Origin of the sequence: Rhizobium sp. PP-F2F-G48, from assembly GCF_004342335.1 — a bacterium.
Taxonomy (GTDB): Bacteria; Pseudomonadota; Alphaproteobacteria; order Rhizobiales; family Rhizobiaceae; genus Ferranicluibacter.
This window is the reverse complement of the sequence record NZ_SLVH01000014.1, coordinates 57,672-113,191: the sequence shown is the minus strand read 5'-3', so window position 1 is coordinate 113,191 and position 55,520 is coordinate 57,672. Positions and strand designations below refer to the sequence as shown.

60 protein-coding genes and 3 pseudogenes (2 of these 63 cut by a window edge) are annotated in these 55,520 nt (G+C 57.2%); 41 read left to right on the top strand and 22 right to left on the bottom strand.

Features of this window, described 5'->3' with window-relative positions; all coding sequences use genetic code 11:
* From C8J36_RS23165 to C8J36_RS23155, 3 genes and pseudogenes are all read left to right on the top strand, one after another.
* Positions 1-189 (top strand): IS3 family transposase gene (locus tag C8J36_RS23165; protein WP_132537648.1); it begins 1,040 nt to the left of the window's first position. Within the gene, positions 1-189 belong to an annotated coding region that runs on past the window's edge; the region does not span the whole gene.
* Positions 190-228: 39 nt separating this feature from the next.
* A pseudogene (locus C8J36_RS23160) lies at positions 229-693 on the top strand (HD domain-containing phosphohydrolase); the annotation flags it as partial.
* Between the two features lie 316 nt (positions 694-1,009).
* Positions 1,010-1,227: pseudogene (locus tag C8J36_RS23155) on the top strand (helix-turn-helix domain-containing protein); the annotation flags it as partial.
* Positions 1,228-1,359: 132 nt separating this feature from the next.
* Here C8J36_RS23155 and C8J36_RS23150 read toward each other — a convergent pair.
* Complete coding sequence (locus C8J36_RS23150; RefSeq protein WP_132537646.1) at positions 1,360-2,259, bottom strand: LysR family transcriptional regulator; 900 nt, start codon at positions 2,257-2,259, stop codon at positions 1,360-1,362.
* A gap of 148 nt (positions 2,260-2,407) precedes the next feature.
* On the opposite strand from C8J36_RS23150, the gene C8J36_RS23145 reads away from it, so the two are divergent.
* The 5 genes from C8J36_RS23145 (at position 2,408) to C8J36_RS23125 (ending at position 5,653) form a co-directional block, all read left to right on the top strand.
* On the top strand, positions 2,408-2,782 hold the full coding sequence (locus C8J36_RS23145; RefSeq protein WP_132537645.1) for a DUF2255 family protein: 375 nt from the start codon (positions 2,408-2,410) through the stop codon (positions 2,780-2,782).
* A 16-nt stretch (positions 2,783-2,798) separates the two neighbouring features.
* Complete coding sequence (locus C8J36_RS23140; RefSeq protein WP_132537644.1) at positions 2,799-3,515, top strand: carboxymuconolactone decarboxylase family protein; 717 nt, start codon at positions 2,799-2,801, stop codon at positions 3,513-3,515.
* Positions 3,516-3,533: 18 nt separating this feature from the next.
* Positions 3,534-3,926, top strand: coding sequence for a putative quinol monooxygenase (locus tag C8J36_RS23135; RefSeq protein ID WP_132537643.1), 393 nt, complete (start codon positions 3,534-3,536; stop codon positions 3,924-3,926).
* A gap of 37 nt (positions 3,927-3,963) precedes the next feature.
* The gene (locus tag C8J36_RS23130; protein ID WP_110802859.1) at positions 3,964-4,359 is read left to right on the top strand and encodes a DUF1330 domain-containing protein; all 396 of its coding nucleotides are present in this window, start codon (positions 3,964-3,966) and stop codon (positions 4,357-4,359) included.
* Between the two features lie 97 nt (positions 4,360-4,456).
* Complete coding sequence (locus C8J36_RS23125; RefSeq protein ID WP_132537642.1) at positions 4,457-5,653, top strand: MFS transporter; 1,197 nt, start codon at positions 4,457-4,459, stop codon at positions 5,651-5,653.
* Positions 5,654-5,833: 180 nt separating this feature from the next.
* Here the strand turns inward: C8J36_RS23125 and paoC are convergent, their stop codons facing one another.
* The 9 genes from paoC to C8J36_RS23080 all read right to left on the bottom strand — a co-directional run bounded on the left by paoC (position 5,834) and on the right by C8J36_RS23080 (position 15,218).
* Positions 5,834-8,044, bottom strand: coding sequence for an aldehyde oxidoreductase molybdenum-binding subunit PaoC (gene paoC, locus C8J36_RS23120; RefSeq protein ID WP_132537641.1), 2,211 nt, complete (start codon positions 8,042-8,044; stop codon positions 5,834-5,836).
* Positions 8,045-8,049: 5 nt separating this feature from the next.
* A complete protein-coding gene (locus C8J36_RS23115; RefSeq protein WP_132537640.1) occupies positions 8,050-9,000 on the bottom strand; it encodes a xanthine dehydrogenase family protein subunit M in 951 nt (316 codons plus the stop codon).
* Complete coding sequence (paoA, locus tag C8J36_RS23110; RefSeq protein ID WP_132537639.1) at positions 8,997-9,641, bottom strand: aldehyde dehydrogenase iron-sulfur subunit PaoA; 645 nt, start codon at positions 9,639-9,641, stop codon at positions 8,997-8,999. The genes C8J36_RS23115 and paoA overlap by 4 nt, the downstream gene beginning before the upstream one ends.
* Positions 9,642-10,186: 545 nt before the next feature.
* The gene (locus tag C8J36_RS23105; protein WP_132537638.1) at positions 10,187-11,227 is read right to left on the bottom strand and encodes an alpha/beta hydrolase; all 1,041 of its coding nucleotides are present in this window, start codon (positions 11,225-11,227) and stop codon (positions 10,187-10,189) included.
* A 140-nt stretch (positions 11,228-11,367) separates the two neighbouring features.
* Entirely contained in the window at positions 11,368-12,378 is a 1,011-nt protein-coding gene (locus C8J36_RS23100) for an amidohydrolase family protein (RefSeq protein WP_132537637.1), read from the bottom strand.
* A gap of 100 nt (positions 12,379-12,478) precedes the next feature.
* Positions 12,479-13,168: a type 1 glutamine amidotransferase domain-containing protein gene (locus C8J36_RS23095; RefSeq protein WP_132537636.1), complete on the bottom strand. Its 690-nt coding sequence runs from the start codon at positions 13,166-13,168 to the stop codon at positions 12,479-12,481.
* 12 nt (positions 13,169-13,180) lie between these two features.
* Positions 13,181-14,230 (bottom strand): NAD(P)-dependent alcohol dehydrogenase, encoded by a 1,050-nt coding sequence (locus C8J36_RS23090; protein WP_132537635.1) that lies wholly within the window; start codon positions 14,228-14,230, stop codon positions 13,181-13,183.
* An 89-nt stretch (positions 14,231-14,319) separates the two neighbouring features.
* Positions 14,320-14,619: a superoxide dismutase gene (locus tag C8J36_RS23085; protein WP_132537634.1), complete on the bottom strand. Its 300-nt coding sequence runs from the start codon at positions 14,617-14,619 to the stop codon at positions 14,320-14,322.
* Positions 14,620-14,648: 29 nt separating this feature from the next.
* A complete protein-coding gene (locus C8J36_RS23080; protein ID WP_132537633.1) occupies positions 14,649-15,218 on the bottom strand; it encodes a flavodoxin family protein in 570 nt (189 codons plus the stop codon).
* Positions 15,219-15,384: 166 nt separating this feature from the next.
* Between C8J36_RS23080 and C8J36_RS23075 the strand changes: the two genes are divergently transcribed.
* On the top strand, positions 15,385-16,308 hold the full coding sequence (locus C8J36_RS23075) for a LysR family transcriptional regulator (RefSeq protein WP_132537632.1): 924 nt from the start codon (positions 15,385-15,387) through the stop codon (positions 16,306-16,308).
* Between the two features lie 71 nt (positions 16,309-16,379).
* Here C8J36_RS23075 and C8J36_RS23070 read toward each other — a convergent pair whose 3' ends face one another.
* Positions 16,380-17,240, bottom strand: coding sequence for an AraC family transcriptional regulator (locus tag C8J36_RS23070; protein ID WP_110808286.1), 861 nt, complete (start codon positions 17,238-17,240; stop codon positions 16,380-16,382).
* A 191-nt stretch (positions 17,241-17,431) separates the two neighbouring features.
* On the opposite strand from C8J36_RS23070, the gene C8J36_RS23065 reads away from it, so the two are divergent.
* The 13 genes from C8J36_RS23065 to C8J36_RS23005 all read left to right on the top strand — a co-directional run bounded on the left by C8J36_RS23065 (position 17,432) and on the right by C8J36_RS23005 (position 30,607).
* Positions 17,432-18,601, top strand: a complete 1,170-nt coding sequence (locus tag C8J36_RS23065; protein WP_132537631.1) for a substrate-binding domain-containing protein — start codon at positions 17,432-17,434, stop codon at positions 18,599-18,601.
* Positions 18,602-18,632: 31 nt separating this feature from the next.
* Positions 18,633-20,198: a sugar ABC transporter ATP-binding protein gene (locus C8J36_RS23060; RefSeq protein ID WP_132537630.1), complete on the top strand. Its 1,566-nt coding sequence runs from the start codon at positions 18,633-18,635 to the stop codon at positions 20,196-20,198.
* The gene (locus C8J36_RS23055; protein ID WP_132537629.1) at positions 20,195-21,199 is read left to right on the top strand and encodes an ABC transporter permease; all 1,005 of its coding nucleotides are present in this window, start codon (positions 20,195-20,197) and stop codon (positions 21,197-21,199) included. Before C8J36_RS23060 ends, C8J36_RS23055 begins: the two co-directional genes overlap by 4 nt.
* Positions 21,200-21,230: 31 nt before the next feature.
* Positions 21,231-22,658 (top strand): arabinose isomerase, encoded by a 1,428-nt coding sequence (locus C8J36_RS23050; protein WP_132537628.1) that lies wholly within the window; start codon positions 21,231-21,233, stop codon positions 22,656-22,658.
* Positions 22,659-23,003: 345 nt separating this feature from the next.
* Positions 23,004-23,744 (top strand): SDR family oxidoreductase, encoded by a 741-nt coding sequence (locus C8J36_RS23045; protein WP_132537627.1) that lies wholly within the window; start codon positions 23,004-23,006, stop codon positions 23,742-23,744.
* Positions 23,745-24,140: 396 nt separating this feature from the next.
* The gene (locus tag C8J36_RS23040; RefSeq protein WP_132537626.1) at positions 24,141-25,073 is read left to right on the top strand and encodes an NAD(P)-dependent alcohol dehydrogenase; all 933 of its coding nucleotides are present in this window, start codon (positions 24,141-24,143) and stop codon (positions 25,071-25,073) included.
* A gap of 2 nt (positions 25,074-25,075) precedes the next feature.
* Entirely contained in the window at positions 25,076-25,780 is a 705-nt protein-coding gene (locus C8J36_RS23035) for a YafY family protein (RefSeq protein ID WP_132537625.1), read from the top strand.
* 221 nt (positions 25,781-26,001) lie between these two features.
* Positions 26,002-27,375 (top strand): ISNCY family transposase, encoded by a 1,374-nt coding sequence (locus tag C8J36_RS23030; RefSeq protein WP_132537624.1) that lies wholly within the window; start codon positions 26,002-26,004, stop codon positions 27,373-27,375.
* Positions 27,376-27,586: 211 nt separating this feature from the next.
* The gene (locus tag C8J36_RS23025; RefSeq protein WP_132537623.1) at positions 27,587-28,003 is read left to right on the top strand and encodes a helix-turn-helix transcriptional regulator; all 417 of its coding nucleotides are present in this window, start codon (positions 27,587-27,589) and stop codon (positions 28,001-28,003) included.
* 133 nt (positions 28,004-28,136) lie between these two features.
* Positions 28,137-28,877, top strand: coding sequence for a LuxR family transcriptional regulator (locus tag C8J36_RS23020; protein WP_132537622.1), 741 nt, complete (start codon positions 28,137-28,139; stop codon positions 28,875-28,877).
* Between the two features lie 71 nt (positions 28,878-28,948).
* The gene (locus C8J36_RS23015; protein WP_132537621.1) at positions 28,949-29,614 is read left to right on the top strand and encodes an acyl-homoserine-lactone synthase; all 666 of its coding nucleotides are present in this window, start codon (positions 28,949-28,951) and stop codon (positions 29,612-29,614) included.
* Positions 29,615-29,690: 76 nt separating this feature from the next.
* Entirely contained in the window at positions 29,691-30,002 is a 312-nt protein-coding gene (locus C8J36_RS23010; protein WP_132537620.1) for a hypothetical protein, read from the top strand.
* Between the two features lie 113 nt (positions 30,003-30,115).
* Complete coding sequence (locus C8J36_RS23005) at positions 30,116-30,607, top strand: helix-turn-helix transcriptional regulator (protein ID WP_132537619.1); 492 nt, start codon at positions 30,116-30,118, stop codon at positions 30,605-30,607.
* Positions 30,608-31,210: 603 nt separating this feature from the next.
* Here the strand turns inward: C8J36_RS23005 and C8J36_RS23000 are convergent.
* From C8J36_RS23000 to C8J36_RS22990, 3 genes are read right to left on the bottom strand one after another with little or no spacing between them, the layout of a single operon-like run.
* Positions 31,211-31,888: a thermonuclease family protein gene (locus tag C8J36_RS23000; RefSeq protein ID WP_245506713.1), complete on the bottom strand. Its 678-nt coding sequence runs from the start codon at positions 31,886-31,888 to the stop codon at positions 31,211-31,213.
* Positions 31,885-32,424 carry a thermonuclease family protein gene (locus tag C8J36_RS22995; protein ID WP_132537618.1) on the bottom strand — a complete coding sequence of 180 codons (540 nt, stop codon included), beginning with the start codon at positions 32,422-32,424 and terminating at the stop codon, positions 31,885-31,887. Before C8J36_RS22995 ends, C8J36_RS23000 begins: the two co-directional genes overlap by 4 nt.
* Complete coding sequence (locus C8J36_RS22990; RefSeq protein ID WP_062593733.1) at positions 32,421-32,990, bottom strand: hypothetical protein; 570 nt, start codon at positions 32,988-32,990, stop codon at positions 32,421-32,423. The genes C8J36_RS22995 and C8J36_RS22990 overlap by 4 nt, the downstream gene beginning before the upstream one ends.
* Before the next feature lie 589 nt (positions 32,991-33,579).
* Between C8J36_RS22990 and C8J36_RS22985 the strand changes: the two genes are divergently transcribed.
* The 14 genes from C8J36_RS22985 (at position 33,580) to C8J36_RS25200 (ending at position 46,540) form a co-directional block, all read left to right on the top strand.
* The gene (locus tag C8J36_RS22985) at positions 33,580-34,089 is read left to right on the top strand and encodes a lytic transglycosylase domain-containing protein (RefSeq protein ID WP_132537617.1); all 510 of its coding nucleotides are present in this window, start codon (positions 33,580-33,582) and stop codon (positions 34,087-34,089) included.
* A gap of 18 nt (positions 34,090-34,107) precedes the next feature.
* Positions 34,108-34,446 (top strand): TrbC/VirB2 family protein, encoded by a 339-nt coding sequence (locus tag C8J36_RS22980; protein ID WP_062593737.1) that lies wholly within the window; start codon positions 34,108-34,110, stop codon positions 34,444-34,446.
* Positions 34,447-34,449: 3 nt separating this feature from the next.
* On the top strand, positions 34,450-34,749 hold the full coding sequence (locus C8J36_RS22975) for a VirB3 family type IV secretion system protein (protein ID WP_132537616.1): 300 nt from the start codon (positions 34,450-34,452) through the stop codon (positions 34,747-34,749).
* Between the two features lie 5 nt (positions 34,750-34,754).
* Positions 34,755-37,169 (top strand): VirB4 family type IV secretion system protein, encoded by a 2,415-nt coding sequence (locus C8J36_RS22970; RefSeq protein WP_132537615.1) that lies wholly within the window; start codon positions 34,755-34,757, stop codon positions 37,167-37,169.
* Positions 37,166-38,248 (top strand): lytic transglycosylase domain-containing protein, encoded by a 1,083-nt coding sequence (locus C8J36_RS22965; protein ID WP_132537614.1) that lies wholly within the window; start codon positions 37,166-37,168, stop codon positions 38,246-38,248. The genes C8J36_RS22970 and C8J36_RS22965 overlap by 4 nt, the downstream gene beginning before the upstream one ends.
* A gap of 9 nt (positions 38,249-38,257) precedes the next feature.
* On the top strand, positions 38,258-38,959 hold the full coding sequence (locus C8J36_RS22960) for a type IV secretion system protein (protein ID WP_132537613.1): 702 nt from the start codon (positions 38,258-38,260) through the stop codon (positions 38,957-38,959).
* A 4-nt stretch (positions 38,960-38,963) separates the two neighbouring features.
* Positions 38,964-39,161 (top strand): hypothetical protein, encoded by a 198-nt coding sequence (locus tag C8J36_RS22955; RefSeq protein ID WP_132537612.1) that lies wholly within the window; start codon positions 38,964-38,966, stop codon positions 39,159-39,161.
* An 8-nt stretch (positions 39,162-39,169) separates the two neighbouring features.
* A complete protein-coding gene (locus C8J36_RS22950; RefSeq protein WP_132537611.1) occupies positions 39,170-40,183 on the top strand; it encodes a type IV secretion system protein in 1,014 nt (337 codons plus the stop codon).
* Between the two features lie 31 nt (positions 40,184-40,214).
* On the top strand, positions 40,215-40,907 hold the full coding sequence (locus tag C8J36_RS22945; protein ID WP_132537610.1) for a type IV secretion system protein: 693 nt from the start codon (positions 40,215-40,217) through the stop codon (positions 40,905-40,907).
* On the top strand, positions 40,907-41,719 hold the full coding sequence (locus tag C8J36_RS22940; RefSeq protein WP_132537609.1) for a TrbG/VirB9 family P-type conjugative transfer protein: 813 nt from the start codon (positions 40,907-40,909) through the stop codon (positions 41,717-41,719). Before C8J36_RS22945 ends, C8J36_RS22940 begins: the two co-directional genes overlap by 1 nt.
* Positions 41,719-42,972, top strand: a complete 1,254-nt coding sequence (virB10, locus tag C8J36_RS22935) for a type IV secretion system protein VirB10 (RefSeq protein ID WP_132537608.1) — start codon at positions 41,719-41,721, stop codon at positions 42,970-42,972. Before C8J36_RS22940 ends, virB10 begins: the two co-directional genes overlap by 1 nt.
* Complete coding sequence (virB11, locus tag C8J36_RS22930; RefSeq protein ID WP_132537607.1) at positions 42,938-43,966, top strand: P-type DNA transfer ATPase VirB11; 1,029 nt, start codon at positions 42,938-42,940, stop codon at positions 43,964-43,966. The genes virB10 and virB11 overlap by 35 nt, the downstream gene beginning before the upstream one ends.
* Positions 43,963-45,987: a type IV secretory system conjugative DNA transfer family protein gene (locus C8J36_RS22925; protein WP_132537606.1), complete on the top strand. Its 2,025-nt coding sequence runs from the start codon at positions 43,963-43,965 to the stop codon at positions 45,985-45,987. The genes virB11 and C8J36_RS22925 overlap by 4 nt, the downstream gene beginning before the upstream one ends.
* Positions 45,988-46,333: 346 nt before the next feature.
* Positions 46,334-46,540 carry a hypothetical protein gene (locus C8J36_RS25200; protein WP_207897608.1) on the top strand — a complete coding sequence of 69 codons (207 nt, stop codon included), beginning with the start codon at positions 46,334-46,336 and terminating at the stop codon, positions 46,538-46,540.
* On the opposite strand, the pseudogene C8J36_RS25495 reads toward C8J36_RS25200, so the two are convergent.
* The 4 genes and pseudogenes from C8J36_RS25495 to C8J36_RS22910 all read right to left on the bottom strand — a co-directional run.
* Positions 46,456-46,778: pseudogene (locus C8J36_RS25495) on the bottom strand (transposase); the annotation flags it as partial. The gene C8J36_RS25200 and the pseudogene C8J36_RS25495 overlap by 85 nt on opposite strands.
* A gap of 562 nt (positions 46,779-47,340) precedes the next feature.
* Entirely contained in the window at positions 47,341-47,514 is a 174-nt protein-coding gene (locus C8J36_RS25080; RefSeq protein WP_165915147.1) for a hypothetical protein, read from the bottom strand.
* 11 nt (positions 47,515-47,525) lie between these two features.
* Complete coding sequence (locus tag C8J36_RS22915; protein WP_132537605.1) at positions 47,526-49,895, bottom strand: conjugal transfer protein TraA; 2,370 nt, start codon at positions 49,893-49,895, stop codon at positions 47,526-47,528.
* On the bottom strand, positions 49,895-50,293 hold the full coding sequence (locus C8J36_RS22910; protein WP_132537604.1) for a plasmid mobilization relaxosome protein MobC: 399 nt from the start codon (positions 50,291-50,293) through the stop codon (positions 49,895-49,897). Before C8J36_RS22910 ends, C8J36_RS22915 begins: the two co-directional genes overlap by 1 nt.
* A gap of 496 nt (positions 50,294-50,789) precedes the next feature.
* Here C8J36_RS22910 and C8J36_RS22905 point away from each other — a divergent pair, with 496 nt between their 5' ends.
* Positions 50,790-51,500 carry a ParA family protein gene (locus C8J36_RS22905; RefSeq protein ID WP_062593757.1) on the top strand — a complete coding sequence of 237 codons (711 nt, stop codon included), beginning with the start codon at positions 50,790-50,792 and terminating at the stop codon, positions 51,498-51,500.
* Positions 51,497-51,877: a hypothetical protein gene (locus tag C8J36_RS25490; protein ID WP_245506712.1), complete on the top strand. Its 381-nt coding sequence runs from the start codon at positions 51,497-51,499 to the stop codon at positions 51,875-51,877. The genes C8J36_RS22905 and C8J36_RS25490 overlap by 4 nt, the downstream gene beginning before the upstream one ends.
* 68 nt (positions 51,878-51,945) lie before the next feature.
* Here the strand turns inward: C8J36_RS25490 and C8J36_RS25075 are convergent, their stop codons facing one another.
* Positions 51,946-52,089 carry a hypothetical protein gene (locus C8J36_RS25075; RefSeq protein ID WP_165915146.1) on the bottom strand — a complete coding sequence of 48 codons (144 nt, stop codon included), beginning with the start codon at positions 52,087-52,089 and terminating at the stop codon, positions 51,946-51,948.
* Positions 52,090-52,361: 272 nt separating this feature from the next.
* On the opposite strand from C8J36_RS25075, the gene C8J36_RS22895 reads away from it, so the two are divergent.
* From C8J36_RS22895 to C8J36_RS22885, 3 genes are read left to right on the top strand one after another with little or no spacing between them, the layout of a single operon-like run.
* On the top strand, positions 52,362-53,564 hold the full coding sequence (locus tag C8J36_RS22895; RefSeq protein WP_132537603.1) for a DUF1173 domain-containing protein: 1,203 nt from the start codon (positions 52,362-52,364) through the stop codon (positions 53,562-53,564).
* A gap of 26 nt (positions 53,565-53,590) precedes the next feature.
* Positions 53,591-53,956 carry a WGR domain-containing protein gene (locus C8J36_RS22890; protein ID WP_245506714.1) on the top strand — a complete coding sequence of 122 codons (366 nt, stop codon included), beginning with the start codon at positions 53,591-53,593 and terminating at the stop codon, positions 53,954-53,956.
* A gap of 58 nt (positions 53,957-54,014) precedes the next feature.
* Positions 54,015-54,293, top strand: coding sequence for an HU family DNA-binding protein (locus C8J36_RS22885; RefSeq protein ID WP_132537602.1), 279 nt, complete (start codon positions 54,015-54,017; stop codon positions 54,291-54,293).
* A 43-nt stretch (positions 54,294-54,336) separates the two neighbouring features.
* On the opposite strand, the gene C8J36_RS22880 is transcribed toward C8J36_RS22885, so the two are convergent.
* The 3 genes from C8J36_RS22880 to C8J36_RS22870 all read right to left on the bottom strand — a co-directional run.
* Positions 54,337-54,648, bottom strand: a complete 312-nt coding sequence (locus C8J36_RS22880) for a DUF736 domain-containing protein (protein WP_105385273.1) — start codon at positions 54,646-54,648, stop codon at positions 54,337-54,339.
* Positions 54,649-55,014: 366 nt separating this feature from the next.
* On the bottom strand, positions 55,015-55,410 hold the full coding sequence (locus C8J36_RS22875; RefSeq protein ID WP_132537601.1) for a hypothetical protein: 396 nt from the start codon (positions 55,408-55,410) through the stop codon (positions 55,015-55,017).
* Positions 55,403-55,520, bottom strand: partial view of a type II toxin-antitoxin system Phd/YefM family antitoxin gene (locus C8J36_RS22870; protein WP_132537600.1) — the 3' end only. Its footprint extends 128 nt past the window's final position; only the last 118 of its 246 coding nucleotides appear in the window; its start codon lies off the right edge, out of view — the gene reads right to left on this strand; the stop codon is at positions 55,403-55,405. The genes C8J36_RS22875 and C8J36_RS22870 overlap by 8 nt, the downstream gene beginning before the upstream one ends.

Genomic DNA, 55,520 nt, shown 5'->3' with positions numbered 1-55,520 from the left:
CTTTACAAGGCAGAGGTCACCCATTGGCGAGGACCATGGCGCAACTTCGAAGCTGTGGAGTTCGCCACACTCGAGTGGGTCGATTGGTTCAACAACCGCCGTCTTCTGGAGCCCATAGGCAACATACCGCAAGCCGAAGCCGAGGAGCAGTATTACGCCAGCCTGGACGCACCAGCCATGGCCGCATAACTTAAACGAAATGGCCTCCGGCAAACCCGGCGCGGTTCAGTCGCCATCCCGGACGCAGTCCTCCTGAAGAGCGGAAAACTGACCGAACAGGAATTCGCGACGATGCAGAGACACACGCTCGTCGGCAACGATATTCTCAGGGAATCGAAGTCCGGTCTTCTCCAGCTCGCCGCGGAGATCGCAGGCAGCCATCACGAGCGCTGGGACGGCCAGGGTTATCCGTTTCGTTTGGCTGGCGACGCAATTCCGCTAGCGGGGCGCATCGTCGCGATTGCGGACAATTTCGACGCGCTGACCACCGCGAGGCCCTACAAAGAGGCCTGGAGCCTGCAGCGCACCGTCGACCATATCCGCGCACGTGCCGGATCGCAGTTCGATCCGTCCTGCGTCCGCGCGTTCGACGCTGCCCTCTTGACGATCGTCTCAATCATGGCCACGGATGGCGAAGCAGGGAGTGGCGGCTTTGGGTCCGACATGATCGGCCTTGCGAAAAGTGCGATCTGAAAATCCACCATGAAGATCGCATAAGAAATCGAAGATTTTACGTCGTCATCGCGGATCGCCTCAAGACCACAAGACGGATCAGCATACTGACATCAGGCCGCCGCCGCCGCGATCCCGGACATAGGATTACGACCTGTGTGGAGAGACTGTATGCGCTCCATTCTCCACCGCACTGGCCTTCGTCCTACAATAATGCTGCTTCAGAGGCTCGGATCTGTTCGCACCGAAGCCCAAGGCAATTGGCTTTCCCCCGAGGAATGCCGGCACGACTACGAGGCAGCGGGATATGACCCGGATTAAATCGAATCCGCTTTAGCGCTGGCAGGCGCGTTTCATGTCCGAGGGTGTCGATCGACTGTTGCATGACAAGAGCAGGCTGCCCGCATTGCGCCGCTTGATGGCGAACTCGTTGAGCGGGTCGAGGCGCTGACGCTTGAGACGCCTCGACAGGAAGCAACGCACTGGACCGTTTGTGCGATGGCCAAGGCTGTTGGGATTGCAGCCTCTTCGGTCGTGAAGGTCTGGCATGAGCATAATCTGAGCATGGCCTTGCACAGTACACTCGCTTTTGTAGAGATGCTCAGGTGCTTCCATTAGTCGTGCGCTATCGCTGCGCGGATGCCATCTTCAAGCCAATTTCAATGAACGTCCCAGTAAGTTGCCGTATTACTCCACCGGCCTATACCTTAGTGCTTCGACGAGCATGGAAAAGGCAGGGGAGGGATGACGTCGGGAGGGATAATAAAGATGGTAGCCTGGGAATGGCGGTGTCCAGTCGGCCAGGACCTGAACCAATCGTCCACAAGCCAGATGCTCGCGCACCACGTCCTCGTGCATATAGGCAATCCCATAACCATCCAGCGCCCCGGTAACCGTCTGGGGCACGCCATTGAACGCAACTTGTCCGTCCACCCGAACCCGCATTTCATGCCCGTCTTTTTCAAATTCCCATGCATAGAAGCCACCGTAACTTGGCAGTCGCAGATTGATGCACCGATGTTCGGTCAATTCCTGCGGAGTGGAAGGCGGGGCAAGCTGATCGAAACAGGTTGGGGCAGCCACGCAAATCATTCGCGCCATCGGCCCAACGGGCACCGCGATCATATCCTTCTGCACTTGGTCCCCGAGTCTCACCCCCGCGTCGAACCGATCTGTCACGATGTCCGTCAGCGCAGTTTCGGCATTGAGCTCGACCTTGATATCCGGATAGTCGCGAAGGAGCTTTGAAAGCTTCGGCCAGATCAAGGTGTCGATGGCGTGCTGTCCGGCGGTGATGCGGAAATTGCCCGCAGGCTTGTCTCGAAATTCTGTAAGGGCCGATAGCTGCGCATCAATGTCTCCCAAGGCCGGCCCGAGCGTTGAAAGCAATTGTTCTCCCGCCGGAGTCGGCGCAAGGCTTCGCGTTGTGCGCGTTAACAGACGAACACCAAGCCGCGCCTCCAGCCGCCGAATGATCAGGCTGAGGGAGGATTGCGACGTCCCTAGACGAGCCGCGGCTTTCGTAAAGCTCTGCTCCTCTGCCACGGTGAGAAATGCCATCAGGTCGCCAAGATCTTCCCGTCGCATTCATTGAGCTCCAATATAGGTTCAATGAGATATTAGCGGCTAATCGAAATAAAAATAGAGGTATATATTCACGTCTCGGTGACGTTCGTTGTCAGCGGTTTCTCGACCAGCCGCCTGTGGTCGTCACGACCAAAGAAAGGTGTCTCTTATGGCATGGTCAAATGAGGAGCTCGGCACGATAGGTGGATCGGATGATCTGCATATCTCTCCGTTTCGTGGTGATGGCATCATCCTCGGCACACCGACATGGATTTGGTCCGTTGTGGTCGATGGTGAACTTTACGTGCGTGGATATAATGGACAGGCTTCGAGATGGTATCAGGCCGCGGTCGCCCAGGGAGCCGGTCGCGTGTCTGTTGCGGGAATGACCCGAGACGTCACATTCACGACTGTAGAAGAGCCGATCAACGATCTGATCGATTATGCCTACCGCGTGAAATACGCCAAGAGCCAATATCTGAAGCCGATGATCAGCGCCCGCGCCCGCGCAGCGACGATCAAGATCACTCCCGAAAACTCCTGATTGATTGGATCGCGCCATGTCCACGCTCGCACCCAACCATCCCTCATTGACGCTTGACGACGTACGCAGCGTCTCTCCGGCCCTGGCCGCCTACACTGCAAATACAGTTGTCAGCGACCTCTGGAGCCGCTCCGGCCTTTCGGCGAGGGACCGCAGCATCGTCACCGTCGCCGCGCTGATCGCACGCAACCAGACGATCGGCTTGCCCCATTATGCCAACAAGGCGCTCGACAGCGGCGTCTCGGCTGCGGAGCTTTCGGAAATCGTGACGCATCTGGCCTTCTACTCTGGATGGTCCAATGCGTTCTTCGCCGTCGATATCATCAAGGATATATTCGCTGATCGCGGTATCACTGCCGAGCAACTGCCGGACGCATCGCCGGAACTGCTTCCCCTCAACGAAGAAGCCGAGGCAAAGCGCGCGACGGGAGTTCAGGCCAATTTCGGCGAAGTCTCTCCCGGCGTCGTCCACTATACTGGCGAGGTCCTGTTCAAGAACCTTTGGCTTCGTCCGGGGTTGGCTCCTCGCGACCGAAGCCTCACCACCGTCGCGGCCCTCATCGCGAACGGGCAGGTTGCTCAGATCACCTACCATCTCGGTCGCGCGATGGATAATGGGCTGACACAGGAACAGGCATCCGAGGCTCTTACCCAACTGGCTTTTTATTGCGGCTGGCCTTGCGTGTTCTCAGCCATGCCTGTGGTCAAGGAACTTTTTGCCGGCCGACAGTAACGAGCTGAGGAGAGATCAATGGAAATGAAACACTGTTCTATGGCTCTCGCCGTGATCATGTTGGCCTTGGGTGGCCATTCGGTAAATGCTCAGGATGCGACCTCGCCGGTGATCCGTATTGCCGAGCTCGAAATCGATCCGGCCCAGATGAACGCCTATTCTTCGGCCGTCAAGGTCGAAATGGAAACGTCGATCCGTGTGGAACCGGGGGTCCTTGCGCTTTACGCGGTATCGATCAAGGGCAAGCCGAACCATCTTCGCTTTTTCGAGATGTATGCAGACAACGCAGCTTACGACGCTCATCGCGATTCTCCACATTTCAAAACCTATGTGGCAACCACCAAGGACATGATCATCGATCGAAAATTGTTCGAGACGGATAATTTTCAGCTGAGTGCGAAGTCGCACTAGCTAATCCCATCCCGTAGAAAGTTTAGAGGAACCAACGATGAAAAAGGCTCGTATCGCGATGCTCGCGATTGCACTTGGCGCCGCCAACCTGTCCCTGCCCAATGGCAGCCGTGCTCAGGAGCAGACCGCCGCCGAGAAGCCGGCCTACTATATCTCGGAGTTTGAGGTAACGGACCCGGAAGGGATCAAGCCCTACAGCGCTCAGGTGGAGGCAACATTCACGCCGTTCGGCGGACGTTTCATCGTGCGCGGCGGAGGGGACATTGTTTCCCTAGAAGGCTCAAGCTTCGAAGGGCGCATGGTCGTCATCGCGTTCGACAGCATGGAGAAGGCCAAGGCGTGGTACAACTCCCCCCAATACGAGAAACTCCGACCAATCCGGCAGAGGTCGGCGACCTCGCGCGTCTATATCGTAGAAGGTCCGGCAGGCTGAGAACTTGTACGGTTTTTGTGCGTACACAGAGTAGACAACTGCAAAGACGGAGGTGTGCTGGCACCCGGCGCGCCTCCGTCCTTTAGAGGAATTGTCAATGTCTAGCTCACCTACTGAACACACTGAAACCACCGGCATGCCGCAAGCGCTGACGCTGCTGTTTGCGGTTTCCGGAGGAGCTGCCGTTGGCAACCTTTATTGGGCGCAGCCGCTGCTTTCCGATATCGCCGGATCCCTCGGGGTCTCCGTCGGCACTGCAGGGATGCTGATTACAGTAACACAGATTGGCTATGCGCTTGGCATCCTGCTCGTCGTGCCACTTGGCGACACAATGAACAGACGACGCCTTATACCTGCTGTCATGATCTGTTCGGCTGCGGCTCTCGTCGCATGCGCTCTGGCTCCGAGCTTTGCGACTCTGCTTGCCGCACTAGCTGCCGTCGGGCTCACGACCATCGCCGGCCAGCTTTTAACTCCTCTCGCCGGCGATCTGGCAAAGCCTGAACAGCGCGGCCGCGTGGTCGGGACTATCGTTTCGGGGCTGATCACCGGAATCCTTCTGTCACGCACCATCAGTGGTTTTCTGGCCCACGCTTTCGGTTGGAGGGCGATCTACATCGCGGCGGCGCTGTTCATCCTCTTGCTCGCGGCCCTCCTCTCCAAGGCTTTGCCTACGGAAAGGCCGCGGCCGACAGTTCCCTACGGCAAACTACTCCTCTCGGTTTTCACGGTTGTCCACGCGCATCGACCGGTTCAGATAACGCTCATCATCGGCGCATGCGCCTTCGCCGTGTTCACTCTTTTCTGGACCGGACTGACGTTCCTTCTCAGCTCGCCGCCTTTTTCCTATTCCGTCAGCCAGATCGGCCTCGTCGGGCTCGTTGGTCTTGCAGGCGCGCTTGCGGCCCGCCGAGCCGGCTCGCTGCATGATCGGGGCTTGTCGGTTCAAGGTACCGGCGCCGCACTTGCTTTGGGCCTAACATCGCTCTTGATTGCGGGCTTTAATTCGACGCACATTATCCCTGTCCTTGTTGCCGTCCTTTTGTTGGACGTCGCTATACAGGCCACGAACGTCCTCAACCAATCTAGATTGCTTTCAATCGATCCAGCTTCACGTAGCCGCTTGAACACGGCCTTCGTGGCATGCAATTTCATTGGCGGTGCGATCGGTTCATTGATGGCGAGTGTATTGTGGCAGCAGGGAGGTTGGGTGGCTGTCGTTGCGGGCGGTTCTGGCTTGATCGTGCTGGCACTTACGGTCTGGCTTACCCAGCGGAAATCGCTCGAGTTCTAACGGCTGACAATGTTTGAGAAGGTGGATGAATAGACACGCACTTCCGAAGCGATAGGGTAGCTCCCCTTCAATAGGGCAGATGAGATCCAAGGATTATGCGCCGAGACGGCACGGAATTATGACAGCAACTCGAATTGCTAGGGCGGCCGCAGCCGCCCTATCTTGACTGTGCGTTGTTGCCTAAGCAACCGCGGGCATTTGCCCGAGGAATTTGTCAAGTGTAATTGGATAGTCTCTCGTGCGAATGCCCGTGGCATTATACACGGCATTTGCAATCGCAGGGGCAACGCCCGTCAAGCCCAGCTCTCCGACGCCTTTCGCTTTTACAGGTGACATCGTGGGATCGACTTCCTCAATAAATACGGCATCCAGATGCGGGACGTCCGCGTGGACCGCCACCTCGTATCCAGCAAGGTCGTGATTGACAAACAAGCCTAGCTTTTTGTCCACGGCGAGATCTTCCAGCAAGGCAGCCCCAATCCCCATCGTCATGCCGCCTATGACTTGGCTACGTGCGGTCTTAGGGTTGAGGATGCGGCCGGCCGCGCAGACTGCAAGCATGCGTCGTACCCGGATTTCCCCGGTGAAGGCATGGACGCCAACCTCGGCGAAATGAGCACCGAAGGTCTGCTGCGAAAACTGCTTCGACAGATTGCCGAACTCCATCTTATCCTCTGCGACGAGTTCACCATTGGCAGCAGCGCTTGCGAGCGGGACGCTGAGATCACCCGATCTCACTCTGCCGTTGGCAAATTCCACCTCGTCGCCGTTGAAACCCAGTTGATGTATAACGGCTTCGCGGAGCTTTACACAGGCAGCATAGACGCCCGCAGTGACTGAAGGCGCGCCCTGTTGGCCGCCCGATCCAGGAGTTTCCGGAAAATTCGAATCCCCAAGCTTGGGAATGACGCTCTCGAGCGGCACGCCCATCATCTCCGCAGCCGTCTGCTGTACGATGGTGTAGCTGCCGGTTCCAATATCCGTCATGTCGGTCTCGATCGTGACAACGCCGTTGCGGTCGAGCCGGGCGCGGGCCCCTGCCTTGGCAATTGGCGCTCCGCGGATTGCCGACGCCATCCCCATGCCGACCAGCCAGTGGCCGTCACGTATCTCACCCGGCCGTGTATTTCTTTCGTTCCATCCGAAACGGGCGGAGCCGGTTCGAAGGCATTCAATGAACGGTCGGGTCGAGAACTTGCGATCAGGCTTTTCTGGATCGACTTGCGTGTCGTTGATGATGCGAAACTCGACCGGATCGATACCCAGTTTTTCCGCCATCTCGTCCATGGCGATTTCCAGCGCCATGAGGCCCGGCGCCTCTCCCGGCGCGCGCATCGCATTTCCCTCAGCAAGATCGAGCGTTGCTAGCCTTAGCCGCATCAGACGGTTGGGTGCCGCATAAAGCGACCGGGTGGACAAAGTGGTAGGCTCAGTTCGCCCACCAACAAGGTTCCCGGACCAACTTTCATGACCGATTGCGGTCAACTTGCCGTCGCGAAAAGCGCCCAGCCGGATGCGCTGGATGGTTTTGGGTCGATGGATCGTGTTGTTGAACATCAAGGGTCGTTGAAGTGCGATCTTGACGGGGCGCTTGACGGCCCAAGAGCTCAGGGCGGCAAGCGCGAGATCTGACTGCACCGTTCCCTTTCCGCCGAAGCCACCACCGATGAACGGTGAGATCAGACGGACGTTCTCTTTGGGAATACCCAAGATGAGGCCGAGGTCACGGGTGCCCCAGTTCATCTGCTGAATAGAGGTCCAGCATGTCAGGTTTGTCCCGTCCCACGATGCGATAGTCGCATGAGGTTCCATCATGGCATGGGCCTGGTCCGGAACCGTGTAGGTCTCGTCCAATTTGATTTCGGAAGTGTCAAAAGCAGACTGGAAACTGCCAACTTCGATTTCCGGCGGGCCGCCGAATTCTGCTGGCGGTGGTACAGGCGCACTATCCAGCTGCTCAGCCAGATCGAACCTGCCTTGGACACCTTCGTATTGCACCTCAATCAGCGCGCTTGCCGATCGGGCTTGTTCGAAGGTCTCGGCAACAACAACCGCCACGGCTTGGTGGTAATGATCCACCTTTGGCGCGGCCAACATCTTCTGTACGTAGAACTTGCCGACATCCAGATTGCCAGCATTCTTATAGGAGATGACGCCTACGACTCCGGGTGCGGCCTCAGCTTTCGTCGTGTCCATCGAGGCGATGCGCCCCTTGGCGATCGCGGCGCCAAGAATATAGCCGTAGGCAATGTTGGGCGCGACGTCGTGATACTCGTAAGCATAGAGAGCCGTACCGGTCGTCTTGAGTTTTGCTTCGTACCGATCGACCGGCTGCCCAATGACCTTCATCTGATCGATCGGGTTCTGGCCTGCAGGTGTGTCGAATTTCATATTCGTTATCCTTTGGCCTGTGCCATGACAAATGCGATGGTGCGCTCCACCAAGGGGACCTTGAAGGCGTTTTCCTCGGTCGGTCGCGCATTCACGAATAGCTGTTCCGCGACTGCCTTGGCGCCACGGGGCATTGCAGCGTCTGCCGCGTCACTGCGCCAAGGCTTGGGTGCCACACCGCCGATGGCGACTCTTCCACTGCCGTCCGGGTGAATGACAGCGGCGACCGAGACGAGCGCGAAAGCGTAGGATGCTCGGTCACGAACCTTGTGATAAAAATGCTGTCCACCGAGCGACCTTGGAAGGGTCACCGCCGTGATGATCTCACCCGGCGAAAGCACTGTCTCGATATGCGGGGTCGTGCCCGGCAGGCGGTGAAACTCGGCAATGGGTATCGACCGCGTCGTCCCATCGGCGCGGACGGTATCGACTGTGGCATCGAGAAGCCTCATGGCAACGGCCATGTCGCCAGGATAGGTGGCGATACAATCCGAGCTGGTCCCGATCACGCCAAGTTGGCGGGAATAGCCACCGATGGCGGAACAGCCGGATCCCGGCATCCGCTTGTTGCATGGTAGATTGGTGTCATAGAAATATGAACAGCGAGTCGTTTGCAGCAGATTACCACCGGTCGTCGCCTTGTTGCGAAGTTGGCCAGAAGCACCGGCAACGATCGCCTTCGTCAACACTGCATAGTCCCGACGGACAGTCGCATGGGCAGCGAGTTGGGTGTTGCTCACCAGCGTACCGATCCGCAGTCCGCCCTCCGGCGTCGCCTCAATCTTATCCGGTCCAAGACCCTGGACATCGACCAAATGTGTCGGTGTCTCGATCTCGAGCTTCATCAGATCGAGAAGGTTTGTGCCGCCTGCTATGAATTTGGCGCCGGGCGTTTGGGCAACGGCAGCAGCGGCCTCGGTCGGCGTTTTTGCGCGCTCGTAGGTGAATTCTCTCATGACCGTGTCCCCGCGACTTCTGCCATCGCCTCAGCGATGTTGGAATAGGCGCCGCATCGACAGATATTTCCGCTCATGCGCTCGCGCATTTCCAGATTCGTAACCTGTGGTGCAGCTGCGACGTCGGCTGAAACGTGGCTCGGGATGTCCGCTTCGATCTCTTTAAGCACCGCGACGGCGGAACAGATCTGACCGGGCGTACAGTAACCGCATTGGTAACCGTCATGCTTGATAAACGCGGCCTGCATGGGATGCAGGTTTTCCGGCGTCCCTAGGCCCTCGATCGTGGTGATGTTGTCGCCCTCGTGCATCAAAGCGAGGCTGAGACAGGAATTAATCCGCATGCCGTCGACGAGAACCGTGCACGCTCCGCATTGGCCATGATCACAGCCCTTCTTCGTGCCGGTCAGGTGAAGATGCTCACGAAGCGAATCGAGCAGGGTCGTTCGTGGATCAAGATCGAGATCACGATTGACGCCATTCACTGTGAATGAAACGCTCATCCTACTCGAACGAGAGGAACTTGACGCTTCCTGTGCCTCGGCGGGCAGGGCAGACATTATCGGGATCACGACCGACACGGCCGCACTGGACATCAGCACATCTCGTCTTGTGATCCTCAGCTTGTCGGTATCGTTCATTGTGTTCCTTTCACTCAACTGCGTGACTGCGTGGGAGGAGCGCCATGAGCCCGCTCGGGAACTCGAGACCGTTGGCATTTGCCTGGTCAGGCTTCGCGACAGGCGAATTTTCCGCCCTTCAGGCTGAGGTAGGGAGATGAGGCAGCGAGATTAGAGGCAAAATTGGCATTGAGCCTATACCTCTAGCCAATAAATCAGCTTCGCTGCCCGATAGGTGACCATGTGGATCAGCTTTCGGCGGTTCCTGTAGGTTTCACCGCCTAGCAGGCAACTTTTACAAAAAAGTTGGTTATGCTACTCGTGAGCTAGCGGTGTCGGCGTAGCATCGCGCTCTAGCACCCGTTTTGACGCAACCATGGGCGATCTTGCAATGCCGCCAACCGTAGCAGCAGGCCAGAGCACGTGGGTCAACCCGGAGTTTAGGCACGCGGGAAGTACCCGAGCGCAACCGCGCGGCTCCCTTAAATTGCTAAAGCTGAATGCGAGCAGATGCTACAACGACTTCGCTGATTTCCTAGTACCACCGCCTTACTCCAGGATGCACGTCACCGTTTAAGGTGGCCATCAAAGAAGCCTTCAACCTCCCGGAAATACTCCCTTGCCTCATGCATGTCCGGCGAGAACAGATATTGTGCGTGAGAAAGGCCCTCGAAAACGACCAGATCGGCAACCGCGCCGGATTCCCGGAGCTTACGGTGAACACGCACAGTGTTGCTCAAAAACAGGTCGCGTGTGCCCGTGACCAGAATTGTCGGTGGGAAGCTCCGGTAGTCGCCGTAGATCGGTGAAAGATATGGATCCTTCATGTCATGGCCGTCCGCATATAATTTAGCAGCGTCACCAAGCCAGCCTTCGTAGCGAACCAAGACATTGTCGACGCCGTCGTTGCTGAAATAGCTATCCCCGATTTTTTCGAGGTCAGCCCAAGGTGTGCCAGCGGCGATCGCGCCAGGAAGCGGTAGCCCCTCGGCTTTTGCCCTCAGGCCCACAGCCAAAGCCATGCCGCCGCCCGTGGACGTGCCGAACACCCCGACCCTCGATGCGAAGCTTGTCTCCAGAACCCCTTTGTAGACCGCGGTAGCATCATCCATCGCCGCAGGATAAGGGAAATCCGGCGGCATCCGGTAATCGACGGAAATCACCCGTACATGACCGAGGCCGGCCATCATGATCGCTTCGCCGGTACCGGCCTCTCCTGGATTAAGAACATACCCGCCGCCGTGAAAGTGAATGAGGACACGCTCGCGGTTCTCCGGCGATATTTCCCTAGGAACGATTTCAAAGACGTTGACGCCGGAGATCTTCCGCGCCTCGACAGTCACGCCCATCTTTTCTCGTAAGGCAGGCAGTCCGGCGCTGGCCTTCGTGGCACCTGCCGCAATCCACGATTTCCATTCCTCAGCCGTCGCCGGATGGTCGTTCCAAGTAGCCATTGACCCTGTCTGGATGAGCGCGCGAAGCTCGGGACTTGCAGCCCCTGGGAGAGGGAGCTGACGCGCAGGCACATCGCGGATCTCTTGTGAGAGGACCGGCTGTGCGACCGCCAGACTGGCGATAAGGAAGTAGATTGGCCTCAGGGCGTGCATGTCGAGCTCCATTTGAAGATTGATGGTTTATCCGTAGATTGTCGTTTCACGACCGCCGAATCTCGGGAGATGGTGTGGGTGGCATGCCGCCGGGAAATGAATTTTCGGGTGAGAGCGCACCTTAAAGATTGTGGACCGTTTCAAGAGGAGGAAGCATTTGTGTTATCCGCACTTGGAATGTCCCTTTGGGTCAAAAACTCCCAATTGCGGTGCGCAAACTTCAGTTTGTCTTCCGCTCCACATGCGAGCTTTTCAATAAAGGTTCGTGCTTCGTGTCCTGGACGATACTGGTAGGGGTAGTCAGTGGAGAACAGGATCCGATCAGCGCCGACTGCATCGACGGCCTGGCGCAGATAGGCCTCATTATACATGCCGCTTGGGGTCAGATAGAGGTTGTTGCGTACGTAGTGAATGAAGGGATGCTTCAATCCCGACACGCGATCGAGCATCACAAGGCGCACGAGATAAAAGATGACAAGCTCGCCCCAGTGGCCAAGGATCACCTGTAGGTTGGGATGCCGGTCGAAGACGCGGGCCAGAACGATGCGCACGAACTGTATGCCGGCTTCATAGTGCCAACCAAGCCCGAACGTCGAAAGCGCGAGGTCGACCGGCGCGCCGAAGCCTGAGTAATAGGCTTCGCGAACACTCGATTGAGGGATTTGGGGGTGAATGAGCAGCGGTACACCGAGTTCCGCGGCGACGGCAAAAGTCGGCCCGAAGATCGGGTGGTCCATGCCTTTTTCTCCGACACGGCCATAGAGAATGCCTCCTTTACACCCGAGGTTCTCAACGCTTCGCTGCAATTCCCTCGCGGCGGCATCGGCGTCCGCCGATGGCAGCACCGACAGTGCCTGGAAGCGAGATGGATGGGTCGCAACGACCTCGGCGAGCATGTCGTTCGTACGACGCGCGAGATCGACACCGTGATCACCGAGATTGTTAAGACCGGGTGTCGTCAGCGACAGAACCTGCACGTCGACCCCGGTCTCATCCATGAGCGCCAGCCGCTTTTCGCCGAGATCAGAGAGGCGTTCTTCGATAACGCCACGGTTCAGCGCTAAGGTTCCGTCATCGGCGCCAGGGGTCGTGCTCCAGGCACTTTTCACGTCATTTGGCAGCACATGCTCTTCTATGGCGATCATCTTCATAGTCGGCTCCAATTGCTTTCGACGCCATTTTGGCGGGCGCACGACGTTGGGGCGGCGATGAGAGAGCAGTACCGCCCCAACTATATGAGAATTCGGCCGATCAGCTTACGGCTATGAGCTTATCGACAATTGCCTTGCCAACGCCATGCGCCGAGGCTGGATTTTGGCCTGTGATGAGGCGGCCATCGGTGACGACATTCTCCGACCAGTTCGGCGCCGGCTGGTGTAGGGCGCCTCGGTCCTTGAGGGTCGATGCCAGCAAATAGGGCACAACCTTGTCGTATTTAACCTCTGCCTCTTCTGCATCGGTGAAGGCAGCAAGCTTCTTGTTGGCCACGAGATAGCTGCCGTCTGACAGCTTCGCGTTCACCAAGGCCGCCGGGCCATGGCAGACGGCAGATACGATGCCGCCAGCTTCCCATATTTCGCGGATGACCGTCTGCACGACCGGGTCGTCGGCGAAATCCCACATTGTGCCATGGCCCCCAGCGAAGAACACCGCCGAGTACCGCGCTGGATCGAGGTCAGCGAGAACCAGCGAGTGGGCGAGCGCGTCGCGAAACGCCTTGTCCTTCCAGAAGCGGTCGTTGACCGGATCCGAAAGGTCGAAGAAGTCGATCGGCGGATGTCCGCCGCGAATGGAGGCGATCTCCACCGGGATACCCGCAGCCTCGAACACTTCGAGCGGATGGGTGAGTTCCACCATAGCAAAACCGGTCGGCTCGCCGGTGTCGCCGCGGATCGGGTGGCTGGTGACCACGCAAAGGATGGGCTTGATGTTATCTGCCATTGACTTCTATCCTCATGATTTGAGCGAGGCCATGTCGATGACGAAGCGATATTTGACGTTGCTCTTCAACATGCGCTCGTAGGCTTCATTGATCTGTTGGATGGGGATAATCTCGACGTCTGAAACGATGCCGTGCTGACCACAGAAATCCAGCATCTGCTGGGTCTCCGGAACGCCGCCGATGAACGACCCGGAAATCGCTCGACGACCTTGCACGACGGAACCCGCCCTGACCGGAGTAGCCAAGGGCCCCATATAACCCACGAGGACAAGCACACCCTCGAGCGCGAGGGAGGTCATGTAAGGATTGACGTCGTGATCGTAGGGAACGGTATCGATGATGATGTCGAACCGCCCTGTCACCGCCTTCATCTGCTCGGGGTCTCCCGAAAGCACGACATGATCGGCACCGAGACTGAAAGCGTCTTCTTCCTTGCCGGCGGACCGGGTGAACAACGTGACGTCCGCGCCGAGCGCCTTGGCAAGCTTCAACGCCATGTGGCCGAGACCGCCGAGACCGATCACCGCGACCTTGCTGCTCTCTCCCACTTTCCAACGATGAAGCGGAGACCAGGTCGTAATGCCGGCACACAGAAGGGGTGCTGCTCCCGCCGGATCCAGCCCCTCCGGCAACCGTAATACGAACTTGTCGCGCACGGTAATGGAATCCGAATAGCCGCCGAAGGTGACGGTGCCGTCTCGCCGGTCGATGCTGTTGTAGGTGAAAGTCGCGCCCTCGACACAGTCCTGCTCCCAACCCTTCAGACACGGTTTGCAATGCTGGCAAGAATCGACCATGCAGCCGACACCGACCACGTCCCCTTTTTTGAAACGGGATACGTCCGTTCCAACCTCGCTCACCCGACCGACAATCTCGTGGCCAGGAACAATCGGATAGGTCGTGAAGCCGCCGTGGTTCCTGGCCAAGTGCAGGTCAGTGTGGCAAACACCGCAATACAGAATATCTATGGCAACCTCATCCGATCTCGGAGCCCGTCGCTCGAAGGCGAAGCTCTCCAGTGGGGCAGAGGCAGATTGTGCGGCAAAGCCAAGTGCATTCACGGTAGGTCTCCATTCATGATCTCGTCAGCAGGCGTAATCGTCAGGTCATGGCAAGGCAGCGCGACCTGGGATGAAGGTGCGAGCTGAAATCAGACGCTGGCGGGTGCGAAAAGGGCGTCCCAGTTTGTAAACGGACCGAGCGGGATAACTTGCCAGTCTATGAGGCCGGCCTTGGCAAGCGGAAAGTCGGCAAGCGACGACTTGGCCGCCTCAACCGACTCAGCTTCAGCGATGATGGCCACGCCTGGACGGTCCTGTCGGAAATAAATGTCGCGGATGACGCCATCCTTGTACATCTTCCAGGAGTGCCGGACTTCATCCAACATATGCGGCTGGCATGTCTCAAGGCTGGCGCCGGGCTGCGGAATATCGAGGCAAAGCAGTTTCATCTTAAGGATCCTTTTGTGTATTACGCGGATTAGGTGGGTGTAAATCGCCGCGTGATCTCAGCCACGCGGCGGCCTAGATAGCGCGCAGTGCGAAGATCGCACTCTGGCGGCGCCACATCCGGCGCCTGATCAATGTTGGCGTCGGTCATCACGCCGAGCCAGCTCCCAAGTCGATTGAGATCGTCTGGGCTCGATGTGCTGCTGTTGTTTCCTGGCATCAGGTCGAGACCGACCCAGATCATGCCGTGCTGGACGGCGAACAGCGCCATGGAAACAAGCGAGTTCAGCTTGTCTCCATGCTGCGCACCGGAATTGGTGAAGCCGGCACTGATCTTGTTGCGCCACTTGAGCTCCGTCCAAGCGGCCTTGGTGGACTCCTCGAAGAACTGCTTGAGCCGGGCGCTGATCATCCCATTGTAAGTCGGGGAGCCGAAGACGATAGCATCGCTCTTCTCAAGAGCGTCCCAGTCGACCGGCCCATCGGCGACGGCAATCAACTCTGCTTGGACCTTATCCACGTCTTTGGCACCCTCCGCGACCGCCTGAGCAACACGCGTCGTGTGTCCGTATCCACTGTCAAACACGATCGAAACCAGCAATTGTCCATCCTTCTTGGTGGTGATGCCCGCGCTCCGACGGGATCGTGGCTTTCGCAGGCTGTTGAAAACATGTTTACCGAAACTTGTTTCTATCGTAGAACTGAGGTCAGCAGTGGCGATTGTTTTTCCATTATCTGCTTCCCCGCATTCTACATCTGAGGCAGAGATGGCTGGTCCGAAGTCGGTTCGCGACAGATTTGACGGTATCGAAGTGTTCGTTGAAGCGGTCGAGGCAGGAGGCTTCGCCAAGGCGGCAGACCGGCTGTCGCTGACGCGCTCGGCGGTTGGTAAGTCGATCGCGCGACTGGAGACACGGCTCGGCGTCCGCCTTTTTCAACGGACGACTAAAATGCAGTGTCTCACGGAAGACGGTCAGCAATATTATGAGCGGTGTTTGCGTGCCATTGACGAACTGCGTGCCGGAGAAGTTATGCTGGAGACCGGTCGTCAAGAAGTCGCCGGTCGGCTTAGGGTGTCGGCTTCGGTCCTATTCGGCCGCTATTGTGTCGCCCCCATCTTGCTCGCCTATGCTCGTCAGCATCCGCGACTTGAACTCGAACTGAGTTTCAGCGACCGCCAGGTCGACCTGATCGCCGACGGCTTCGATTTGGCGATCCGGAACGGTGCGATGGGGCACTCATCGGCCCTGCGAGCCCGCCGGTTGGGCAGCCAACGTAAAGTCCTGTGCGCGTCGCCAAGCTATATCGCGACAAAAGGCGAGCCTCGTTCAATCACGGACCTTACCAATCACGACCTGCTTGCTTACTGGAGGAGTGATCATGGGCTAGCTTGGCAACTACCCGACCAAACGGGCTCACTAGCAGATGTTGCGGTGACAACGCGGCTGCGTTTCGACGATCTTGAGGTGATCGCGGACGCCGCCGTCGAAGGCATGGGGCTCTGCTGGTTACCTTACTGGCTTCTTCGCGATCGGATACGGCAGGGCGAGTTGGTAGAGCTATGGGTAGATCGCCCAAGCGCGTCAATGGAATTCTACGCTGTCTGGCCTGCAGCTCAGTATCTGCCGCTTCGCTCCAGGCTGGCGATCGACGTTCTGGCCGCGGAACTTCCCAAAAGCTTTGATAGCTAGGTCTGCACCATTGGAGGTCGCTGGCAGCCTCGCGTATGACGGCGCAACTGCCGCCTTCAAATGGGAGAACCCTATTTGACAGACCGGAAATCGGTGGGACTCGAGCCGATTAGCTGCCGAAACTGCGTCGAAAAATGGAACGCTGAGTGAAAACCGAGAAGACCGGCGATTTCCTTGATCGATTTATCGGTATTTAGCAGAAAGTCGCTGGCGCGCTGGATGCGCACGGTCATCTGATATTGCTTAGCCGACATTCCCGTCTGCTCGCGGAACAGACGTCGGAAATAGGGATAGCTGACACCGAGTTCCTCCGCGAGCTGTTCGACCGACAGGGGCTGGCCGCATCGCTCCATCAAAATCATCCGCGCACGATCAACGAGCCTGCCGAATGGGTTGCTGTTTATATCAGTGGGCCTGCAGAGAAGGGCCAGAAGTTGAAGGCCAAGAGTTGAAATTAGCGGTTGGTTGCGCAGGGAATCGTTCTGTGCGAGCGCGTGAATCGACGCGAATACGGTTGAAATGTCTGGGCTGCTGGCATGGACCGGCCGCTCCGGTTGCAGCAGACCAGCGTCGCAAGCGAAATCGAAGGCACTTCCCCGGCATTCAATCCAGTGTTCGACCCATCCGGTGCGGCGATCTGGAGCGAACCGGTGCCAGACCCCAGGAAACAGCAGAAAAATGGAGCCTTCGGCGATCGCGACCTGTTGCCGGTCTGGCCCGAATTCGAGTCGGCCGCTGCCCGCGCTGATCTGCACAACCTGATAGGCGTTCAGGATGCGGCCGCGCGACCAGCTGAAATGATGATCATCCGGATGACGGCTTGGGGGATAATCTGAATGCGCTACGATCTCAGTATAGCCCGTGGAAACAGCAGTGCAGCCCCAAGCGGCGCAGAGTCGGTTGTCTGGCATATAAACGAAGTAGCTCTGCATCACGCCCGTCAACTCTGGGATCATATTTTGTATGCAAAAGATCATTTTTGCGGAATAAGCCGACGTGTCAATAGAAATACATGGTGTTAACGTCAGGAGGTAAGGTCAGTTTTCGAATGACCTGCACATATTTGCTGAGATGATCAGCGGTTGTCTCTGCCAGGGAGGGCAGAGGCTGGGAGGAGAGAGACATGAAACATCAAGCCAGCCCGCTGGTGGTTGCCGCGTGCCTTGCGGCGTCTGTTACCTACGCCGAGGATTTCCACGGGTTCGATCCACTAAAATTCGACGGAAACATGCTGTCGTCCGACAATCTGAAGGCGATGGCGGCGGATGCGGCCAAGGTAACTCCGCCGAAGAATGGCAAGGGATACAGCGTCGGGTTCGCCAATCTGCAGCGTGACATTTCCTTCGGCGTGCTCGTCGAAAATAGCATTCAGCAGAATGCGGATGCCGCAGGCGTCGAACTCGTGATTGCGGATAACCGTCTCGACGGACCGACGGCGCTCGCCAATGCCAAATCGTTTGCCGAGCGCAAGGTCGATTACGTCATCGAATTCCAAACGGATGCCAATTTCGGCCAGACCGTCATGGACGTCTTCAACGCGGACGGCACGAAGGTGACGGCGATCGACATCCCGATGCCGGGTGCGAACTTCTTCGGCGTTAACAATCCGAAGTCGGGCTTCATGGGCGGTTCCTATCTGGCGACGGCGGCTGCCAAGAAATTCGGCGTCGATGCCGTCAAGACCGGTTATCTGGTCATTGGCGCCCTGCCACAATCGGGCGTCATCCCGCGCATGCGCACAGAAGGCCAGCGGGCCGGTTTTCGGGCGCTGACCAAGGACTTCCCGGCCGATCACATCATCGAAATCGATACCAAGAACACATTGCAGGAATCCTTTGCGCAGATGAACAACGTCATCGGTCGCATTCCGCCGGGCGTGCCGATCCTTATCATCGCGATCAACGACCAGGCAACGATGGGGATGCTGCAGGCCGTGCGGGCTGCAGGTCGTGTCGATCAGGCGATCGCTGTCGGCAACGGCGCAGACGAGGCCGAAGCGCTTGCCACCGATCCGAACCTAGTCGCCGCGACCGGTTCGTTCCCCAGCAGCTACGGCAACTATCTAATCCCCATCGCGCTTTCGGCCCTTGCCGGAAAGCCCGTTCCGGAGGCGACGTTCGTTACGCATCAGATGGTCACCAAGGCCAACATCTGCCAGTTTTACAAGGAGTTTCCCTGCGTCGGCGAGGCGGATGGCTACGTGTTTCCGGAAACGGAATTCTCAACCTATCTCGCCGATCTGAAGAAGCAGGACTGGCTGAAGGGCTACGAGGCCATTCTTCCTCAGAAGTGAGCGGGATGCCATCAAGGGAGCGGAGCGTCACATGACCGACGAGAGAACCGAAGGGGGCCGCAATCCGCGGCTCCAGATCGCCAATGTCAGCAAAGCGTTTGCCGGCGTGACGGTTTTGAAGAACGTCTCGCTTTCGGCTAACGCGGGCGAGATCGTCGCACTTCTCGGTGCGAACGGAGCCGGCAAGTCGACGCTCATGAAAATCTTGTCGGGCGTCTACACTCTGGACAGCGGACAGATCCGAATTGACGACACGGTCAAGACGATCGCCACCCCGCAGGATGCGATTGCGGCCGGTATAAGGCTGATGCCGCAGGAGCTTTCGGTGCATCCGGATCTCTCTGTTTCCGAAAACATTGCGCTCGGCTCCATGCCGAAGCGCAGGTTTGCAGGTATTCCTATCATCGACCGGCCGGCGATGGACGGTCAGGCGCAAGCGCTGCTCAAGCGGTTGCGGCTCGATCATGTCGCCCCTGGCCGGCGCATGGGCTCGCTGCCTTTGTCCGAGCAGCGCATTGTCGAAATCGCCCGTGCGCTCTCCGGCAAGGCGCAGATCCTGATCATGGACGAGCCGACGGCATCGTTAGGGGAGGCGGACGGCGACAATTTGTTTGCGGTGATAGAGGCTCTGAAAGCCCAAGGCGTCACCATCATCTATATCTCCCATTATCTGGATGAGGTCTTCCGGCTCAGCGACCGGATCGTTGTGTTGCGCGACGGCGAGGTTCGCGGCCAGTTCAAGACGGCGGAGACCAGCCGTAACGAGGTGCTGACGGCCATGCTCGGCAGCGATCTCGGCGACCTCTATCCAGCGAAATCAGCCGCGTGTCCGGATGCAAAGACGGTCCTGTCCGTCAAAGGCCTGTCTCTTCCCGGATGGCTCGACGGCGTCTCGCTGTCGGTGCGACGCGGTGAGGTGTTCGGCGTTTTTGGACTGATCGGCTCGGGCACTGAGAAGATCGGCAGGGCAATCTATGGTGCCGAGCCTGCCGCGCGTGCCAAAGCCCTCCGGCTGAACGATACCGACATCGGCCTGTCCGCGCCGCGAAAGAGCGTAAGCGCAGGTATGGGCTTTGTAGCCGCCGAGCGCAAGCGTCAGGGGCTGATCGGCAATCTATCGGTGCGCACAAACACCACACTGCCCTATCTCAGTCTGTTCACGCAGTCGTGCATCGTCGATCAAAAGCGCGAAGATGCGAACACCCGAGACTGGATCAAGACTCTGCAGGTCAAGACATCAGGGCCGGATCAGGAAATCCGCCTGTTGTCCGGCGGCAACCAGCAGAAGATCTGCCTCGCCAGATGGCTCCTCGGAAGTCCGAGTTTCCTGATCCTCGAAGAGCCAACACGCGGCGTCGATCTTGGCGCCCGGCGCGAGATCTACGCGGAAATCCGCCGCTTGGCGGAGGCGGGACTGGCGATCCTGATCGTCTCCTCCGATGCGGAAGAGGTGGCGGGCCTCGCTGATCGCAGCCTCGTGCTGGAAGATGGAAAGGTCGTCGCCGAGCTTGGACAGGCTGCGACCGCAACGGACCTGATGCGGGCGGCCGAGCCTCTGTCCGCCTTCCGCGAAACAAATGAACTGGAGAAAGCATGAGCAAGTCGTCCTCCATTCCCGCAGCGCCGGGTGTCTCAAAGGAGCAGGCAAGTTCGCTGACTGACCTTCTCGGACGCCCGGCCGCCGGCATCGTTCTCCTGCTGGTGTTCTATATCCTGCTCCTGGCCGCTTTCTCGCTTCTCTCGCCCTATTTCCTGACGCTGAGCAACCTGTCCAATATCGGCACCAATATGGCCTTCATCGGTCTGATGGCCGCCGCCGGAACGCCACTGATCATCGGCGGTGGACTCGATCTGTCGGTGGCTGCCGTTGCCGGTCTGTCTGGCGTCATCGTGGCGCTGATGCATGCCAATGGAATCAATATCTGGGCAGGCTGCCTCACGGCGCTGGTCATCGGCTGCGCAGTCGGCGTCCTCAACGGCTTCATCGTCACCCGGCTGAAGCTCAATCCGCTCATCGCCACGCTGGGCACGATGAGCATATTTTCCGGTCTCTCCATGGTGATGACCGGCGGCCTGTCAAAGCCGCTCTTCATTCCGGCCTTCAACTGGCTCGGATCCGGTCGCCTCTTCGGCATCCCGTTTCCGATTATCCTGATGCTCTTGGTGTTCGTCGTACTGTGGCTGATCCTGTCGAAGACACCGTTCGGACGTTTCGTCTATGCGACCGGCGGCAATCCGGAGGCTAGCACGCTGCTCGGCGTGCCCGTCGAGCGGACCCAGATGGTGCTCTATATCGTCTCCGGACTTTCGGGCGCTGCGGCCGGCATCATCCTCGCCGCAATGCTCGGCGCTGCTGCACCGAATGCGGCCAGTCAACATCTGCTAACGATCATCGCGGCCGTCATCCTTGGGGGCACCAGCCTGTTCGGCGGACGCGGCAGCGTCTGGGGCACGCTGATCGCGGTCCTCATTCTCGGCACGCTCAACAACGGCCTGACGCTGATGAACGTGTCCTCCTTCTGGCAGGACGTGACCCGCGGCGTCGTCCTCTTGATGGCTGTCGGCCTCGATCAGCTGCGCGTGCGCCTGCAGAGCTGACGCTTTTCACTATTGCATCGGAGATACAGAAATGTCTGAACGCCCCTTGAAGGCCGGCCTTTTCGGCATCGGTCTGGAGGCCTACTGGCCGCAATTCAAAGGTTTGGAAGCCCGGTTACGCGGCTATGTCGATACTGTCGAGGCAAAGCTTGCGCGCCCGGGCGTCGAGGTCGTCAACCTCGGGCTGATCGATACGCCCGAAAAGGCGCTCGAGGCCGGCCATCAGTTTCGCCAAGCCGATGTCGACATCATTTTTCTCTACATCACCACATATGCACTGTCGTCGACGGTTCTGCCGGTGGTCCGGCGCGCCAAGGTTCCAGTGATCATTCTAAATCTGCAGCCGACCGCAGCCATCGACTATGCTGCCTTCAACGCGCTCGGCGATCGCACCGCGATGACCGGCGACTGGTTGGCGCATTGCTCGGCCTGTCCAGTTCCCGAAATCGCCAATGTCTTCCATCGCGCAGGCATCAGCTTTCACCAGGTGACTGGCGTTCTGACCGGCGATCCCATCGTCGAGGAGGAGATCAACGACTGGATCGAGGCGGCGCGCGTGGCGCATGTCATGGCGCACAACCGGCTCGGCGTCATGGGCCGTTATTACAATGGCATGCTCGATATCTATTCGGATCTGACGGCCCAAGCCGCGGCATTCGGTACGCATATCGAGGTGCTGGAGATCGACGAACTGGCGCGTCTCCGCAATGAGGTTAGCGAGGCGGATGTCTCCGCCTGCCTCGCGACGATTGAGACCGAATTCGATGTCCAGCCGGATTGCGACCCGAAGGAACTGGCGCGAGCGGCAAAGACGGCCGTGGCGCTTCGAAGGCTGGTGACCAAGAAATCGCTTGGGTCGCTCGCATACTATTACGAATCCCAACCCGGCTACAACTACGAGGATATCATCACCTCGGTCATCGTCGGTTGCTCCATGCTGACGGCCGACGGGGTACCGGTTGCCGGTGAGTATGAAATCAAGAACGCGCAGGCCATGAAGATCATGGATAGCTTCGGTGTCGGCGGCTCGTTCACCGAGTATTATGCCCTGGATTTCGCCGCCGACGTCGTGCTGATGGGGCATGACGGGCCTGGACATACCGGAATTGCCGAGGGTCGCACCAAGATCCGGCCGCTACAGGTTTTTCACGGCAAGGTTGGCTCCGGTGTCAGCGTCGAAATGTCGGTCCGGCATGGACCCGTGACGCTTCTTTCGGTTGTCGAAAATGCCGGCAAGATCAAGCTGCTCTGCGCCGAAGGTGCCTCCGTTGCCGGCCCGATCCTCGAGATCGGTAACACCAATAGCCGGTACCAGTTTCCGCTGGGAGCCCGGGGGTTCGTCGAAGCGTGGAATGCGCAAGGACCGGCTCATCACTGCGCTGTCGGCGTCGGACATATTGCCGGTCGTATCGAGAAACTTGGAAAGCTTTTGGATCTAGATGTCGTCAAAATTCACTGACAAGCTAGGTGGCTACCCTGGGCGTCCACATGGTTTCGTTTTGACCGGCATCATCCGCGTTGCACGTTTTCGAGCCGGTCAAGAGACTTAGTTTGTCTGGTTAGGCACCTTTGGGGAAGGAAGCAAACTATGCTAATTGTAAATTCTTCCAGTGTCTGATAAAAAATGCTGGTCGAAAGAGTGCTGACCGGATGGTAGCCCGGTCGCCGTCTTCACGGACGGCAACTCTTCCCTTTGGGGTATCCGCGACACCTCGCCCGGCTTGCCGGTTTCGAAGGTGTGTCTGCTGATAACCCCGCTTCATCGCAGGCGCGCCTTCTCAACTACTTAGAAGGAGGTACGACTTTGAAACTTACAGACAACACAATTCTCATAACTGGCGGCGCATCGGGCATCGGCTTTGCGCTCGCGCGGCTGTTGTCCGAGAAGGGCAATCACGTCATCGTATGCGGCAGAAGCCAGGCCAGCTTGGACAAGGCGAAAGCTGAAGTGCCGGAAATTGTGACGCGCATCTGCGATGTCGCCGACAGAGACAGTCGCCAAGCAATGGTGGAGTGGCTGAAAGTCGAATACCCGAGGCTGAATGTGGTGATAAACAACGCAGGTATTCAGGCACGGCGTGACTTCAACGGAGATCCGGAGCTTGCCACACTCGACCAAGAAGTTGCGATCAATCTCACGGCCCCAATCCATCTGATCGCAGAGCTGTTACCTACACTGAGACAGCAAGGGCAGGGGGTTATCATCAATGTGAGCTCGGGTCTTGCGTTCTCGCCGATGGCAGATGTTCCAGTCTATTGCGCGACAAAGGCGGCAATCCATTCCTTTACGCTCAGCTTGCGTCACCAGTTGAAATCGACCGGCGTCCGGGTGGTCGAAGTCGCCCCACCGATCGTCGATACCGGGCTTGGTGGCAATACCCGCAGTGGAGGAACAGCCAGTCAGATGATGGTCACCCCAGATGAATTTGCCACAGAGGCGCTCGCGCAGCTTGAAGCGGACAAGGACGAGGTTCTGGTCGGTGTTTCCGCCAAGACACGCGAGCTAGGCGAAGCGATGTTCGAGCGCATGAACAGCCACGCCTAAGGCACTGCAAACCGCTGCGACCCCCGCGGCATCGGTCGAGCGCGGGGGAATTGTGGCCGGCCTCGTCCGCCACCCGAACACGTTCCGCCCACAGAGCGCGGCACTAGCGAGGCGGCTATCGGCGACGTTGCAAATCCCCAAAGCCTCGACGCCGCCCTGCCAGAAGGCGTCGAGGCACGTCTCGTCACCGGCTGAAGTGTGATCGCTTGATGCTGCGTTTGCTCCTACGGAAAGAATGGTGACAGAAACTGTCCCCATGCTGGCTTATGTAGGTTTCCAATTGAGCAGGGACGTCGAACCCTCTCTCCTGCAACGCAAAAAAGGATTTGAGAGTATGTTTAGACGAAATGCAATTGGCGCTTATTTCCTCGCCCGCCAAAAGGCCGGGGTACTGTGATGCAACGAATTCAATATAACAAATATGGCGGCCCGGACTGGATGCGGCTCGAGGATTTCGAGTTGCCCGCGGTCGGAAAAGGTGAGGTTGCCGTGCGGGTCAAATTCGCTGCGATCAATCCTATCGACTGGAAGCTCCGCGCTGGCCAAATGAAGATCGTCACCGGCAGGACATTTCCCCGCGCCATGGGAATGGATTTCTCAGGGATCGTCACCGCGATGGGATTGGACGTCACGCGCCTTAAGACTGGCGACGCGGTGTTCGGTCTTGCCAAATTCAAGGAAAGCGGTGCGTTCGGCCATGCCGTGGTGACAAAAGATACGTTCCTGGCTCGAAAGCCGGACAATGTTTCTTTTGAGGATGCCGCATGCCTCGGCACACCAGGCGTCACGGCTTGGAACGGGCTTATCGACAAGGCGAAGCTGCGGCCTGGCCAGCACGTGTTTATCAACGGCTGCGCTGGCGCTATCGGCGAAGCAGCCGTGCAGATCGCGCAGCTCTTTGGCGCCATCGTTTCGGGGAGTTGCAGCGCGCACGACATGGAGCGTGCCAGATCGCTTGGCGTAAAGACGGTCTATGACTATCGTACCACCGATCTGTCCAAGATTGCTGATCGCTTCGACGTCGTCTACGATACGGCGGCAACGCTGATACTTTCTGACGGAATGAATATGCTGAGCAAAGGCGGCGTATTCCTGGATTTGAACCCTGGGCTCGGCAAGTTCATTCGCGCAGCCTTTGATCGCCGACTAAAGCCCATCATTGGTTCTCCCCGGGCCGAAATCCTGGAAAAAGTTGCCGAAGCTGCGGGCGCAGGCAAGTTCAGAATCCCAATTGGAGAAATTGTTTCACTGAGCAGCGCGATCCCACTCATTAGCGAGCTCGAGAGAGGCCGCAAACTAGGTGGCAAGGGCGTCATGGCAATGGAGTAGATATGGCAAGAAGTCATCGACTGTTCGACCTGATGCAAGTGCTTCGCAGACATCGCGCGACAGTGTCGGGACGTACACTTGCTGAAGAACTTGGCGTGTCACTGCGCACCATACGCAGAGACGTGGCAACCCTGCAGGACATGGGCGCAGACATCGATGGCGAGGCAGGTGTCGGTTATATCTTGCAGCCCGGTTTCCTTCTCCCACCGTTGTCGTTTACGGACGAGGAAGTTCAGGCGCTCGTAATCGGTGCCCAATGGGTTAGTCGCCAGACGGATGACTCGCTGGCCTTCGCCGTGAAGAACGCGCTGGCCAAGATCAATGCAGTTCTTCCGCCTGATATGCGATCCGCTCTCAACGAGGACATGATCTATGTCGGCCATCCCATGAAAGGCGTCGGCCCGTTAGATCTGAGCGAGGTTCGCAGGTCACTGCGAGAACAGCGCAAGCTGCGTATCACGCTGTCTCTCAAGCAGGTCGACTTGGGAAAGGAGATCATCTGGCCGATTATGCTGGGGTTTATAGAATCAAAACGATTTATCGCGGCTTGGTGTGAATTGGACGGAAAGTTTCGGGTAATCGGATTGGACGATATCGAAACTGCAGAGGTCTTGGTCGAGCGATATTCACGAAGCCGCCGCCAACTCGTGAGGGAATGGCGCGCCCAAGAGACAAGGCCTTGTAACAGAGAAGGCAAAGTTTGTTGAGCGTAGCCAATATCCGACGGCTTTGGCGTGGAGCTAAACCACTCCGACGACCTATCGTCGCGGGATCTAATCTCGCCACAGCGGCGAAAGGCACTTTGACCAGAAGTTCCATAAACTGGATTATGCGATATGTTATTGTAGCCGCAAATTTAAAATGTCCTGTTTCCGCAAAGTTGGAATGTCACACTCCCCGGCTCTGAAGGATGTCTGGGAGATTGCAGATGGGATTGATAGCGATGAGCGAGCGTGATCTGCAGCGGATCGAGGTTTTGTCGAAGGTGGTTGCCGGCCGGATGACGACGGTATCGGCAGCGCATGTCCTGGATCTGAGCGAGCGCCAGGTCCGCCGGTTGTTGGACCGGATGCGCATGGGCGGCGCAGCGTCGATCCGGCACAGGGCGATCGGCCGACCTTCCAACAATCGGATCGGCGACGGCATCAGGGACTATGCCGTGGCGCTGGTTCGAGAGCGTTATGCGGATTTCGGGCCGACGCTGGCGACCGAGAAGCTTGGCGAGCGCGATGGCGTGCATGTGTCGCGCGAGACGGTACGCCGCTGGATGGTGGATGCTGGCCTCTGGTCGTCGCGCAAGCAGCGTCGGACATTTCATCAGCCACGGTTGCGGCGCGAGGCCTATGGTGAACTGGTGCAGATCGACGGCTCCGAGCACCGCTGGTTCGAGGATCGAGGCCCGCTGTGCTCGCTGCTGGTGTTCGTCGATGATGCGACCGGCAGGTTGATGCAGTTGCGTTTCGTGCGCTCGGAAAGTGCCTTCACCTATTTCGAGGCGGTGGAGCTGTATCTCAGGCGTCACGGTGCTCCGATTGCCTTTTATTCCGACAAGCACTCGGTGTTCCGGGTGGCGAGACAAGATGCCAGGGGTGGTCAGGGCATGACCCAGTTCGGCCGCGCGCTTTGCGAGTTAAAAATCGAGATTCTTTGCGCAAATTCGAGTCAGGCAAAAGGCCGGGTCGAACGGATGAACCGGACCTTGCAGGACAGGTTGGTCAAGGAACTGCGACTGGCCGGGATTGATGGGATGGAAGCGGGCAATGCGTTTCTGCCGGGCTTCATGGATGATTACAATGCGCGGTTTGCGATCGTCCCTGCCCGGTCAGACGATTTGCATCGCCCCATGAACCTGGCGCCGGATCGGCTTGCCGAGATTCTGTGCAAGCGCGAGCAGCGCCATGTCGGATCGCAACTGACATTCTCGTTCGAGCGCAAGCGGATCATGCTCGAAGAGACGGACGTGACGCGCGGATTGGTCGGCCATTATGTCGAGACCTATGCCTATGCGGATGGTCGACTGGACGTGCGTTGGAAAGGCCATTGCCTGCCCTACACGGTGTTCGACAAGGAGCAGCGCGTAACACATGCCGCGATCACCGAGAACAAGCGGCTCGGTGACGTTCTGGCTTACATCAAGGAGCGTCAGGAGACGCTCGACAAGCCGACAGTGAAGACAAACAGCGACAAGAACGGCTACGTCAAACGGGAGCATGGGCCGGGCCGGCGAAAGGATTTCGTGAACGATCCGGCGGTGATCGCGCGACGGGAGAAGGCGCGTTTGCGGCAGCAGCCTGCGAAGTGAAGGACGGATCGGACCGTCTCAAAAAGAAAGCCGAAGCACATTGTCCCACCCGCCCCGATCTGATCTTGCAAGCGGATCTGCCGATCCGATCGGCGCTGACCGGTGTGCCATTTGGTAACCGGTCGGACATTTCGACTTTGCAAACCGGCGGACATTTCAAAGTCACCGCCACAGTTATAACATAATATTTTGAAGCCTGCGGGAGAAGCTAATGCTGAGTAAAGGCAAAGTACCCCACGCTATCGATGTAGAAGTCGGCTCACGCGTTCGCGTTCGCCGAAAAATACTCGGGATGAGCCAGACGCAACTGGCCGAAAGCCTTGGGGTGACATTCCAGCAGGTCCAGAAATATGAAAAGGGCTCAAATAGGATTGTTGCAAGCCGCCTTCAGAATATGGCGGAAATTCTGTCTGTTCCGATCTCATACTTTTTCGGCGAAAGTGCCTTGAGTTCCATAGTCTCTGACGTGAAGACCGAGCTCTCCGAGGGTCGCGATCTTACAGCGTTTGTTGAAACACCCGAGGCCACAGAGATTAATATTGCATTTTCTAAGATCAAATCGCCGATTGTGCGCAAGCGTATTGTCGTGCTGCTTACAAGCATTGCCGATGCGCTCAAACCCCAATGATAAAATGAGAGATGACAGCTTCCGCCCCTGCACATTTAGGATGCTCTGTCCGCCGCCAGGCTGACGGTGAAACACGTAGTTGCCGCGCCGCTAGCATGGCGTCTGAGGACTCATATTCGCACGGAGTTCGGGAATGGATTTGAACAGCCAGTCACCCCGTTTGGTTGACGCACATTTAGAGATAGGAAAAGCAGAAAGCGTATTGGAAGCGTTGAGAATCCTTCAGCGTATCTACAGCGTCGATTTCGTGACCTATCATCTTGCACATACGGTCGCAGACGTTGTTGATGCTCCATTTGTTAAAACCACCTACACTGATATCTGGGTTTCCCGATACTTACTGAGTGGCTACGTCAAAGTCGATCCAGTGGTTAAGCAGGGCTTCCTGAGGCAAATGCCGTTTGACTGGCGAGAAGTTGAAATCACATCGACTGCTTACGAATTCCTTCGCGATGCCCAGAACCATGGCGTCGGTCGCAATGGATACTCTATCCCGATTGTCGACAAGAAACGTCGCGCCCTGCTCTCTTTGAATTCCCGCAAGCCACCTGACGAATGGAGCGGGATCGTAGACCAATTTCGCGGTGAGTGGTTGGAACTTGCATTCCTCATCCACAAGAAGGCGATTCAAGAGATTCACGGAGAGCATGATCCCGTCCCCAGTCTCAGCAAGCGAGAGAAAGAGTGCCTCCATTGGACTGCGCTCGGAAAGACCAGCACGGATATTGCGCAAATTCTTGGGTTGTCCGAACATACGACACAGACGTACCTATCAAACGTACGACACAAGTTTGGAGGCGGTCCTATTACGTCTGCGGTCGCTTTGGCAATTCAGCTTCGCCTGATTAATCCATATGGCAATACCCAGACTTAGGGGAGCCGATCTCTGGAGGTTTATCCTGCAGATGGCGGGCCGGATACTGTCTCCGTCAACAGGAGGCAATGATGTATCTTCTCGTTCAAGCTAATGAATATCACAAATATGCCGGACTGATCGAGCAATCGCTTCGGCTGAGGAAAAGAGTCTTCGCCGATTGGCTGGGCTGGAAGGTCTCGGTATCTGGTCTCTACGAACGAGATCATTATGACGACCTACAGCCTGCCTACCTCCTCTGGTGCGACGAACAGCGGGAGCGACTCTACGGTTCGCTTCGACTGATGCCGACAACCGGCCCGACACTCCTCTATGACGTCTTCCGTGAAACATTCCCTGAAGCATGCGACCTCGTCGCACCTGGCATCTGGGAGGGCACGCGGATGTGTGTCGACGAAACGGCTATCGCGCGCGACTTCCGTGACATGCGCCCGGAACGGGCTCTTTGCCTGCTTCTCCTGGCACTTTGCGAGGTCGCTCTGGATAATGGGATCCATACGATGATCTCGAATTACGAACCACATATGAAGCGGGTATATCAAAGAGCGGGCGCCCAATTTGACGAGCTTGGTCGCGCCGACGGGTATGGAAGATTTCCGGTATGCTGCGCGGCGTTTGAGGTTTCGCCACGTGTTCTCGCCGAGATGCGCCTGAAGATGCAGATTACCGAACCGCTTTACAGGCGCCCCGAGTTTTTCCGGCCAGACGTGATCGTCGCCGAACTAGCAAGCGCTTGAATCGGGGTCTGCATTCCTGCGGTCAGACCGCGCGCAGGAGAAAACTTCCGCTAATGAAAATTGCCGAGGAATAGCCATGGATGATAGTTTTGACGGGGCTCCCCTCCGCCTTGCCGAGTCCCACGCGCACGCCGTCTCTGAGCTCAAAATGCTGCGACAAAGTAAGCTGTGCGCCAGGGACCACGACCCGAACAGCGCTCTTCCCCAAGCCCTTGCTCGAGAAGAAAGGGCTCGTGCAGCGCTCATCGAGTGGAGACCTGATTCAAACATCGAAGCGCAAACGAAATTGTTGTACCTGGTGCACTATTTAATCAGCACCAAAAAATCATTGGATCGCAAAGAGATGGAAGAATTGATGGATTCGATCGCGCATTTCGTGGAGAAATAGTGATATCGAAGAGCGCGAAGTAGGCGCACGTGATTCGAGGTCGATGAAGTGCGTAGCCTTTCGCCCTGAACGTGATGTATGCTTCTATACGTCACGTTTTGGGTCAAGAAGATATGAGTAAGAACTTAGATAGCTACATCGCCGAATTGAGCCTGGTGAAAACCGCCGATCCCGAAAATGAGAAGCCAGTCTATCGTCGGGAAGGTCTTGACGGAATTTCCACGTTCGAGGAGCTCGACGCCCGGCTCGGCGAAAAGCTACGCGAGTGTCGTCAGGCCAAGGATCTAAGCAGAGCTGACCTCGCCACGCTTGTGGGCTTAAGCGAACAGGTCTACGGGCGATATGAGCGAAGTTCATCGAGGATGCAGGTGAGCAGGCTGATCCACCTGAGCGAGATTCTCGGAATATCCCCCCTTGGCATGCTCTTTGCTGCGGCGCCCCATCTTTGGGGAAAAACGCCAGAAGAAGCCGATACGAGATTTCGCATGATCAGATTACTAGACGAGTTGCCGACCGATACGATGGCGTCGATCGTCACACTCCTGGAAACTGTCTCTGTGCTCCAGCAGCCCCCCAAAAAAGATCCCACGGCTGAGCGTCCGTAGGCGCTCAGGCATCCCATGCGCCAGTTTGTCAACGTTCGAGGCTAAACCAGAACCGTCTGGATTGCCTGGTCGTTTCGTCTCGTAGATCGAAATAATGTGGGTCTTGTCGCAGAGGTCTCGCCTTGAACTCCGTGTAAGAGCAGGAGCTTGAAGTACTATAAACGCGTGTCACACCATCGGAAGTCGTCCGCCTCTGCTCTACGTTCCCAGAACCGAAGAGGTGTTGCCTTCCCTTGCATTGGTTCACAGCTCGCATGCAACGCGACTTAGCGCGGCTAAAAGATGAACTGTCATCGCTGTCTCCGCTCGCCGGCGTCCATCCCGCCGGGCACTCTGCATATTTCTCATAGCCCGGCTCGCCGGCCCCGCCCTCGGGGCATGTGGGCCATGAAAACCCGGGCTTCTTCATCGCCGAGATGAGCTTTTCCATGGGCGGTTGGCAACTCTCCACGCCGCGCCAGGAGGGATTGGACGAAGCCGCACAAAGCAACACTTCACAACCCCAATCGCTCGCTTCTGCAGATGTCGTGGAAAGTCCGGCGAAAGCCATCGAAGCAAACAATGCTAGAAGGTATTTCATTGGAGCCTCCGTTGCTCAATGCATTATCGGTCCCGACGCTTCGGCTGGCGCCGCGCATCAAAGAAGGGGGGTGAGATCTCGCTACCGCGCTCCCTTAGCAGGTTGATGTCGGCCTGCGGCCTGCGCCCTAAGGTCGTGTCGATCGCTTTCCCGCGCCATTCCTTCATGTCGAGCACATAGGTTCCCCACATTCCGTAGCGCGCCGCAATCGCCGACTGCTGCACCTCGATATAGCGCCTGTCTTGAGGAATTGGCGTGCTCAGTCTCGCCCATCCCACCCTGAGCATTTCCAGCCCAAGATCGCGGCTACCGATCCGGCACTTGCCAGTTAATCCGATCGGATGATTATCTACGATCGCGTCACAGTGAACGATGCGGCTTCCCGTCGTTCTTTTCAGCCAGGCCTTTGCCAAGGCGCCGCACGGTACAGGCGCCAGCGAGGCCGCAGTCATTGATGTTGCGTTGGGATTGAATGACCACTGGACCAAGTCGCAACTGTCTATCTGGGACAGTCGCACAAGTAGCCGTTCCGCAGGAAACCAAAGTGTCCGTCCGTCAACGACGGCGACCTTACCAGTCACTACTGCAAGCGGCGCCATCTCTACTGATCCGGGCCGGCTGTCATCCGTGAAGTCTGCTGCAGCGGACACACCTTGTAGTCCGATGAAAATCGTAATAGCACAGATGATACGACGGATCATGGCAGAACTCCCGGCTTTCTGGCGGCGCGGCTAAGCAATATCGCTGGATGCTGAACATCTTTGAACTGCCAAAGGCCACGCCGCGCCTCGCGAGCGATCTGCTCTGCCACGGCATAGGCTGGATAGATCGGCACCCCGGTGTCATCTAGGCTAGCAAAGCCATAGCCCTCGCTGATCATCATCATGGCAAGATCGAGCCGTTGCCCGCCCACCAACGCGTAGCAAACCGCAAAGGTCAGATCCGTGCGACCGACAATAGGAGCGCAAACCGGGCCGGTATCCTTTACAAACGCGGCAAGCACGGCAATTGATGCCTCGCCACAGTCGCGCTTATGTCCCGACGCGTTGGTATAGGACGTACCTCTCAGGCATGATTGGAGGCCGTAAAGGCGATACCGCTTTCCAGCGGAAATCCATGTGTCGCCCGTTTCAAGAACTGCGCCGGTCGTGAATTCGAAATAGCCAGGGGGTGCAGCGCCAACGGCTTGAGTCGCTATCAGGGCCGATGATATTGCAACCAGCACTCTCCGCCTCATTGCTTTTGAACCCTTGGATCGGCCCACATGCCGAAACCGCCCCTGCCCGTCTTCTCAGCGTCAGAGAGATCGGGTCGCATCGGCGAGCCATCAGGCTTTTTCGATAGCCTGAGAGCCCCAAGCGAGACCAGCTGCTCTTCCAGGCTATCAACGGAATCGAGTGAGCCGGGAAAATTGTAGTATCCGAAGCATGTAGCGTCCTGCAACGAAGCATCGCGTTCCGTCAGGAACGCCCGGCAAAAGATCACTTTCGCTGTCCTTACCAGTATCGCCAGTTGCTCCTGAGCGTAAGCATCACAGGTTCCAGCAAAGCCCTCCTTCTGATTGACCATGTCCCCAGCGCAGGGTTCCAGCCCATAGAGATGAAGGCTGGTCTTCCCATCAATAGCGATTTGGACTGGCGTTTCGACGGCGAAGCCGGTTGCGGAGGCAAAACCCTTTCGATTCACCACCTTCCCGTTTGGATCATAATACTCAACGACCAGAACCGCTTTCCCGGGCGCAGCCAACGACTTGACATACGTCTGGTCGATCGTTCCACCCGCCCAGCACGAAGGTGCGACCATGGACGCACCCAGCGCAAGTACGATTGCTCTTTTTCGACCCTTTACCTCTCCTGTTCTCATCGCCGTCACCCTGGTTCGTGTTTTTTCTCTTTTCGATCGGATTTTTTCGATGTAATGATGAACACAAATGGTAACGGAATCAATCAAAAAATGTCTGCCTTGAAGATCGCCCCTCTGTTCTTTTACGCACCAAGATAGATCAAGAGCTCAAATAAAAATGAAGGGTTTTCGCGTGAAAATGTTTTTATGCCCCCTTTTAATAGCGCCATTCTTGGCGTGGCAGATCCCAGCCTATGGATTTGATTCGGGACGCTTTTATAGAGGTAACGCGGAAACGGAAAGCGTTCGTATCCTCGCATCCCAAGCCGGAGAACGCGTTACAGGTGATGCATTCGAGCTGTCGCCCTCCGGACGAGTAGACAAAGTTTCATCCATCAAAACCGTGAACACAGATGGTTTCATTGGGCGGATGAGTGATCAAGGCCTTGGGACAAAAGCTACAAGATCGGAGTTGGTTCTAAACTCGAACACATCGTATTCACACCGAGGTGACGGACGCGAATTGGTACGCGAGTGCGGCCCATCGCCGATGACTGCCGCCGAGATTGAGGACCTCGTCGGACGTACCGCACAAACTTACGGGATTGATCCGGGTTTAGCGAAGGCGATTGCTTGGACCGAGAGCCGGTTCGACCGAAACCGCAACAGTCAACAAGGCGCCCGCGGTCCGATGCAACTCATGCCCGCCACGGCCGAGGAACTTGGCGTGATCGAAATCTGCGACCCGGTTGCAAATATCGACGGGGGCATCCGCCACCTCAAGCTAATGCTCGACGAATTCCAGAATCCGATCCTCGCCGCCGCCGCTTATAACGCTGGAGCACAAGCCGTCTACGACAATGGCGGCGTGCCTCCTTTTGGCGAGACCGTTCGCTACGTCGCGAATGTCATCAACCGCCAGATGGGTCTGCAGGTCCAACACAACAAACGAACGCGTGGAACATCTGCCGACACTGACCCCCCCTCCACTAACGAAATGGCCAGCGATGTGATCGGTGCGCGCGGAAGCCGGTTCATCAAGGGCGTCATGCAGTTCTGAACGCAAAGGAGAAATTGAATGACTGTCAGCCTTTCTTCAAACCAAATGAGGGCAATCCGCGTCGCTGGTGTGATGTCTGCGATCGTCCTATCACAGCTCGCCACGGCTGATTTCGCGGTGGCGCAGGCCACCAATCAGGCCTTTGCACCGCTTCAGACTGTCGTGCAGGCCGTGGTCGACTTTATCACCGGCCCATTCGGTCGTTTGGTCGCCATCATCGCGGTTATCGGCCTGGGTTTCCTGGCCTTCGCGGGCCGGTTGAGTTGGTTTACCGCAGGCGCCGTGGTGCTGGGTATTGGTCTGGTCTTCGGAGCACCCGCCATTGTTGACGAATTGATGTCGACGGTCGGGAACTGACGGATGGCTGAGTTCGAAGACGACAAGCCCGTCCTGACTCCTCTCATCATTGGCCTGACCCGATCGCCCACGCTCTGGGGTGTTCCCTACATGGCGGTGGTCTTGGTGATTGGCATGACGATCATCGCCTGGCTCGCCACGAATACTGTCTGGGCGCTGCTGACAGCGCCTGGCTCGTACGTGATCCTGTTCACGCTGTGCAGTTGGGACAGCCGGATCCTGGACGTGTTGCAGGTGGCAACCCGCCTGACGCCGAAGACACCGAACAAAACATTTTGGGGCGCCAACTCTTACGGACCGTAACGACCATGTTGAAGCTCATTCGAGAAGAACTCGGGTTTGGCAACAGACTCGCCCGCGAAAAACCAATGGCGAAGCATATACCGTACTTGCGGCATGTCGCCGACACGGTCGTCAAGCTGGAGAGTGGGGCCCTGCTCGCGGTCATTCGCCTCAATGGCCTGTTTTTCCAGACGGAGGACCAGGCTGAACTCAACATGCGATCCGTCGTGCAAAACACGATGATCAGGGCGCTCGGCTCCAGCCGCTATTCACTTTGGTCAACCGTAATCCGGCGGCAAGTCGATAGTGATCTGGATGGTAAATTCAAAGACCCCTTCTGCGACCTGCTCAATCGCCGATACATGGCGCAGTTGAGCGAAAAGCGGATGTTCACCAACGAGCTCTACCTCTCGGTCATCCGATCAGGAATGCGCGGTGCGCTGGCTGTCGGCGACAAGGCCCGGCGCCTCATCGACAAAGCGGGTTCCCGCGATGCGGCCGATGATCAACTTCGAGAGGCTGTCAGCGAACTCGAAGAACTTGCCGGTAACATTTGCAAGGATCTCCAGAAATATGCCGCACGTCCCCTCGGTATCGTTCATCGCGATGACGACCCCTATTCAGAGCCCTGCGAGTTCTTCCAGACGATCCTGAGCGGCGGCATCCCCCGCCGCATGCGCCTGCCCCGGATGAGCATCTCCAACTACATCGGGAGTTCGCGCCTGCATTTCTCCCGGCGGACCATGCAGGCACAGGGACCAGTCAAGGAGGATGATCGGTTCGGCGCCATGCTATCGATCAAGGAGTACCCTCCCTTCACAGGTCCGGGCATGCTGGATGGCTTGCTGCAGGTCAACCATGAATTCATTCTCACCCAGTCTTTCACCATCACGGACAAGCCGATCGCCCAGGAGCGTATTTCGCGTCTCAAACGGCAGATTGCGGCCTCTGACGAAGCCCGCAGCGATGTCGAAAACGATATCGACTTTGCCCTGAACAGCCTCATGAATCAGGAGGCTGTGTTTGGCCTCCATCATATGACCCTCTTATGCCTGTCGCGAGATCTGGATGGGGTCAACAAATCGGTATCCGACCTTGGCGCCTGCCTGACGGACATGAACATCAACTGGTTGCGGGAGGATCTCAATCTGGAGGCCGGCTTCTGGGCGCAGCTTCCAGGAAATCACAGTTACATCGCCCGGAAGGCACTGCTCTCCAGCGCCAATTATGCGGGTCTGTCGTCCATGCACAATTTTGCTAGCGGACAGACAGACGGCACCCACTGGAACACGCCGATCACCATTCTGGAGACGACCAGTCAGACGCCCTACTGGTTCAATTTCCATCGGCGAGACATCGGCCATTTTCTGGTGACGGGGCCGACGGGCTCCGGCAAAACAGTCGTCTTGACCTTTTTGCTCGCGCAGGCTTTTCGCGTTCAACCCAATCCCAAAGCCGTTTTCTTTGACAAAGACCGAGGCGGCGAGATCTTCGTGCGGGCGATGAACGGTGCCTACGAGGTGCTGACGCCTGGGACATCGTCCGGGTTCAATCCGCTCCAGCTTGAAAACAACGGACCCAACCGCGAGTTTCTGCTTCGCTTGTTGAAGGCCATGCTCCGACACAGCGATGGCAATACTTTCGACCAGGAGGAGGAAGACATCCTCGAGCGGGCGCTGCTCCGGCTGATGCAGGAGCCAGCGGCCGAAAGAAACCTTGCCAACCTCTCCGGTCTTCTGATCGGACGTGTCCGCGCCGGCCCCAATGATCTCAGCGCGAGGCTAAGACCATGGATCGACGGCGAGAAGGCCTGGCTTTTCAATGCCCAGCACGACGTCCTTTCCTTCTCCGACCGACAGATATTCGGTTTTGACATGACCAGCATCCTCGACAACGAGGAGCTCAGGACGCCGGCGCTCATGTATATCTTTCACCGTCTGGACGAGCTTCTCGACGGCAGACCCGTGATGATTTTCATGGACGAAGGCTGGCGCCTTTTGCGGGATACGACGTTCAGCGACTTCATCGTCGACAAGATGAAAACGATCCGCAAGCTGAACGGCATCGTCGGCTTTGGCACCCAGTCCGCCGCGGATATCGCGCGAGCGCCGACGTCGCATACTTTGATCGAGCAGTCGTCGACCAACATCCATTTCCCCAACCCGCGTGCGGACGAAGAAAGTTACATCCGGCGCTTCGGTCTGACGGTCAAGGAATTCAACTTCATCCGAACCACGCCCCCGGAAAAGCGGACGTTCCTGATCAAACACGGCAATGACAGCGTCATTGCACGGCTTGATCTCAATGCCATGCCTGACATGGTCAAGGTCTTGTCCGGCCGCAAGGAAAGCATCGAGGAGTGCGGGCGCCTGAGAGATGCGCTGGGTGATGACCCCCTCGCCTGGCTTCCTCCATTCTGTGGATGGGAGACATGGCCATGAGGCGTTTCGCACTTCCCCTGTTGGCTGTCGCTGTGTTCGAGGTTCCGGGTCTTGCCTTGGCCGACGTCCCGGTTATCGATGATTCAATTCTGCAGGAAGACACCGCGCGCGACGAGACAACGCGCAAAATCGAAACGACTGACAAGGATCGCCATACGATCAACACTTCGGTGACCTGCTCCATGTACCGTCCATCGCGCCGCAACGATCCGGTGGGCGCGGCGGAGCAAAATGCCGAGATCTCCGGCCTTGTCCGCAGGGTCGCACGTGAAGAAGGCGTCAACGAAAACGAGTTTCTCGCGCTGGTCTATCAAGAGAGCCGGTTCAACCCCTGCGCCAAGTCCGGCATGGGTGCCACCGGGCTTGCACAGTTGATGCCAGGGACCGCGGCCGAACTCGGTGTGAACGAAAACAATATCGAAGAAAACCTGCGAGGCGGGGCGCGGTATTACAAGCAGCAACTGCGCCGCTACAATGGCAACGTGGCCCTGGCGCTAGCTGCTTACAATTCGGGCGCGGGCAACGTCAACAAATATGGCGGCATCCCTCCATTCAAGGAAACGCAGGGTTATGTGCGCAGCATCACGCGGGATTGGCTGCCGGCTTTCGGTGGATCCGACAAATCCGGCATACCGCTGAACTTTGGCGGTGGCGAGACGGCCTATACAGGCATGCGAACTTCCACGTTGAATGCTATGGGCACAACGACGGCCACGTCGGAAAGCCTCTCAAATGTCGGAAGCTGGTACCAGCAATTGGCCGGGGTGCAGACCGGAACCATTCAGGACAGTTGGGACCACAATTCCACAGCGCGCAACGCCAACCTGGAAATGATGAATAACGTCATCAAGCTCAGCACAGCGATGGCCGATCTCATCAATTCACGCAATTCCGTCACGACCTCCGACCTGTCGAGTTCGTCCCAATCGGCATCCACCGGCAAGCATGGGGACAAGCCAAGAGACACGACCGGTCTGTGCGATCCAAAGGTCAACCTCATCTGGGATCCTGAGAAACGAGCCTGCATCGAAAAACGTGAAGGTACCTCAAACGTGCAGTTGTTGCTGCAACCACAATAGGAGCCAATCATGAAACTGCTGACAGAAACTGCTGCGCTCGCCTTGCTTCCGCTTGGCGTCGCCCATGCAGACGTTCCGGTGATCGACAAGGAAAACTATAAGATCGCCAAAGAGACCGCAGACACGACGACCAAGATCCTCGACACAAATTCGAACATTTTGACGACCGTCCAGGACACGTTGAAAGCCGTGACCGGCGACAGAGGGAGCACGTCTCAACCTCTGCAGAACCTTGCCATCGGCCAAGGCTTCAGCGTCGCTTCGGTGCCATCGCTCGACAGTCTTATTAAGGGCGGCGTTCCCAATTTCGGCAATATGAGTGGTGACATTTCCAAGGTCGCAACGACGTTCATCAACGGCCTGCAGCTGGTAAAATCGCTATCCGGCAAGGAAAACAGCGACTTCTCGGGCGACAAATCCTACGAGCAACTGGTCAACACGGTCCTTGGCGTTTCGGCCCTGATCAACGGATCGCAAAAGGCCACGGAAACACGACGCAGTGCTTTCGAGGCCGCCGGGCAGAAAATCGGCACGGCCGAGGACATCAAGGGATCTATCGACCAGAACACGCAGTTGCAGGTGCAATCCGGCCTGACCCTTAACGAAATGATCGGCGTCATGAACGGGGCGGTGTCATCACTTCAGGCCGACAACCAGCGACGCCTGACCGACATCTCGAACAGCAAGAAAGCGCTCGCCTATGGCGATTGATGGCATGACCAAGCTTCTGCCCGTGGCTCTTCTGTTGGCAACGTCAATGCTCACCGGTTGCGGGACCGTCAAGGAAAAGACTGCCCCGTGCAAGCGGCCGGCGGAGCTGACCTCTTATGCAGATGACCGCCGGCAGGCCTGCGGGCCGATGCGCAGTGTCAACGATCCAGCCGCCGCCTTTGCCGCGGTCGGGTTTGAATAGGGGCTGCTATGGAAGATTTTCTGGGTGACCTGCTGCAGCGCATCGAGGATTCGGGAACGTCGTTCTCGGAGCAGGCCTACACTGTCGTCGGTCAAGAGATCATGCCGCTGCTGCAGATCATGCTGGTTGCCTACGTCGCCTATTACGGCCTCCAGCTCTTTCTTGGGACCGCGCGCATAGGTGTGTCAGAGATCGTCGGCCGCATCGTCCGCATGATGATCATTCTGGCCCTCGTCAGTTCATGGGCAAATTTCAACAATCTGCTCTACCAGTGGATCAACGACACCCCCGAGGACGTCGGCCGTGCAATCCTGGCTGCTTCCGGAACAGGAATAACCGAACCCACCAATGGCCTGTCGCAGATCTGGCGCACCGCCAATCAGGCGGCGTCCGCATTTGCCGAGCAATCCGGCTACTTTTCGATCCTTCCGAGTATGATCGGCGTGCTGATCATGGTCGGCGCGGGGATTTTCATCGCCGTGGCACTCGCGATCCTAATTCTGGCCAAGGTCATGCTGTGGGTTCTAATCGGCACAGCGCCCATCTTCATCGCCTGCATGCTGTTCGAGCGAACCCGTGGTTATGGCGTCGGCTGGTTCAACCAGATCCTCACCTATGCACTGATCCCTTTGTTTATCTATGTCGTCGCCTCCTTTTTGATCGCCGCAATGAGTCCGGAGCTGACCAAGATCGATGCTGCAAGTGGCTCAAGAACGCTCACCCTTGCCGATGTCGCCGGCTTCCTGCTCCTCTGCGCAGCGGGGGCATATGTCATGCTATACATCCAGTCGATCGGCCAAGGGATCGCCGGCGGGATCAGCGCGGGAATTGGGACAGCGGCAAGCCAAGCGACAAAAGCCTTGGGGCTGGGAGCAGTGCGCGGGGGGGTGTCCGCTGGACGCGCGACCTACCGCGGAGGTCGCGCACTTCGCGACAGGTACAGATCCGGTGGCGACAATGACAGTTCTGGCACCAAGGCCGCCATGCAGACGAAAATCACGCAGAACAGTACACCGGCTTAGCGCGCCAAACATCCGAAGGGCATGAGGGGAAATGGCAGAAACGAATGACGAACGACTGCGCTCCTATTACCAGAGCGGCGATATCTGGGAACAGGAGGTCGTCAAGAAAGCCAAACGCTCGCGAGCACTCGCCTGGTTTGTAACAACGATCTTCGGCGCGATCACGCTTGTAAGTCTTGGCACGCTTGCGATGCTGGTGCCGTTGAAGAGCTTCGAACCCTATATCGTCGAGGTCGACAAGAATACCGGCTATGTCGAGGTCAAGTCTGGACTTACGAGGCCCACAAACCTGACCGAGCAGCAGGCGATCACCCAAGCGAATATCGTCCGATACATACGGTCGCGCGAAGGCTACGATCCCTTTGCGATCGAGCAGAATTTTGGCATTGCAGCACTTTTATCAACCGGTACCGCAGCTCGCCAACTGCAAGATCTCTACAGCGCAGCCAATTTGCAGAACCCCGCAAGGGTCTATGGGCGCAACAAGCGCGTAACGACGGAAATCGCCTCCGTCACCTTTCCAAATGCCAGCACCGGCATCGTACGCTTCACGACTGTCGAGCAATCCGAAACGGAATCGATCCCACGTCATTGGATCGCAGTCGTTCGTTATCGCTATACCGATACTCCGGCGACGAACGAATGGCGTTTTGAAAACCCGCTAGGTTTCCAGGTTTACGACTATCGCCGCGATCAGGAGACTGTGACCGAGGGTGCCCGTTGATGATCCCTCGCATTTTTCTCGCCGCCACTCTGACGGTACTCATATCTGGAACATCCGTCTTTGGTGCGCAGACGCCAGCGTCTGGTCGGCTCGATCCAAGGGTCACTAGCGTCGTCTATCAGCCGAACAACGTTGTGCGTGTCTTTGCCACCTATGGCATTTCGACGATGATCATTTTCGACGAGGACGAAAAGTTCGAGACCGTCGCGCTCGGCGACACCGAGAGCTGGGATGTTGTGCCGACCGACAAGGGCAATATTCTCTTCGTCAAACCCAAAGCCAAACAAGTTACCACCAACATGAATGTGGTGACGACCAAGCGGATCTATTATCTGGAGCTCAATGATTACGCGCCCGAGGACGGCAAGAAGGTTTTCGGCATCCGCTTCGTTTATCCTGAGAAGGATCTGAACGCTTCGCTTCGCAAGGAGGCCGAGGCGCGCGCCGCCAATCCAAACATCGCCGGCATCGACAAGGCCAACGTCAATATTGACTATTCATTTTCTGGCGACGGCAAGCTCAAGCCCTCGATGGTGTTCGACGACGGCAAGAAGACATTTTTCAAATTTGGCGCGACCGTGCCAGCAATCTTTGGAGTGAACGCTGACTTCTCAGAGACCTTACGAAACTTCCGACGTGAGGGTGAATACATTGTCGTCGACGGAACGGCGACCCAATACACATTGCGTGATGGCAACCAATGGACCTGTATCTTCAATCTCCGAAAGCCGGATCTGGGGGCGCCCGATCCCGACATCATGGCACCGAGCCTGGACGATAAGGCAAGAACACGCCGAAGGAGCAGAAACTGATGCAGAGGTCTCCAGAGCTTGAAGCGATGCTTGCCGGCGATGAGGTTGACATCAGAGACAAGCGCGCCCGCCGAAAACAACTACTCGGAGGTGCTGCCCTCCTGATAGGGGGCGCCGCAGTGGCCTATGTCGTCGTATTTGCGCCTGAACAGCGAAGGCCAGAGAGCGTTAGAGGCGACGAGGAATTCACCACAACGACCTTCCGTCCGCCGTCTTTTCTTCGCGAAGGTGAGAAGCAGCCGGAAAAGGAGCCGGAGCCGATCATCAGACTGCCTGATCCTCCCGTCGAGGAGAAGAAAGAAGCACCCTCGGATACGACGAGGTTCGACGTCCCTGCTCCACCGGGCATCGTCGAAACCAACAATGAACCATTGGCCGAGCCTGAAAAGGTTGAGGAGTTTCCGAAACGTTTCCTTTCGAAGCAAGTGGTGATTGACTCGACCAAGGCTGACGGACGCGGCTCCTTGGCTTCTGGCAGTAATGAGGGTGGACCAACAGTTGCAGGGGAGGATCGAAACAGCAAGTTTCTGGCATCCGCGTCGGCGATTGGTGACCGGTCCGCCAAGGCCCGCCAGATAGAACGTATCGACGCGTTGATCCCCGAGGGCACTCTAATTCCCGGCATTCTCGAGACAGCGATCAATAGTGACCTCCCTGGTCAGATCCGGGCTATCACTTCACAGGACGTCTACTCGTTTGACGGTCGCCGCGTCCTGATACCGACTGGAACAAGGATCATCGGAGAATATCAGTCCGAGGTCACGCGGGGGCAGAAACGTATCTTTGTCATCTGGACACGCTTGCTGCGAGACGACGGCATGACGGTTCGGCTCAACAGCATCGGCACGGACAGCTTGGGACGATCCGGCCTGACGGGCCTTGTCGACAATAAATGGCGGGAGCGTTTCGGTTCGGCGATCCTGCTTTCGATTGTCGGCGCGGGCTCCTCCTATCTGACAGGCTATGGCAGCAACCAATATGGTTCCGGCAGCGGCAACGATGGATCGTCGGACTCCGACCGCGCCGCAGAACTTGCCCGCGAGACGATTGCACAGACGTTTTCCGACATGGCCAACCAGGCACTGGCGGAGAACCTCAAAATTCCCCCGACGATAAGCGTTCACCAGGGCGAGCGCATCTTCGTCTATGTCCGCCAGGACCTCGACTTCTCCGCCATGTATCCGGACCCGGTCGAGGAAGCGCTGAAGGAAATCAAGCATGAGCGAGGCATCCGCCAAAATCAAAGCCGCTGATCATAGTCCTTACTATTTCCTGCGGCGATCGCTTGACCCACTTTCCACCTTTCTGTCTGATCCGACAGTGGTGGAAATCTCGGTCAATCGGCCAGGGCACGTCTACATCGAACGGCTCGGCGCCGACGTGATGGAGCATCATGAGCTACCAGGCCTGACAATGGCTGAGATCGAAAACATCGGTGAACGGGTCGCTGGTGCAACACATCAGTTCATCAGCAGAGCAAACCCCATTCTATCAGCAGCCTTGCCGACGGGTGAGCGAATTCAGATTGTTCTGCCGCCTGCGGCGGCCGACGGTGGTGCCATCTCGATCCGCAAGCAGGTGACGAGTGACTTCACCCTCGAAGAATACCGTGACAATGGCTCGCTGGAGAAAGTCTCTGTCGCCGTTGGTGGTCTTACCGATGTCGAACAGGCCCTCATCGAACATCTTAGAGGGGAGCGCATCTATGAGTTTATTCATTCTGCCATCAAGCAGCGGGTCTCGATCCTGATCAGCGGCGGGACATCCACGGGAAAAACAACCTTTCTGAATGCCTGCCTCAAGACGATCGACCCGTTCGAACGCATTCTGACCCTGGAGGATACGCGGGAGCTTTTTCCGCCGCAAAAGAACGCTGTCCATCTCCTGGCCTCGAGGGGTGATCAGGGTACGGCACAGGTCACGATCCAGTCGCTCCTCGAGGCGTCGCTGCGGATGCGGCCCGATCGCCTGTTCGTCGGTGAGATCAGAGGATCTGAGGCCTTTGCATTCTTGCGCGCCATTAATACCGGTCACCCTGGCAGCATGTCGACCGTTCATGCCGACACGCCTCTGGGCGCCTACGAACAGCTTGCCATGATGGTGCAGCAGGGCGGAATGTCGGCAGGCTACTCCAAGCAGGATCTGATGTCCTACATCCAGATGGTGATCCCGGTTGTCATCCAGTTGCGCCGCGAGGGTGGCCGCAGGGGTGTTTCCGAAATCTATTACGCAAGGCATATGGGATGAGCAGGACATATCTTGCCGCCTACATCCTATTTTGCGCGCTAATCGCCGTTGCAGTCTGGATGATAGGCTATGCCTTGATCTTACAGTTTGTATACAAGGACAGCCGTATCCTCAATCTGACTGTGACAGTCAACCCGTTTGCGCCGCTCCAACAATTTTGGCTCTATTCGGGCAATCGAGCGCTTCAGGTCGCAGCCTTGGGCGCGCTTGTTCCCGCTATTGCGGTTGCCTCGGGAGCCGGAATATTCGGGCTGCGCCGCCCATCCAATCCGCTGGGAGATGCGGCGTTCCAGGATATTGCCTCGATCCGGAGAGGAAAATGGTTTCGCAAGGAAGGGCACATCTTCGGCAAGTTGGGCCGAAATATACTCAGGCGGCTCGATGATCGACATCATCTCGTCATTGGTCCGACGCGTTCGGGAAAAGGCGTCGGATATGTCATCCCGAACGCTTTGATGTTTTCAGGCTCGATGATAGTCACCGATCTGAAAGGCGAGATCTATCAGCATACCGCAGGCTACCGAAAAGCGAACGGGCATCAGGTCTTCCTGTTTTCGCCGGGAGCTTCAACAACGCATCGATGGAACCCGATGGACTTCGTTCGGCAGGATCGCGGCAGCCGGACGATCGACATCCAGAACATGGCAAGCATTCTGATTCCCGAAACGCTCGGCTCAGAAAATGCCGTGTGGCAGGGGACGGCTCAACAGGTCATTGCTGGCGTGATCAGCTACGTGTTGGAAAGCGGCCACTACCGAAACCGTCGCAACCTAGGTGAGGTCAATAGCATATTCAACGCGGGCGTTGACCTGCAGGTCCTGATGAAACTGATCAAGGAGAAAGAACCGGATCTATCGAGGTTCACGACCGATAGCTTTAACGCCTACATTTCCCTCAATGAACGGGCGGCAAGGTCCGCGTTGCTCGACATCCAAAAGTCAATGCAACCATTCCGAAACGAGCGCGTGATTGCCGCAACCAGTGTCACTGACATTGACCTTGCTTCGATGCGCCGGCGGCCAGTGTCGATCTATCTCGCGCCAAACATCAGTGACGTAACCGTTCTGCGACCACTCCTCACTTTGTTTGTCCAACAAAGCATGGACCTGCTGACCCGCGATTTCGACCCCAGCGCCCTGCCCGCTTACTTCCTGCTCGACGAGTTCAGGCAGTTGAAGCGGATGGACGAGATCATGAACAAGCTTCCTTATGTCGCCGGCTACAACATTAAAATGGCCTTCATCATCCAGGACCTCAAAAGTCTTGATGAAATCTATGGAGAGACATCTCGCCATTCGCTTCTCGGCAATTGCGGCCTGCAGCTCATTCTCGGTGCCAACGATCAAGCCACGGCCGAATACGCTTCACGGGCGCTGGGCAAGAAAACAATCCGGTACAAGTCGGAATCTCGAACATTGGAATTGATGGGACTGCCGCGCCGGACGAAAGTTGAACAGATCCGCGAACGCGACTTGATGATGCCGCAGGAAATTCGTCAGATGCCAGAGGATCGCATGCTCCTCCTCGTCGAAGGCCAAAGAGCCATATTTGGACAAAAGCTCCGCTTTCATGAGCTCGCTGCGTTTAAAACCGCCGCACATTTTGCTGCTGAGAACCAGCCCGCCGTTCCAGAAGCCGACTTTATAACCTTACTGCCCGTTCCGGCAATTGATGAACAGTATGGAGGCCGTCCGACGTCAGCCAACGAGGAACAAGGACAGACTGTTGATCGCGCTCCCCTTGAAAGCACACCCGCTGTTTTAGCCAAGGCGTTGCAACTGGCGCCAATTAGGAAGGGTGTCAATAAGTTTAACCATAGGCTATTTGAAGGGACAGGTGATACAACGGAAGTAGAAGCGGCAAAGCTAGAGTCACGGCTAAAGCCAACCGCCGAACGGCTGCGTACAACCATCGATGCAAAACTCACCCAAACGGGGAGCGTCTCATCTCGAAGCAGACGGAGTATCACGGAGATTTTAAAGCAGACAGTCCCAGATCCGGCCGAACTGGGATTAGGCTGAGCACGAAAGCCGGTAGATATCGGGCTCAGGGGAAGATTACCAATGGCGCGAGGTCTACCTTGCTATGTCGTAAATATCCAGTCGTAAGTGACTCACTTTAATTGGAATATTTGCGACACCGGACATCTCCGTACTATCGAATCTAGTCGTGGACGGAGACGCCTAATTCCCTGCTTAATCGCCTTGAGGGCGATCAGGCTCTTGCACTTTCGCAGGATCGACTGCAGCTCACTCATGAGCCGATCAATGAGATTGATATATCGTAAGCATTGCGAGCACCCCACATTTCTAGATGCTTGCGGCTCGCGCATAGTCCCGGTCTGTCAAGATTTTGGGAGACGGAATTATGGATTTGGTAGCAGTCGAGGGCGACGAGAAGGCTTCATCGCATAGTGCTGATGACAGTCATCAGCACTATGCCAAGGGCGAAGGTATCGATGACCGGCCGGCTCCGCGCCGTGTCGAGGTTAGCTTCGGCGACTTCGGCGGGAGTGGCAGGATGGCGATGTTTTCAGGCACGGTAAGATTATTGGACATTTACCAGCCTGCTTGATTCATGATGAGACGGCGTGGGCATCCTTATCGACATGGCGGGCGATCGACCAGATGCTGCGTCGGGCGTGGGTGTCGCACCACGGCATGATGAGAGCGGCTGCTTTACCGAGCTTGGGGCAGACTGCACCAAAGATATAGGCCGACCTTGTGCGTTGATCGTGTGGTGCGGATGGCCGTGTTCCGCGCTTGGCCCAGCTGCGCGTGATCTTGTTCTTCTGTCGGATACGGGCCTCGTCCTTACATGAGGGTTAATGTGTCAACCTCAGCGTGCCATATTCTTCTCCTTCCAATTCCGGAAATCATTGCGAGTTTGGGGCGGCGCTTTGCGGCAGCCTTGGCTGCGTAACCTTACATGCGGTTGGATCCAGCGTGGAATCCATAACCATAATGCTTCATGCACGAGGCAAGCCCCAATGAGCATGATCAATCTGAAACACGGTTTTTAGACCATCGACGAAGACGGTCGTGCTCGTCGCACAGTCAGATACGGGAGCAACTGCCAAGCAGATCAAAGTGTCAGATTTTGCCCAATGGCTGCGCCCACAAAGCCTCCTACGGCTGCCGAAACTGCAGCTCCCCAATGCGGTGCGCCAAGAGTTGGAGCTCCCCAAGCGCTAAGGCCGGCGAGTAGTCCACCAAGGAGAGCAGGGAAAGTTTGTTTCATGTCCACCTCTTAGACTGATGCAAATATTCCGAGTTTGTCCAAGATCCCAACCTAGCCTTTACAACGCGCGAAAGTCAGCATTTCCGCTAGCAACGGTGAGGTAGGCAGTTGCGTGAAACGCTGCTTCAGATCCCCTAAAACAAATGCCGATTGAGCCACGCGGTGGCCGTTACCCACGCCACCGTAAGACCGCGATCGACCAACGCAAAAGTCATGACCACGAGGAAAACCGTGCCGAATATCTTAGCCCAGCCAGCGCCGATCTTTCTGTCTTCCTCGACCACAATGATCCACCTCTCGTCACGCATCACTTTTCCTCCTATCGCTCGCGCTCATCCTGGTCGCGTTCGTTCCGCTCTTTTGTCTCGCGTTGAATTTCTTCCACGCGAGGAACATGCTGTTTCGCGGGATCACTCTTGGTCGTATCACCGCTTTCTTGTCGCGATGCAGTTTCCTTCGGCCCTTCCTGTCCGTGGACATCACGTTCATCAGACCGGCTCGGTGTTTGCTCACTTCTAGGCGTAGCGCGATCGACGTTGGCAACTTCGTCGGATTGCGCCCTCGTAGACGACTTTTCACTCTCACGCCTTAACCGATCGCGTTCCAGTGATTGAAGCGCGGTTTTCAGATCGTCATCGATTTCGGCCACCTCGCGAATGATGCCGTTCCCCGATGCACCGAGCTCCGCGGCCCTGGTGATTTGTATGTCCAGCTCCTTCTTTAAAGCAGGAACTTCGTCAGGCTTTTCTGACGCCTTTCGCTCAATTGCTTCGCGTGTTTTCTCGATATCGAGAAGCGTCTTGTTTGCTGCATCGGCCGCCACGAATCCGTGTCTCTCGACGGCATCGCTCCAGCGTTGTTTATCATCCTGCTGGGTATCGCCATTCCGTTCCGAGGACCGTTGGTCCGAAACCTCGGACGTCCCGCGGACCTCGAGCAGCTCGACGATCTCGCGGCGGACATTGACATGCTCGCGTGCCGCTTGCGCAATCTCCTCGAAATCCTTGCGCTCCTCGGGCGGCATGGTTTTCTCTGCCTGGAACAACGCAGTCTCGACCCGCTTTTCATATGCTTCGAATTCCGGTCGCGTCATGTGGCGCATATCGTCACCCTCAGAAACAAGCTCCGCCAACTTTACCAAATGTGTTCGAAAATGCGAGCTGGAATTTCCGCTTTCTTGATGAGCTTTCTCGCGGCTTCCTGCGCTGGTTCTAACTTTATCCAGCCGAATGATCTGTGATCTGATGAAGACCCGTTGAGACTCAAACTCTTGGGATCGCAATCTTTCCCGCCACTCTCCCTGCGCTGTATCCATATAACCCTGACTGCGGCTCGTTGTCGAAGGACTGGATATATCGTCTCTTTTGGCATGCAACCGCCGCTCAGCGACAACGGTTGTTCCCTCATGCTGTGTGCGACCGATTGTGTTCACTGGGCGCACCTGGTTCTTCGAATAGGCAGGCGCGCTAGCCCGATCGCGGCGATCGGTCATCTCCATGTTGATGCCATGTGCCCGCGCCTTCTCGGCCATGCCAAGCCTCCACTGGCGAAAAGCGGCAATGGTTGTCTCGACCCGGTCGCCGGCATCCGATCGCATCGCGACGATGGCGTGGACATGAACGTGGGGACGCTTGCCCCCGTCCGCCTCCGGCTTCGGATCGCTGCCTGCATCGTGGAGCGAGAAGACGTAGCGATGGCCTGCGAATTGCTCAGCCAGGAAATCCCGCGCCGCATTCTGAAACGCAGCTGTGTCGGTGCCCGCGCGCGCCGAGAGGATCAGATGCATGACATCGCGCGGCTTTCGACTGTGAAGCTGGTCCCGCCATTCGAGCTGAACGAGATCGCCAGCTTGCTTCGCATCTGAGATCACGCGTCCCCGTTCGTCCTGCACCTCGCCCTTATGTGATGCCACCATCGATCGCACATGGCCTGTGCCGTACTCCGTGCCGTTGCCGTAGCCGGTAAATCGAAAGGCTGCATTCGCACCGGCGCTCTCCAGGCGCCTCTGTACGATCACCGAAGCCTTGTCGTCCGCCGTCAATCGCTCACCGTGGGTACTTCTAAGCACCGTCACGCCGTCAACGTCGAACCCGCCTCCATCCGCGCGGGCCGTGACCGCAAACGCGAAGGCGCGGTCCCCCAAGCCATGTTTCACAATCTCACGGGCTCGGTCCATCAGCGCGTCATCAGCGCGTCCGACATCGGCCACCGCGATCTTGAACAGGCCGACGTCCCGGCTCTCGGCGCGGTTCTTCATCAGGTGATCCCATTCGTCGCCGACGGCGGAGAGTTCATCACGGCCACGAAGCTGATCGCCACGCTCGTTCTCGACGACAACGTCGCCATTGCGGGAGACATAATTGATCATCGCACCTAGTCTCGACCCGCCGGCAAACGATGCCATTTTGACGACCGCCGGCTGGCTACCGGAGGCAAGACCGGCAAAGCGTGCGCGCATGGGCCGATCGGCGCGCCGCTGAACGGCTCCCGTACGACCCTCCCCACCCTTCCGAAATCGAAAGCCCGACGACTTTGCCATTCCGGCAGACCCTGCCGGCGCCACAGCCCCTCCCCTGCGGCGGCGTTCATCGTCTTCTGGCGACGGTCGGCGTCCGAGTGTCAGATCGTGGAGGAAAGCTGCCTTGCGTTGCTCCCATTCAGACGTGAACGCGCCAAGGAAAATCTCCATCACACTCTCCCGACGCCCCTACGAGCGCCACGCTCGGCGAAGGCCTGCAGTTCAAACAGCACAATGGCGACGACGCGTTGAACATCATTGATCACCTTTTTCTCTTCTTGGGACTGACCCGCCTCTCCTCTGTTGCGTGCTCGCGACAACTGATTCAGGTTGACACCAACAGCCCTGACGTCGCCAAGAAGCAAGGAAAGAACCGCCCTGTCCGCGTCTGTGAAGAACGGACGAACCCCTGCTTCCTCCAACGTGAGAGAGCGCAAGAACCCCGAAACGGTCATCCCGGCAGCTTTGGCGGCATGCTCGATCCGCTCGATTTCGGTCGTGCTGAAACGCGCGTGGACGACCTTGTCTCTACGCTTTCCCCGTTGATCGTGACTTGCAAACGCGCTCATCAGACCTTCCTTGAATTCGGCCGCAGGCCTCATCGACGGCTCGTCCGTCGATCGTCAGCAAATTTGTATCACAAATTTGCGTATCCTGCCAAAATACAATTACCTTATCGGTAACGTTTTTTCAAGTCTCCAAGCCAGACCTGACCCATGTCTGGTGTCGCATCCTTTCGTTCTCAAACTCAAACTGTCCCGCCGCCTCTCAGTGACCCTTTGGTCGAATACACGACAAAGGTACACTACAGCCATACACAACACATGCGTAAAGCAACTGTTTTATAGGCTTTATTCCTTGTCCATAGGATTACTCGCCATATTCCGACAACTCGATAGGAAGGTGGATTTGAGCAGAGTGGAATATATTCCACACTGTGGGGATGGATCATACAAACTCAAGAAGCGGGAATTGTGGATGAACACGTTGTATTCATTTTTTTCTTGCGCCTACACCCGTGTTTGCAGCACAATGGCTACACCGGAGTAGATGCGGAATGATTCCATGACCCGAACCTATGCGGCGGTGAGCAACAAAGGTGGCGCTGGCAAAACGACGCTAGTGACCCTAATCGGCGGTGAATACGCCCTTCGAGGGGAACGCGTTCTGCTGATCGACGCGGACAACCGTCAGAACCTTTCAGGATGGTGGCGTCTGTGCGCGGAAAAGGACAACGTGCCGGGGAATATCGAGGTTACCGTCGCTTCGACGCAGAGATCCATTGAGCAGGCAATCGACAATCTTGGGCAGGGTTTCGATCTTGTGATCATCGACGCACCGGGGGTGGACAGTTCGCTGCAGACCACCATTATCCGCTCCGCTGAATTGGTGATTTCTCCCATCCAGCCGGCGATTAAAGAACTTGAGGCGGCCGGTCAGGCAGTTGCGGCGGTGAACGAGATCAATGACCGGTTCGGGCTCTCCATTGATCATATCAACGTCCGCACTCGTATTTCCATACCTGGGCGCAATCTGGAAGCATATCGCTATATCCGCCCTTTTGTCGCCGGACTGGTAGAGGGAGATTACCGGACGCGCCTGCTCAATACCGAGCTTTTTGAACGCAACATCTACCGTGAAATTCAAAACGGTCTCGGCACCTTGCAGATGCAGGAACTGACGGATCCGGTGCGCAAGGCGAGAATTGAGGTTCACACCCTCGTCAACGAGATCGAGGACCATAGAGCCTCCGCACGAAGTGAGGGCGCAGCGTGAACAAGGCGGGGCTTGGGCTTTCTGACCTATCAATCGCACCGCGCAAAGCCGAGCGCCAGACGGAAGAGGTCGCTGTCGCGTTGACGCCCCCCACGCCGCCGTCCACGGAGAAAGTGGGCGGTACGATGTTGCCAAAACCGAGTGAAAAACAGCGACGGGAGACGGCCGAGGCGCGTGCCATAGCGCAGGAGGACGTGCGTTACAGTCTTAAAAATCTGAAGCGTTCCAAGCAGCGCAATGTGAAATTCTTCATCAACATCGCGCTCGACTATGAGCTGAAAGCCCGGTTACAGCGGGCAGCCTCTGAGAATGATCTCAAAATGACGGCTGTCGTTAAGGCAGCCCTAGATTATTATCTGACGGAGAATGAGTATTGAGGGCGACCCACGATATCGGCGCCGGTCGATCCGGCGCGGAAATCGCAGCCGCGACGGGAATCTGGTCCTTAGTCAGGGACCATTTTCTCCAGCAGGGCGTCGAGCTCGGCGACGGCAGCGGCCAGTTCCGCCACAATCTGCTGACGCTCTTTTCGGTCGACTGCGTTGCGAAGCTCAGCGCGCAGTTCTTCGATGTGCTGTTCGATCGTCATCTTCGTCTCCTTGACGTTTGTGAAAGATGGAACCGACGCGGCGGAAGGACGATGACGGGTCAAGGTTCGCGTCAGCGACCGGCGGAGCCGGCACGAGGAGGAACCGATTTTGTCGGAGCAAAGCGCAGGCAAAATTGGAGGGGCCGCGTGACCTTGAGGCGGCATTGGCCTTTTGCCATACTCGCAGATCTCAGCAGACAGGGGTATTCTCTCGTGTGGCACCCTCTTGCAGAGGCGCGTCAAACGAGAGATCGCTTGAAGGCACGGGTGCGATGAGCAGACGCTACCGAATAGGTCACGCCGTTTTGGCAGAGGAGGATCCGGCCTTCGGTGCGGCCCTGACAGAGGCATACCGGATCCGGCAAAGACCTGTCTGCCTGTGCTGTGAGAAAGGCGTGGAGATGTATATCGCACGCATCAGCGAGCAGTATTTCATCAAACGGATGCCCCTGACAGGGTCTGACCACGATCCGCTGTGTCAATCCTATGAACCGCCCTATGAGCTTTCCGGTCTTGGGCCGCTGATCGGCGGGGCAATACAGCTCGACCAGGTGAGCGGAACGGCGGCACTCAAACTGGATTTCTCTCTCTCAAAGCGTGGCGCGCAGAAATCTGCGGGTGGATCCGCGCAAGGTGAAGGTCCGGTCAAGAATGAGGTCAGAAAACTGTCGCTGCGCGCACTTCTCCATTTCTTATGGCATCAAGGTGGATTGACCGAATGGACGGCCCATTGGGCCGGCAAGCGCCATTGGTTTCAGGTGCGCAGCCATCTTCTGGAAGCCGCGGCGACGACAACGGTCAAAGGGTCGGCGCTGTCAGACCGCCTGCTCATTCCGGAGAACTTTCGTCTGGACGAGAAGGCTGCCATCGAACAGCGGCGGGCCTCCGCTCTTGCAGATATCCGAGCACCGTCGTCTGGGCCCAGAAAACTGATGGTGCTGATTGGTGAGGTGAAGGAATTTGCGTCAGCCCGCAGCGGTCAGAAGATTATCGTCAAGCATATGCCCGGTTTCCCTCTAATGATGGAGGAGGGCGCCTGGCGTCGGCTGCAGTCTCGTTACGCCGGCGAGCTGGAACTCTGGCGGGCCAATGACCAGTTCCATCTTGTCGCCATTACGACGTTTGGTATGACCCATTCCGGCCTCGCCACGATAGACGAGATCGCCCTGATGTCGGCGACCGAGCAATGGCTGCCGATCGAAAATGCCTACGAGCACCGGCTCATCGAAGCTCTGTCGAGGCTCAGTTCGAAAAGCGTCAAGGGCCTTCGGTTCAACATGGCGTCGACACAGCCGATTGCAGCGGCGACGCTGCGGCATCGCCGACCAAAGCCGGCAGCGCTCTACATCATACCCCCAGACGCCAATGAAGACTTCGAGGCCACGCTTTCGGAGATGATTTCGGCGCGGGATGACGTCGAGGCCTGGGTCTGGCGTGTGGCTGAAGGCGAGATGCCACCCCTCCCTCTCGGATGATGTGACCTTCGATCGATATCACTGTGGTGAATCGATCCGACACGACCGATTCAAAACTCTCATTGGACGCAGAATTCCAAAAAGACGATCCTGGGTCGATGATTGCCCAGCCCTATCATCTCTATATCGAGCGGATCGATCCCGCGAAGAACATGGCGCGCTTCTATGCGCTTGCTATTCAGCCGACCCTATTCGGACAGGCGTCGCTTTTGCGGTGCTGGGGCCGCATCGGTTGCCGCGGCCAGCATAAGCTTCATATGTTCGAGCGTGAAGATCAGGCAGTCGAAATGTTCCTTGAATTGCTTTCTGAAAAACGCAAAAGAGGCTATCGGCCGCGTGCAAGCTGTGGAAACCCCGCAAATTCTCCGCGATTTGCAGCGGCAGCACAATGACATCGCCCCGATTGACTGCCACTGATTCCGACATTCATCACGATGCGGAGAATTTGACATGACCACAACAAATGAAATTGCTGACAAGATTGCGACCGAGCACGGTCTGACCAAGGTTCAGGGCAAGGCGGTGGTTGAGGCAGTGATCGCGGCCATCACAGATGCAGCGATGGCCGGTAACGAAACCTCGTTGCCGGGCTTTGGAAAGTTCAAAATCAAAGATACGCCCGAGCGCGAGGGCCGCAATCCAGCGACGGGCGAGGCCATGAAGATCGCCGCTTCGAAAAAGCTGGCGTTCACGCCAGCCAAGGCCCTGAAGGACGCACTCAACAAGTGACATGACAAAAGCCCCGCTCGGATCGAGCGGGGCTTTGCGAATTTCAGCGGCGGGTATTTCGCGACCAGATGAGTTGCAGGCCTTCCTGGCCCTGGACTTCTGTGAGCGTGGCGTAGATCGGAGCTGGAAAGCTCGGGTCATCGAGCTTGACCGAGATGTAGTCTCGCTCGGTTTCGCGGGCCTGCTTTTGCCATCCGGCGCCGAACTCGACATTGCCGGCCAGGACCCGGAAGTCGGGAGCGTCTTCGGAGGAGCGTTCGACGCGGACGATCTTGGCTTTGACGTTGAGGTTGAGGGTTTTGATGGTGCCGGAGAAGCCGTTTTCCGAAGCGGTGAAAGAGCCGATGGTTGCCATTGTCGTATTCCTTTTCCAGTTGCTCGGACCGCGCCCATCGCGATCTCGATGGCTGTCGATCAGACCGGGGACGATCGGCCCGCACCTGACAAGGCCGCAACGAAGTGGAGGACGGCCATGGGCCGAGGCTTTCTTGTCTCGCGAGGAATGGCGGCGTAGCCGTCAGGGGAAGAAAACGAGCCGGCCGTTGCGGAGATTGATCGAGCCGAACAACGTGAGGTGGTCTCCGGTCAGACATGCCCCATCGAGACCGCAGTGGGTGCCGCTCGTGAGATTGGAAGGAAACACAATGGCTGAAAGAGGCGAAGACGCATTGCAATGTGGCGTCGGCCTACTGCCCCTCTGCGTCTCAAGGCGGAGACAATCCTAAGAGCGCACGACACCTGTGAGCTTCCGGGAAGTAGACGCCTGCTTGACAGTCAAAGCAATGGTTTTCAAAAAAGCCTGGCTGAAACTACCAAGCGACTTGGTCGATTCAAAATCGAATGCCTTATCCAGTTCGACGCGGTTATACTCATCGAGAATGATCCAGCAGGGAAAATCCAAGCCGGCCCGTCGGCACTCCATCTGCGTGATGGCAAGCGAAAGACGGTCGGTTGCGGGCAATTGCGACGTGATCGGGAACAGGAATACGGCGCCTGGTATGGCGGCGGTGCGCACAACGACGCAGACTGGTCTCGCCTTGCGGCCCGACTCCTCGCCGACTGCCGCTTGGCGGCTCCACAGATAAAAAAATCGGACGATGTTGCCCGGCTCAAGCATCGTCTCGACCCATGATATCGTCAAGACCGGTCATCAATTCCTGATGAACATCCTGTGGCGCGTCGAGCAGATCATACGCCTTGGTATGGGAACTGCCGATCAATTTTCGA

Excerpts from the sequence above, each read along its gene's own strand:
- C8J36_RS23070 (WP_110808286.1), bottom strand. The coding sequence starts at position 17,240 with ATGCAGAGCTACTTCGTTTATATGCCAGACAACCGACTCTGCGCCGCT.
- C8J36_RS22875 (WP_132537601.1), bottom strand. The coding sequence starts at position 55,410 with ATGCTTGAGCCGGGCAACATCGTCCGATTTTTTTATCTGTGGAGCCGC.
- C8J36_RS23115 (WP_132537640.1), bottom strand. The coding sequence starts at position 9,000 with ATGAGAGAATTCACCTACGAGCGCGCAAAAACGCCGACCGAGGCCGCT.
- C8J36_RS23000 (WP_245506713.1), bottom strand. The coding sequence starts at position 31,888 with ATGATCCGTCGTATCATCTGTGCTATTACGATTTTCATCGGACTACAA.
- C8J36_RS23035 (WP_132537625.1), top strand. The coding sequence starts at position 25,076 with ATGGCAAGAAGTCATCGACTGTTCGACCTGATGCAAGTGCTTCGCAGA.
- C8J36_RS23075 (WP_132537632.1), top strand. The coding sequence starts at position 15,385 with ATGGCTGGTCCGAAGTCGGTTCGCGACAGATTTGACGGTATCGAAGTG.
- C8J36_RS23085 (WP_132537634.1), bottom strand. The coding sequence starts at position 14,619 with ATGAAACTGCTTTGCCTCGATATTCCGCAGCCCGGCGCCAGCCTTGAG.
- C8J36_RS22880 (WP_105385273.1), bottom strand. The coding sequence starts at position 54,648 with ATGGCAACCATCGGCTCTTTCACCGCTTCGGAAAACGGCTTCTCCGGC.
- C8J36_RS23095 (WP_132537636.1), bottom strand. The coding sequence starts at position 13,168 with ATGGCAGATAACATCAAGCCCATCCTTTGCGTGGTCACCAGCCACCCG.
- C8J36_RS22885 (WP_132537602.1), top strand. The coding sequence starts at position 54,015 with ATGACCACAACAAATGAAATTGCTGACAAGATTGCGACCGAGCACGGT.
- C8J36_RS23050 (WP_132537628.1), top strand. The coding sequence starts at position 21,231 with ATGTCTGAACGCCCCTTGAAGGCCGGCCTTTTCGGCATCGGTCTGGAG.
- C8J36_RS22960 (WP_132537613.1), top strand. The coding sequence starts at position 38,258 with ATGAAACTGCTGACAGAAACTGCTGCGCTCGCCTTGCTTCCGCTTGGC.
- C8J36_RS25080 (WP_165915147.1), bottom strand. The coding sequence starts at position 47,514 with ATGCGTGACGAGAGGTGGATCATTGTGGTCGAGGAAGACAGAAAGATC.
- C8J36_RS23030 (WP_132537624.1), top strand. The coding sequence starts at position 26,002 with ATGGGATTGATAGCGATGAGCGAGCGTGATCTGCAGCGGATCGAGGTT.
- C8J36_RS22915 (WP_132537605.1), bottom strand. The coding sequence starts at position 49,895 with ATGGAGATTTTCCTTGGCGCGTTCACGTCTGAATGGGAGCAACGCAAG.
- virB11 (WP_132537607.1), top strand. The coding sequence starts at position 42,938 with ATGAGCGAGGCATCCGCCAAAATCAAAGCCGCTGATCATAGTCCTTAC.
- C8J36_RS22980 (WP_062593737.1), top strand. The coding sequence starts at position 34,108 with ATGACTGTCAGCCTTTCTTCAAACCAAATGAGGGCAATCCGCGTCGCT.
- C8J36_RS22970 (WP_132537615.1), top strand. The coding sequence starts at position 34,755 with ATGTTGAAGCTCATTCGAGAAGAACTCGGGTTTGGCAACAGACTCGCC.
- C8J36_RS22925 (WP_132537606.1), top strand. The coding sequence starts at position 43,963 with ATGAGCAGGACATATCTTGCCGCCTACATCCTATTTTGCGCGCTAATC.
- paoA (WP_132537639.1), bottom strand. The coding sequence starts at position 9,641 with ATGAACGATACCGACAAGCTGAGGATCACAAGACGAGATGTGCTGATG.
- C8J36_RS22985 (WP_132537617.1), top strand. The coding sequence starts at position 33,580 with ATGACTGCCGCCGAGATTGAGGACCTCGTCGGACGTACCGCACAAACT.
- C8J36_RS23010 (WP_132537620.1), top strand. The coding sequence starts at position 29,691 with ATGGATGATAGTTTTGACGGGGCTCCCCTCCGCCTTGCCGAGTCCCAC.
- C8J36_RS22950 (WP_132537611.1), top strand. The coding sequence starts at position 39,170 with ATGGAAGATTTTCTGGGTGACCTGCTGCAGCGCATCGAGGATTCGGGA.
- C8J36_RS22910 (WP_132537604.1), bottom strand. The coding sequence starts at position 50,293 with ATGAGCGCGTTTGCAAGTCACGATCAACGGGGAAAGCGTAGAGACAAG.
- C8J36_RS23065 (WP_132537631.1), top strand. The coding sequence starts at position 17,432 with ATGAAACATCAAGCCAGCCCGCTGGTGGTTGCCGCGTGCCTTGCGGCG.
- C8J36_RS23145 (WP_132537645.1), top strand. The coding sequence starts at position 2,408 with ATGGCATGGTCAAATGAGGAGCTCGGCACGATAGGTGGATCGGATGAT.
- C8J36_RS22995 (WP_132537618.1), bottom strand. The coding sequence starts at position 32,424 with ATGAGGCGGAGAGTGCTGGTTGCAATATCATCGGCCCTGATAGCGACT.
- C8J36_RS23015 (WP_132537621.1), top strand. The coding sequence starts at position 28,949 with ATGTATCTTCTCGTTCAAGCTAATGAATATCACAAATATGCCGGACTG.
- C8J36_RS22955 (WP_132537612.1), top strand. The coding sequence starts at position 38,964 with ATGACCAAGCTTCTGCCCGTGGCTCTTCTGTTGGCAACGTCAATGCTC.
- C8J36_RS23105 (WP_132537638.1), bottom strand. The coding sequence starts at position 11,227 with ATGCACGCCCTGAGGCCAATCTACTTCCTTATCGCCAGTCTGGCGGTC.
- C8J36_RS25200 (WP_207897608.1), top strand. The coding sequence starts at position 46,334 with ATGGATTTGGTAGCAGTCGAGGGCGACGAGAAGGCTTCATCGCATAGT.
- C8J36_RS22975 (WP_132537616.1), top strand. The coding sequence starts at position 34,450 with ATGGCTGAGTTCGAAGACGACAAGCCCGTCCTGACTCCTCTCATCATT.
- C8J36_RS22990 (WP_062593733.1), bottom strand. The coding sequence starts at position 32,990 with ATGGTCGCACCTTCGTGCTGGGCGGGTGGAACGATCGACCAGACGTAT.
- C8J36_RS23100 (WP_132537637.1), bottom strand. The coding sequence starts at position 12,378 with ATGAAGATGATCGCCATAGAAGAGCATGTGCTGCCAAATGACGTGAAA.
- C8J36_RS22945 (WP_132537610.1), top strand. The coding sequence starts at position 40,215 with ATGGCAGAAACGAATGACGAACGACTGCGCTCCTATTACCAGAGCGGC.
- C8J36_RS23040 (WP_132537626.1), top strand. The coding sequence starts at position 24,141 with ATGCAACGAATTCAATATAACAAATATGGCGGCCCGGACTGGATGCGG.
- C8J36_RS23130 (WP_110802859.1), top strand. The coding sequence starts at position 3,964 with ATGAAAAAGGCTCGTATCGCGATGCTCGCGATTGCACTTGGCGCCGCC.
- C8J36_RS23140 (WP_132537644.1), top strand. The coding sequence starts at position 2,799 with ATGTCCACGCTCGCACCCAACCATCCCTCATTGACGCTTGACGACGTA.
- C8J36_RS23005 (WP_132537619.1), top strand. The coding sequence starts at position 30,116 with ATGAGTAAGAACTTAGATAGCTACATCGCCGAATTGAGCCTGGTGAAA.
- C8J36_RS23060 (WP_132537630.1), top strand. The coding sequence starts at position 18,633 with ATGACCGACGAGAGAACCGAAGGGGGCCGCAATCCGCGGCTCCAGATC.
- C8J36_RS23125 (WP_132537642.1), top strand. The coding sequence starts at position 4,457 with ATGTCTAGCTCACCTACTGAACACACTGAAACCACCGGCATGCCGCAA.
- C8J36_RS23150 (WP_132537646.1), bottom strand. The coding sequence starts at position 2,259 with ATGCGACGGGAAGATCTTGGCGACCTGATGGCATTTCTCACCGTGGCA.
- C8J36_RS22965 (WP_132537614.1), top strand. The coding sequence starts at position 37,166 with ATGAGGCGTTTCGCACTTCCCCTGTTGGCTGTCGCTGTGTTCGAGGTT.
- C8J36_RS23020 (WP_132537622.1), top strand. The coding sequence starts at position 28,137 with ATGGATTTGAACAGCCAGTCACCCCGTTTGGTTGACGCACATTTAGAG.
- C8J36_RS23135 (WP_132537643.1), top strand. The coding sequence starts at position 3,534 with ATGGAAATGAAACACTGTTCTATGGCTCTCGCCGTGATCATGTTGGCC.
- C8J36_RS22940 (WP_132537609.1), top strand. The coding sequence starts at position 40,907 with ATGATCCCTCGCATTTTTCTCGCCGCCACTCTGACGGTACTCATATCT.
- C8J36_RS23025 (WP_132537623.1), top strand. The coding sequence starts at position 27,587 with ATGCTGAGTAAAGGCAAAGTACCCCACGCTATCGATGTAGAAGTCGGC.
- C8J36_RS23055 (WP_132537629.1), top strand. The coding sequence starts at position 20,195 with ATGAGCAAGTCGTCCTCCATTCCCGCAGCGCCGGGTGTCTCAAAGGAG.
- paoC (WP_132537641.1), bottom strand. The coding sequence starts at position 8,044 with ATGAAATTCGACACACCTGCAGGCCAGAACCCGATCGATCAGATGAAG.
- C8J36_RS25075 (WP_165915146.1), bottom strand. The coding sequence starts at position 52,089 with ATGACGATCGAACAGCACATCGAAGAACTGCGCGCTGAGCTTCGCAAC.
- C8J36_RS22895 (WP_132537603.1), top strand. The coding sequence starts at position 52,362 with ATGAGCAGACGCTACCGAATAGGTCACGCCGTTTTGGCAGAGGAGGAT.
- virB10 (WP_132537608.1), top strand. The coding sequence starts at position 41,719 with ATGCAGAGGTCTCCAGAGCTTGAAGCGATGCTTGCCGGCGATGAGGTT.
- C8J36_RS22905 (WP_062593757.1), top strand. The coding sequence starts at position 50,790 with ATGACCCGAACCTATGCGGCGGTGAGCAACAAAGGTGGCGCTGGCAAA.